This window comes from Thalassobius vesicularis (genome assembly GCF_004799325.1).
GTDB classification, from domain to species: domain Bacteria; phylum Pseudomonadota; class Alphaproteobacteria; order Rhodobacterales; family Rhodobacteraceae; genus Thalassobius; species Thalassobius vesicularis.
In genome coordinates this window covers 169,967-225,089 of the sequence record NZ_SSMD01000005.1, presented here as the reverse complement: position 1 = coordinate 225,089, position 55,123 = coordinate 169,967, and the positions used below count along the sequence as shown (strand labels likewise).

Sequence of the window (55,123 nt, the reverse complement as noted above, 5' to 3'; positions counted from 1 at the left end):
CGCAGGGCATCCAGTTCACGGCGCTGAACCGGGCCTCGGACCTGCCGGTGGTGCGGCGGGCGGATTGGGTGCTGCCGCTGGACGTGGACGAATTCGTCAACATCCATGTGGGCGACCGGACCGTACAGGCGCTGACCCGCGCCCTACCCGAGGCGACCGCGATCACGCTGACATGGCGGCTGTTCGGCAATGCCGGGATCGTACCCTACGAGGACAAGCCGATCACCGAGCAGTTCACCCATGCAGCCCCCGAAATCCTGTACTGGCCGTGGCGCAGCGCGATGTTCAAGACGCTGCATCGCAATGACGGCTCTTACGGCAAGCTGGGCGTCCACCGCCCACGCGAGCCGCGCGCCGACCGGCTGGCGGACGCGCGCTGGTTCGATGGCGAAGGGCGCGAGCTGGACGACAAGTTCAAGACCACGCGGATTTTCAGCAATTACGGCCAGCCGAACTACAAGCTGGCGCAGCTGAACCACTATCCGCTGGGCGCGATGGAGAGTTATCTGCTGAAGGCCGATCGTGGCCGCGCCGTGCATTCCGACCACATGCTGGGCATGGACTATTGGGTCGAACGGAACTGGTGCGTGGAGGAGGATCGCTCGATCCACGCGATGACGCCGAAGATGCGCGCGGAACTGGCGGCGCTGATGGCCGATCCGGTGCTGGCCGAGCTGCATGAAAACGCTGTGGCATGGCGCAAATCCCGGCTGGTCGAGTTGCTGGAACATGAACCCTATCGCGCGCTGATGGGGCGGCTGATGATGACCCCGCCCGCGCGCCCTGTTCCGCCGCAAGCCGCGCGCTATCTGACCCAGCATGCCCGGCGCGCACAGGAATTGTCCACAAAGCCCCCTACAAAGCCCTAGGATTTTCCGCATTTTCGCCCCAATGGAGCAGTAGTCAACTTGCATAGATAAGAGTGTGCAGGGCGCAGACTCCGAAGGAAGTATGGCATGACCGATCTGAAGAAACTGCTGGAAACCCCCATGAACGGCCTAAAACGGCCGTCCTGGCTGGGAAAACTCCAGGAAATCTCGGAGGAAACCGGGTTTTTCGAGCCTTTGGGCGACCGCCATTTCGCGTCCTTCGTTGACCAGGACGAAACACTGATCGTGACGTTCGAGTCGTATCAGGGCATCCAGGCCCTGTCGGAAACCGCGCAACCCTTTGGCTGGGAAATCGCGCGCGAGCATGGCTGGTCGCATCTGGCGCTGATCTCGGACGGCGACACCTGGTTCCGCGACCCGGCGGTTTACGCGATGTTCGACCAGCTGATCGACGATGGGTTCTTTGAGGAATTCGAGCGCGTCGTGTTCTACGGCGCCGGCCCCTGCGGTTATGCGGCGGCGGCGTTCTCGGTGGCGGCCCCCGGTGCGACGGTGCTGGCGGTGCAGCCGCAGGCCACGCTGGACCCGCGCGTGACTGAATGGGAAGAACGCTTTACCGAGATGCGCCGCACCTCGTTCACCGACCGCTTCGGCTATGGCCCCGACATGGTGGATGCCGCCGAGCAGGTCTTTGTCTTTTACGACCCGCATGAACACCTTGATGCGATGCATGCCTCGCTGTTCACGCGCCCCAACGTGACCAAGCTGCGCATGCCCAACATGGGCGATGCGCTGCAAACCGAGCTGTTGACGATGGATCTGCTCTTCGCCGTCCTCAGCCAGGCGGGGCGCGGGACGTTCTCGGCGGCTGCCTTTGCCAGAATGTACCGCGCCCGTCGCGATCACCCCGGTTATCTGCGCGGGTTGCTGGCGCGGCTGGACGTGCAGGATCGCCCCTATCTGGCCACGCTGCTGTGCCGCAACGTGGTGGCCCGGATGCACGCACCGCGCATCCGCCGCCGGCTGGACGCGCTGGAAAAGGCCGCAGCCGAGGGCAAGTTCCAGTTTCCCGCCGCCTGAGGCAAGAATCCACGCGCTGCCCACTGGTCCAAAGCGCCAGATGGGTGTAATCGCGAGGGTATGAGCACCTCGATCACCATCACACGCCCCGACGACTGGCACCTGCATCTGCGCGATGGCGCGATGCTGAAGGCCGTCCTGCCCGAAACCGCCCGCCATTTCGCACGGGCCATCATCATGCCGAACCTGGTGCCGCCCGTCGTCACCGGTGCCCAGGCCGCCGCCTACCGCGAGCGGATCATGGCCGCGCTGCCCGAGGGCATGGCGTTCGAGCCGCTGATGACCCTGTACCTGACCGAGGATACCGACCCGGCCGACGTGGCCGCCGCCCATGCGGCAGGCATCTGCACCGCGGTAAAGCTGTACCCGGCCGGGGCGACAACCAACTCGGCCTCGGGCGTGCGGGATTTCGACAAGGTGCGCCCGGTGCTGGAGAAGATGGCCGAGATCGGCATGCCCCTGTGCGTGCATGGCGAGGTTACGGACCCTGCGGTGGACATCTTTGACCGCGAGGCCGTGTTCATCGACCGCGTGCTGGACCCGATCCGCCGCGCCACCCCCGGACTGCGCGTGGTGATGGAACATATCACCACCTCGAACGGGGTCGAGTATGTGAAGGCCAACGACGCCGATCTGGGCGCCACGATCACCACGCACCACCTGATCATCAACCGCAACCACATCCTGGTGGGCGGGATCAAGCCGCATTACTACTGCCTGCCCGTCGCCAAGCGCGAAGAACACCGCCTGGCGCTGCGCGCTGCGGCCACCTCGGGCGATACGCGGTTCTTCTTGGGCACGGATAGCGCGCCGCATGTGGACCCGCTGAAGGAATGCGCCTGCGGCTGCGCCGGATGCTTTACCGCGACCAACACGATGGCCCTGCTGGCGCATGTGTTCGAGGAAGAAGGCGCGTTGGACAAGCTGGAAGGCTTCGCCTCGCGCAACGGGCCGGTCTTCTATCGCAAGCCGATGAACGAGGGCACGATCACCCTGACCAAGGGCGACGCGGCGCAATGGCCGGCCAAGATCATCAGCGGCGATGGCCCCGTGACCGTGTTCGACCCGGGTTTCCCGGTTCATTGGCACGTCGACGCTTGACCGCCAAATTTCTTGCAAAGAAATTTGTCCGGAAAATTTGAAATTTTCCGGACACCCAGAAAGGATATCACATGATCCCCTCTTCTCACCCGTCCAAGGAAGAAATCGCCCGCCTGACCGCCCGCATGCTGCTGGAGATCAAGGCCGTGCACTTTAACGCGGAAACGCCGTTCACCCTGGCCAGCGGTCTGCCCAGCCCGACCTATATCGACTGCCGCAAGCTGATCTCGTATCCGCGCATCCGCTCGACCCTGATGGATTTCCTGACCGCCACCGTAATGCGCGAGGCCGGGTTCGAGGCGTTCGACAACATCGCCGGTGGCGAAACCGCGGGCATCCCCTTTGCCGCGATGGTGGCCGAGCGCATGGCCCTGCCGATGACATATGTGCGCAAGAAGCCAAAGGGCTACGGCCGCAACGCCCGCATCGAGGGCGCGATGACCGAGGGCGAGCGTGTGCTGCTGGTCGAGGATCTGACCACCGATGGCGGCAGCAAGCTGTCTTTCGTGGACGCGATTCGCGAAACCGGCGCGTCCTGCGGGCATACGGCGGTGATCTTCTACTACGGCATTTTCCCCGAGACCGAGAAAACCTTGGGCGATCATGGCGTTAAGCTGCACCACCTGTGCACCTGGTGGGATGTGCTGGCCGAAGCGCGCGCCTCGGGTGCGTTTGACGAGGCGACGCTGAAAGAAGTCGAAGCCTTCCTGACCAACCCGCGCGCCTGGCAAGAGGCCCATAAAAAATCGTGATCTTTCGGATAGGGCGCTGCCGCGTGCGGCGCCCTGACCCCAGATATTGACGGACAGCCCCCGGATGCCGCATCATGTATGACATCCGGGGGCGCCCACAGGTTATCCCCAGATTTATACAAGTTGCCCTGACGGGCCGTGATTTGTATGAACAGCTCCCATTGGGAGACAGGGACTGATGAACGAAATCGCACGCATTGACGGGACCGAGCCGCAGACCGAGGGCACCGACCCGATGCCGCACTCCATCGAGGCTGAGCAACAGCTTCTGGGCGCGATTCTGACCAATAACGACATCTATGACCGGGTGGCCGCGATCATCGGGGCGCAGCATTTCTATGACCCGGTGCACGCACGCATCTACGAGGTGGCCGCCGCGCGCATCGCCAAGAACACGCTGGCCAGCCCGGTGACGCTGAAGGCGTTCATGGAGGACGATCCGGGCCTGAAGGAACTGGGCGGGCCGGCCTATCTGGCGCGTCTGGCGGGGGCGGCGATCTCGGCCTATGCGGCGCGCGACTATGCGCAGATGATCTATGACATGGCGATCCGGCGCGAGCTGATCGGGCTGGGCAACAACATCGCGTCCAAGGCGGCGCGGGTGGATGTGGCCTCGGAACCCAAGGAACAGATCGTCGAGGCCGAACAGGCGCTGTACAAACTGTCCGAGCAGGGCAAGACCGACAGCGGGTTCGTGTCGTTCCTGAAGGCGGTGACCGAGGCAGTCAACGTCACCAACGAAGCGTATCAACGCGGCGGTGGCATGGCCGGGATCTCGACCGGGCTGGTCGATCTGGACAAGCAGCTGGGCGGCCTGCACCCGTCGGACTTGCTGATCCTTGCCGGTCGTCCGTCGATGGGGAAAACCTCGCTTGCGACCAACATCGCGTTCAACGTGGCCAAGGCCTACAAGCGCGGGATCAAGTCGGACGGCACCGAGGGCACCGTGGATGGCGGCGTGGTCGGGTTCTTCTCGCTCGAAATGAGCGCCGAGCAGTTGGCGGGCCGTGTGCTGGCCGAGGCGTCCGAGATTTCGTCGCACCGGATCCGTCAGGGTGACATGACCGAAGCCGAATTCCGCCGTTTCGTCGAAGCCGCGAAAGAGCTGGAAGCCTGCCCGCTGTTCATCGACGACACCCCCGCCATTCCGATCAGCCAGCTGGCCGCACGGGCGCGCCGCCTGAAGCGGACGCATGGGCTGGACCTGTTGATCATCGACTATCTGCAGCTGTGCCGCGGCATGTCGGATAACCGGGTGAACGAGATTGCCGAAATCTCGATGGGGATGAAGGCGATCGCGAAAGAGCTGAACATTCCGGTGATCGCGCTGTCACAGCTGTCGCGTCAGGTGGAAAGCCGCGACGACAAGCGGCCTCAGCTTTCGGACCTGCGGGAATCGGGCTCGATCGAGCAGGATGCCGACGTGGTGATGTTCGTGTTCCGCGAGGAGTACTACAAGGAACGCGAAAAGCCGGGCGAGCACGAGCTGGAGCGGATGGAAGAGTGGAAGGCCGCGATGGAGCGCCTGCACGGCAAGGCCGAGGTGATCGTGGGCAAGCAGCGTCACGGCCCCATCGGCACGGTCGAGTTGGCGTTCGAGGCGCAGTTCACGCGCTTTGGCAACCTGGTCAAAGCCTGGCAGCAAGGCGCGGAGGACCGCGGCGGGTATTGAGGGGGCGCTGCCCCCTCGGTTGGAAATCGGGGATTTCCAACCTTCACCCCCGGGATATTTTCAAAAAGAAGAAGCGAGGATTTGCCCGTTTGGGGAGCGGCGGGTGCGGGCGCCGCGATTGCGCTTGACCATTTCGGGCACTCTGTCAAAACACGGGCCATGGCTACTGCGACACTTACGATTGACCTGGCGGCCCTGACCGAAAATTGGCGGGCTTTGGATGCGATGACCGGCAGCGGGGTGGAAACCGCCGCTGTGGTGAAGGCCAATGGCTATGGGCTGGGCTCGGGCCGGGTGGCGCGGGCGCTGGCGGCGGCCGGGGCGCGGCGGTTCTTTGTCGCCGCCTGCGAGGAGGCCGCGGCGGTGCGCGAGGCGCTGGGGCCGGGGCCGGAGATTTGCGTGTTCTCGGGGCATATGTCGGGGGATACCGACATGATCCACGATTTGCAGCTGGTACCGATGCTGAATTCGATCGACCAGATGCTGCGCCATGTCGAGGCCTTGCCGGGGCATCCGTTCGGGGTGCAACTGGACACGGGCATGAACCGTCTGGGGATGGAGCCCGCCGAATGGGCGGCGTTGCGCGAGATCGCGCTGGCGCAGAACATCCAGCTGATCATGTCGCACTTGGCCTGCGCGGACGAGCCGGATCATCCGATGAACACCCAGCAATTGTTGGCTTTCCGCGAGATGACGGATGGCTGCGGCGTGCCGCGCTCGTTCTCGGCCACCGGGGGGATCCTGCTTGGGCCGGATTACCATTTCGACGTCACGCGGCCGGGGATCGGCATGTATGGCGGCCTGCCGTTCGAGCAGGCGCGCGCCGTGGCGCATATCAGCCTGCCCGTCGTGCAGATCCGCGAGGTCGAGGCCGGCGAGACGGTGGGCTATTCCAACACCTGGACGGCGGCGCGTCCGTCGCGGATCGCGACCGTCTCGGCGGGCTATGCGGATGGGATTCATCGCGCGATGGGGCCGAAGACGTTCGTTTATCAGGGCGATGTGGCCTGTCCGGTGGTGGGGCGCATCTCGATGGATCTGATCACCGTGGATGTGACGCATCTGGCGGACACGCCGAAAGAACTGGATCTGCTGAACGCGCATCAGACCGTGGACATGCTGGCGGATAATGCCGGGACGATTGGCTATGAAATCCTGACCTCTTTGGGGGCGCGGTATCGCCGCCGCTATGTGAGCGCATGAGCCTGACCGCCCCTCTGGCCGCGTTGGGTCGGCAGGTTTTGTCGGCATTGGCCCTGATCGGCCATGTCACGCTGTATGCAGTGGAAACCGTGTCGCACCTGTTCCGCCCACCGTTTTACGGGCGAGAGTTTCTGGCCGCGCTGATCCAGATCGGTTGGCTTTCGCTGCCCGTGGTGGGCATGACGACGCTGTTCACGGGCGGTGCGCTGGCTTTGCAGATCTACGCGGGCGGCAGCCGGTTCAATGCCGAGGCCGTGGTGCCCTCGATCGTGGCCATTGGCATGGTCCGAGAACTGGGCCCGGTGCTGGGCGGGCTGATGGTGGCGGCGCGGGTGGCAAGCTCGATCGCTGCCGAGATCGGCACGATGAAAGTGACCGAGCAGATTGACGCGCTGGTCACCCTGTCGACCCATCCGATGAAATACCTGACCCTGCCGCGCGTGCTGGCGGCGACACTGGCGGTGCCGGTGCTGGTGGGCGTGGGCGACGTGATCGGGATCATGGGCGGCTATTTCGTCGGCATCTCGCGGCTGGGCTTCAACGCGTCGGCCTATCTGACCAACACCGTCGATTTCCTGGAGACGTTCGACGTGGTGTCCGGCCTGATCAAGGGCGCGGCTTTCGGGTTCATCGTGGCGTTGATGGGGTGCTATCACGGCATGAACTCGGGCCGCGGCGCGCAAGGCGTGGGCCGGGCGACGAAATCCGCCGTGGTGGCGGCCAGCGTATTGATCCTGGCGGCGAACTACCTGCTGACGGAGGTCTTTTTCACCGCATGATCGAGCTGAACGACGTCCACAAGGCCTTTGGCAACAACCGCGTGCTGCGCGGCGTGAACCTGACGATCCCCAAGGGCACGTCGATGGTGATCATCGGCGGCTCGGGCACCGGGAAATCGGTGGCGCTGAAATGCGTGCTGGGGCTGGTGACGCCTGACAGCGGCACGATCACGCTGGACGGGCAGGACGTGACGCAGGGCGACCGCGATGCGTTCTTGGCGCGCTTCGGGATGCTGTTCCAGGGCGGTGCGCTGTTTGACTCGTTGCCCGTATGGCAGAACGTGGCTTTCCGCCTGCTGCGCGGTTCGCTGAAACGGCCCAAGGCCGAAGCGCGAGAGATCGCCATCGAGAAACTGCGCCGCGTCGGGCTGAAACCGGACGTGGCTGACAAGTTCCCGGCCGAGCTGTCGGGCGGCATGCAAAAGCGCGTGGGCCTGGCCCGCGCCATCGCGGCCGAGCCCGAGATCATTTTCTTTGACGAGCCGACCACCGGGCTGGATCCGATCATGTCGGGCGTCATCAACGAGCTGATCCGCGAGATCGTCGTCGAGATGGGCGCCACGGCCATGACCATCACCCACGACATGACCAGCGTCCGCGCGATTGCCGATAACGTGGCGATGCTGCACGAGGGCGTAATCAAATGGACCGGGCCTGTTGGGCAGATGGATGCCTCGGGCGATCCGTATCTGGACCAGTTCATCCACGGCCGCGCCGAGGGCCCCATTGAAGCGGTCCGGTGACGCACAAGAATTTTTCAAAAATTCTTGTCCAAATTCTTAGAAAGAATTTGGCCCCACCAGAGAGGAGCGACATGCTGAAATACCTCAACCTGTCCCTTTTGGTCCTGTTTCCCGTCGCCTGGTTCGCGCCGCTGTTGCGCGCGGGGCTGTTGCCTCTGTTCGGCCTATCCGAGATCAGCGTCATCTCGGGCCTGCAAAGCCTGTGGGAAACGGACGTGTTTCTGGCGCTGATCGTTACCGCCTTTGCCCTGTTCGCGCCCTACCTGAAGACCATCGGCCTGGCGCTGATCCATTTCAACCTGCTGGACAAGCGCACGCTGCCCGCTCTGAACCTGCTGGGCAAGCTGGCGATGGCGGACATTTTTCTGATCGCGCTCTACATCACCCTCGCCAAGGGCATCGGCGTCGGCCGGATCGAGGTCGCCTGGGGTCTCTACCTGTTCACCGGCTGTATCCTTGCCTCGTTGGGGATTTCCATCGCCGCGCGCAAGGAACAGGTTTGACCGCGCCCCGGCCCTGAGGCATCACTGCGGCATGGCAAAAGCGAAAACCTTCTCCTGTTCGGCCTGCGGGGCCAGTTTCAACAAGTGGTCCGGGCGGTGCGATGCCTGCGGCGAGTGGAATACCATCGTCGAAGAGGCCCCCCTGTCCGCCGGTCCAGCCGCGAAATCGCTGGGCGCCATGCGTGGCGCGGCGATCCAACTGACCGATCTTGCGACGCAGGAAACCCCGCCTCCGCGCACCAATAGCGGGATGGAGGAGCTGGACCGCGTCCTTGGCGGCGGTCTGGTGCCTGCCAGCGCCATTCTGGTGGGCGGCGATCCGGGGATCGGCAAGTCCACCCTGTTGTTGCAGGCCGCCGCGCGGTTCGCGCAGGCCGGGCTGAAGACCGTCTATATCTCGGGCGAAGAGGCCAGCGCGCAGGTCCGAATGCGCGCCCAGCGTCTGGGTCTGACGGATGCGCCGGTGCAACTGGGCGCGGAAACCAACCTGCGCGACATCCTGACAACGCTGGACGCCGAGAAACCGCAGCTGGCCATCATCGACTCGATCCAGACCATGTGGGCCGACAATGTCGAAAGTGCTCCGGGCAGCGTGGCGCAGGTGCGCGCCGCCGCGCACGAGCTGACGACCTTTGCCAAGCGCAAGGGCATGTCCGTCGTGCTGGTGGGCCACGTCACCAAAGAAGGCCAGATCGCCGGCCCGCGCGTGGTGGAGCACATGGTCGATACCGTCCTCTATTTCGAAGGCGAGCGCGGCCACCAGTTCCGCATCCTGCGCGCCGTCAAGAACCGCTTTGGCCCCGCGGACGAGATCGGCGTCTTCGAGATGACCGGCGAGGGGCTGGCGCAGGTCACCAACCCCTCGGCGCTGTTCCTGTCGGAACGGGGCGAACCCACACCCGGCTCGGTCGTGTTTGCCGGGGTCGAGGGCACCCGCCCCGTGCTGGTCGAATTCCAGGCGCTGGTCGCCCCCACCCCGCAGGCCAATCCGCGCCGCACCGTGGTGGGCTGGGACAGCGCGCGGCTGGCGATGATTCTGGCTGTTCTGGAGGCGCGCTGCGGCATCCCCTTCACCGGGCTGGACGTGTACCTGAACGTGGCCGGCGGCTTGAAGATCTCTGAGCCTGCCGCCGATCTGGCCGTGGCCGCCGCCCTGCTGTCGGCACGCGAGGACGTGGCCCTGCCCGCCGATACGGTGCTTTTCGGGGAAATCTCTCTGTCCGGGGCGCTGCGCCCGGTGGGTCAGACGGAAAACAGGTTGAAAGAAGCGCAAAAACTTGGTTTCACCACGGCAATCGCACCGTCTGGCGGCAAGCAAGGCGGCGCGGGCGGGATGACCCTACGGCAATTCGGGGACCTGACCGCCTTTGTTGGAGAAATCTTCGGCGCGGGTTAAGCTGGGCGCTGGCAAACAAGGACGGGCTTATGGAAGGCTTCACCCTCATCGACGGCGTTGTGGCTGCTGTCATCATCCTCTCGGCGCTGCTGGCCTATTCGCGTGGCCTGGTCCGCGAAGGTCTGGCCATCGCCGGCTGGATCGCCGCTGCGGTTCTGGCCTATATCTTTGCGCCGCAAGTGCAGCCGCTGGTTAAGGAAATCCCGGTGCTGGGCGAATTCATCGCCGACAGCTGCGAGCTGAGCGTGATCGCCGCCTTCGCCGCCGTCTTTGCTGTGGCGCTGGTGATCGCATCGCTGTTCACGCCGCTGTTCTCGTCGCTGGTGCAACGCTCGATGCTGGGCGGGCTGGATCAGGGGCTTGGCTTTCTGTTCGGCGTGCTGCGCGGCATCCTGTTGGTCGCCATCGCGTTTTTCGTCTACGAGACAGTCATCACCTCGCAGCAGATCCCGATGGTGGATGACAGCCGCTCGGCCAAGGTTTTCGCCAAGATGACCGGCAAGATCGAGAACGAAAACCCCGAAGCTGCGCTTGGCTGGATCACCAAGCAATACGAAGAACTGACCAATTCCTGCGTCAAGTGACCTGTGCAACAATGCCGCAGGACGCTGCATCGCAGCAAAAACATACACCGCCCGTGCATTTCACGGGCGGTTTCTTTATGATCCTTTCGTGACAGTCGCGTTCCCACGCCCTATGTAAGGGCCAAACTGCCCGCCAACGGATTCGGAGCACAGCCTTGTCCAAGCTCATGCCGCCCGCCCACCCCTTCGACGATGATAAGCTGAAGGAGGAGTGCGGCGTTTTCGGCGTCATCGGCGTCGCCGATGCTGCCAACTTCGTGGCCCTGGGGATGCACGCCCTGCAACATCGTGGGCAAGAGGCGGGCGGGATCGTCAGCTATCACCCCGAACACGGCTTCAACAGCGCCCGCCGCTTTGGCTATGTCCGCGACAACTTCACCTCGCAATCGCTGATGCAGACGCTGCCCGGGCCGCTGGCCATCGGGCATGTGCGCTACTCGACCGCCGGGTCCAAGGGCGCGGCCATCCGCGACGTGCAGCCGTTCTTTGGCGAATTCTCGATGGGTGGCGCGGCCATCGCGCATAACGGCAACCTGACCAACGCCGACGCCCTGCGCAAGGAACTGATCGAGCGTGGCTCGATCTTCCAGTCCTCCTCGGACAGCGAATGCATCATCCACCTGATGGCCCGCTCGTTGCAGCGCAACATCCCCGAACGGGTGGAAGACGCCCTGCGCCGCGTCGAAGGCGCCTTCAGCGTCGTCGCCATGACCCGGACCAAGCTGATCGGCGTCCGCGACCCGATGGGCGTGCGCCCGCTGGTGCTGGGCAAGATCGGCGAAGGCTGGGCGCTCAGCTCGGAAACCTGCGCGCTGGACATCATCGGCGCCGAATTCGTCCGCGAGATCGAACCGGGCGAGATGGTCGTCATCTCGGAAAAGCACGGCATCGAAAGCGTGCGCCCCTTCCGCCCGCAACCGGCCAAGTTCTGCATCTTCGAGCACGTGTATTTCTCGCGCCCCGACAGCATCATCCGTGGCCGCTCGGTCTATGAGACCCGCCGCCAGATCGGCGTGGAACTGGCCCGCGAGGCCCCGGTCGACGCCGACCTGGTCTGTCCCGTCCCCGACAGCGGCACGCCCGCGGCGATCGGCTTTGCCCACGAAAGCGGCATCCCCTTCGGCCTGGGCATCACCCGCAACCAGTACATGGGCCGGACCTTTATCGAACCGACCGAGCAGATCCGCAACATGGGTGTGCGTCTGAAGCTCAACGTCAACCGCGCCCTGGTCAAGGACAAGCGGGTCATCCTGGTTGACGACTCGGTCGTCCGCGGCACCACCTCGCGCAAGATCAAGGAAATGATCCTGGACGCCGGCGCCGCCGAGGTGCACTTCCGCATCGCCTCGCCGCCCACCGCCTGGCCCTGCTTCTACGGTGTGGACACGCCGCAACGTGAAAAGCTGCTGGCCGCCACCATGAACGAAGAGGAAATGCGCCAACATCTGGCCGTGGACAGCCTCAAGTTCATCTCGCTCGACGGCCTCTACCGCGCCGTTGGCGAAGCCAAGGGCCGCGACACAAAATGCCCGCAATATTGCGACGCGTGCTTCTCGGGCGAATACCCGATCCAGCCCTCGGACATGATCGAGAAAGGGTTCCGGCTGAAAGCAGCCGAGTAATTCTTCTTTTCGTAAATATCCCGGGGGGATGAATTGGCCGCAGGCCAAGAAGGGGGGCAGCGCCCCCCTTTTTTCACACCCCCATCACACCCCCGCCGCCAGCGCCGCCTCGACGGCGCCACGCAGCCCCGGCGACATCGGCGCGGTTTTTGACCCCCAGTGTCCCAGAAACGCGCCATCCCGGCCGACCAGGTACTTGTTGAAGTTCCACGCCGGCCGCACCTTGCGCCCGCCCTCCGCCTCGGCCCAGCGAAAGAACGGATGTGCGTCGCGCCCGGTCACCTCGACCGTCGCTGTCATCGGGAAATCCGCGCCGTAGACCAGCGTGCAGACCTCGCGCACCTTCTCGGCGTCCTTCGCCTCTTGCCGGAACGAGTTCGACGAGACCCCGATCACCACCAGCCCCTTGTCCTGATAGGCCTGCCACAGCGCGGCCAGCCCTTCGAATTGCGGGGTGTAGCCGCAGAAGGACGCGGTGTTCACCACCAGCAGCACATTGCCCCGCCATTGCGACAGCGGCATCGGCCCACCCTCCAGCGCGTCAAAGCTGAAGTCCCACACCGCGCCAGCGCCAGCAGCGCCCGCCCTGCCCGCCAGAATCGCCCCTGCCATCCCGACCAGGGCCGCGCGGCGGTTCATCGTGAAATCTGTCATGTGAAACCCTCCGTTTTTTAGGCAGATAGGCTGGTTTGCGGACAAGTCCCGCGACAGACCGGTATTTTCAGGCGGAACTTCGCACATCACACCCCGCCCCCAAGCCAAACCCCGCCCATCGCGCCTGTGCTTTCGCATATGCGGGTTTCCCTTGGGACAGCGGCCATGCATATGCGGCGGCGCAGCGACATCCCGCCTGCCTGACATGACCCACATGATGAGCACCGACCAAGAGCCTGAGACCGACGACACCTCGACCACGCCGACACCACCCAAAGTGACCGAGGCCGCCACGCAATCCCAGGCTCTGCCCGACGAGCGGCTGGTACTGCTTGGCACCCTTCTGTCCGCCAAAGGCGCCAGCGCACTGCTGCAGAAATCGGGCCGCGTGCACAAGGTCAGCGAGGGGGATCGCATCAGCGGCCACCTGGTCGCCGCGATCGAGGACGGCATGATCGTTCTGGCTCGCAACGGCGATAGCCAGACCCTGCGCATCCCCGGCCAGTAACGGCTTGCCCCCTTTGCGGGGCGGCCTTACGTTGGGCGCACGTCACCAAAGGCCCGCCCATGTCCCTGCTTTCCCTCGACGCCCGCTGGCGGCGTTTCAACGATGAAACCCGTGCCTGCCCGTGCTGTGGCCGTCAGTTTTCTGGCATCTATGATATCGGGTTTGATCATCCCTCGGACTGGCCGCACCATCCCCGCGGGGCCGAACCGTTCGTCAAGGTCGGGGCCGATCAGCTGGCCGCCGATCTGTGCCGAGCGGGCGATGCGCGCTACCTGAAGGCCGTGATCTCTTTGCCCGTGCAGGGCGCGGATGAGGACGTGCACATCACCCCCTGGGTCCGCGTACCCGATCAGACGTTTTACGCCTATCTGGAGACTTGGGACACGCCGCAGGTCGCGCTACCGGCGCCGGTGACCGTCGAAATGGCGAACGAATTGCCGAACCTGGACGCGACCGAGGTCACGCTGTCCTTTCCCTCGCACCAGTCGCGCCCGGTCATCACAGCGACTGACGGACCACTGGCCGAGGCACAACAGCGCGGAATCAGCTTTGACACGCTGCTGGACCTCTACGCGGCCTGCGGCGACGACATCCGCCCGCATTTGCAGCGCGACTAGGGCTTACTCCAACCATTTCGGCAAGGGGCCGTCCTTGGCCGGGCCGGGTTGCACCGCAGGGCCGGCGTCTGCCTGACCGATCCGCAGCCCCGACACACAGGTATCCGTCCACTTCGAGCCGGGATAGACGCTGGCGATTTCCAGCTCGATCTGCGGCACACCGGACAACGTGGGCAGGTCCAGCCGTTGCCATCCCGCCTGATCCTGCAACGTATAGAGCCGATCCGCCTGCCCCGCGATCCGCACCAGAACATCGCGGAGCCTGCCGTTGCGCTCATAGGTGCGGCCGGATTTCTGGTAGCCATTCGCCAACAGCAGGTGATCGACCGCCCCCCCGCCATGCACCGTCAGGCTGAGGCGCTGGCCCACGCCGGTGCCGTCCGTGCCCTCGCACCAGGCGGTGGTCATGTCTTCGTCCGCCAGATTGTCAGGGCCATAGGTGTTGGTCCCCTGCCCGGCCAGAACCGAGCTGGCGCACAGGCTGGCCTGCCCCCCGCCAATCGTTACGCAAGCCGCGCTGGCAGCTCCGGCCAAGGGCATCAGCAGCACAGCAGCAAGAGTCAGGGTCAGGCAACGCATCGGCAGGTCCTCCTGCCCCGCAGCATCCCTGACTGCGACCAGATGTGCAACGCCGGTTTACGTGGTGCTTTCCCCTTGACCTGCTGCGGAATTCGGCTCACACCCCGCGCATGACACAGAAAATCGCCCTCATCACCGGAGCAACCCGCGGCCTGGGCGCTGGCCTGGCCGAGGCGCTTTGCCATACCCATCACATCGTCGCCGTGGGTCGCACCACCGGCGCGCTGGAAGAGCTGGACGACCGCATCAAGGCCCTTGGCGGCCAGGCGACGCTGGCCCCCATGGACATCACCAACATGGACGCGATGGCGCAGCTGTGCCGCTCGATCTATGACCGGTGGGGGTCTGTGGATGTCTGGGCGCATACGGCGGTGTTTGCGACGCAGCTGTCGCCTGCGGCCTTCATCGACCAGAAGGATTGGGACAAATCGGTCGCCTGCAACGTCACCGCGACCGGCAAGCTGATCCCGTTCATCGCACCGCTGCTGGGCGAGACCGGCACCGCGCTGTTCTTTGACGACGCGCACATGGGCGAGAAGTTCTTTGGCGCTTATGGCTCGACCAAGGCGGCGCAATCGGCGCTGGCGCGCAGCTGGGCGGCGGAAACGGTGAAGACCGGCCCGCGCGTGCATGTGCTGGAACCCCGCCCGATGGCCACCGCCACCCGCGCGCGGTTCTTCCCCGGCGAGGACAAGTCCAAGCTGGCGCAGCCGCGCGACGAAGCCAAACGGCTGCTGGACGGCCTGCTGTAAGCGTGGTTAGGGGGCGCTGCCCCCCGGCCTGCGGCCTCCCCCCGGGATATTTGGAAAAAGAAGAAGCACGGACGACTGGAAACGGGCGTTGCCGTTGCGTGTCTTGACGCAGGCGGGTTCTGCGCTTGCCCGAGGCGGACCGCCCCGCTAGTAAAGGTCCAAGAGGCAGAAAAAGGCGGGGTTCATGCGTATTCTCATCACCAATGACGACGGGATCAACGCGCCGGGGCTGGCCGCGATGCACGAGATCGCCACCGATCTGGCGGGTCCGGACGGAGAGGTCTGGACCGTGGCGCCTGCCTTTGAGCAATCCGGTGTGGGCCATTGCATCAGCTATACCCATCCGATGATGGTGTCGAAGATGGCCGATCGGCGTTACGCGGCCGAGGGCAGCCCGGCGGATTGCGTGCTGGCGGGCCTGCATCACGTGATGAAGGACGCGCGGCCCGATCTGATCCTGTCGGGGGTGAACCGGGGCAACAACTCGGCCGAGAATGCGCTGTATTCAGGGACGTTGGGCGCGGCGATGGAGGGGGCGCTGCAGCGCATCCCCTCGATCGCGATGTCGCAATATCTGGGGCCGAACAATTTCCACGCCGAGGACCAGTTCGAGGCCGCGCGCGTGCATGGCCCGGCGATCCTGCGCAAGCTGCTGGCCAGCTGGCCGGACGAGCGTGAGGGGTATCGGCTGTTCTTCAACATCAACTTCCCGCCCGAGTCCGCTGGTGGCGTGAAGGGGATGCGGATCGTGCCGCAAGGGTTCCGCGAGCATACGCGCTTTGCCTGCGAGCCGCATCTATCGCCTTCGGGGCGTCAGTTCCTGTGGATCAAGGGCGGCGATCAGCACAAGCCCACGGCGCCCGGTACGGATGCCGCCGTGAACCTGGATGGTTATGTCTCGGTCACGCCGATGCGGGCGGATCTGACCGATCACGCGCTGCTGGACACATTGAAGGGGCTTGAATGATCGACGACTCCGAGGAGGCCACGCGCAAGATGCAGTTCCTGTTCGCCCTGCGATCGCGCGGGGTGACGGATCAGCGCGTGCTGTCCGCCATGGAGAAGATCGACCGCGGCCTGTTCGTGCGCGGCTTGTTCGCCGAGCGCGCCTATGAGGACATGCCCCTGCCCATCGCCTGCGGCCAGACGATCAGCCAGCCGTCGGTTGTCGGACTGATGACCCAGGCGCTGGAGGTCACGCCGCGCGACAAGGTGCTGGAGGTGGGCACGGGCTCGGGCTATCAGGCCGCGATCCTGAGCCAGCTGGCGCGGCGCGTCTACACGGTGGACCGGCATCGCCGCCTGGTGCGTGAGGCGCGCGAGGCGTTTGACGCGCTGAACCTGGTCAATATCACCGCTTTTACCGCCGATGGCAGCTTTGGTTTGCCCGATCAGGCGCCGTTTGATCGCATCCTTGTGACTGCTGCAGCCGAAGACCCGCCCGGGCCGCTCTTGGCCCAGCTGAAAATCGGGGGTATCATGGTGTTGCCCGTGGGGCAGTCGGACGCGGTGCAAAGTCTGATCCGGGTCCGGCGCCACGAAGGCGGATTCGAGTATGATGAATTGCGCCCGGTTCGCTTCGTCCCGCTGGTCGAAGGGCTGGCGCGGGACGAGTAAACCGGGACACGCGCCCGATCACAGCAAAGCCCCGGCCAACAAGGGGCGCAAAGAGGACATCGAGATGACCCAGACCCGCCGTTTCACTCCGGCCCGCCTGATCCTTGCGGGCACTGCCCTGGCCCTGCTGGCCGGGTGCGACAAGCCGCTGGATTTCGACCTGCGCGGCAATTTCGGCAATGCGCTCAGCACCTCGGACGCGGCGCGCCAGGTGACCGGGCAACGGCCACGGCCCGACAATCGCGGCGTGATTTCCTACCCCGGCTATCAGGTTGTCGTGGCGCGTGGCGGGGATACCGTCGCCGATGTCGCCAACCGGATCGGCATGAGCCCCGAGGAACTGGCCCGCTACAACGGCGTGCAGACCGGCGACGTGCTGCGCCGGGACGAGGTGCTGGCCCTGCCGCGCCGGGTGTCCGAACCCTCGCCCGCGACGGGTGCCGAGGGGACCGGCCCGATCCAGCCGCCCTCGAACGTGGATATCGCCAGCATCGCGGGGGGTGCGATTGACCGCGCCTCGGCGTCGAAGGTGGAAACCACCGAGTTGCCCAAGACCGGCGGTGCGTCGGACAAGGCCGCCCCTGTCGGGATCGAGCCGATCCGCCACAAGGTGCAGCGCGGCGAGACGGCCTATACGATTTCGCGGATGTACAATGTCTCGGTCCGGGCGCTGGCCGAATGGAACGGTCTGGGGCCGGATTTCGCGATCCGCGAAGGCCAGTACCTGCTGATCCCCGTGCCGGACGCCCAGCCGCCCGCACGGCCGGCAAAGACCACCCAACCCGGTCAGGGCAGCCCGACGCCGGTGCCGCCCAGCTCGGCCAAGCCGCTGCCGGCGGAAAAGACCGTGCCCGCCGCCAAGGCCGGAAACCCGACCGGCGCCCCCGATCTGGGCAAGACGCAAACGCGCAAATCCAAGATGGATCTGCCGGTCAACGGCTCGATCGTGCGGGACTACAAGAAGGGCAAGAACGATGGCATCGACATCGCCGCTGCCGCCGGGACGTCGATCCGGGCCGCTGCGGACGGCACCGTTGCCGCGATCACCACGGATGCCGATCAGGTGCCGATCCTGCTGATCAAGCACCCCGACAACCTGCTGACCGTCTACGCCAATATCGACGCGATCTCGGTCAAGAAGGGCGACAACGTGAAGCGCGGCCAGAGCGTGGGCAAGATTCGCTCGGGCAAGTCGAACTACGTGCATTTCGAAGTGCGCAAGGGCTTCGACGCGGTGGACCCGACACCCTATATCCAATAACGCGAAAGGCCCGCCAATGGCGGGCCTTTTTCGTTTCTGCGCAGGCGCTTAGCTGATCGCCACACCCTTGCGCCCGGCCAGATCAGTGAAATACTGCCACGCCACACGGCCCGAGCGCGACCCACGGGTTGCTTGCCACTCGATCGCCTCGGCGCGCAGGGTTTCGTCGTCGATCTGCACGCCGTAAGCATCGCAATAGCCCCGGATCATCGCCAGGTAATCATCCTGCGTGCAGGGGTGGAAGCCCAGCCAAAGACCAAAGCGGTCGGAGAGCGAGACCTTCTCCTCGACCGCCTCAGACGGGTTGATGGCGTTGGAGCGTTCGTTCTCGATCATGTCGCGCGGCATCAGGTGGCGGCGGTTCGAGGTGGCGTAGAACACCACGTTATCCGGGCGGCCTTCGATGCCGCCGTCCAGCACGGCCTTCAGCGATTTGTAATGCTGGTCGTCATGGCTGAACGACAGGTCGTCGCAGAACAGCAGGAAACGGTGCTGGCTGGCGCGCAGCAGGTTCATCAGGCGCGACACGCTGGGCAGGTCTTCGCGTTGCAGCTCGACGATTTTCAGCGACTGACCCTTGGCCAGAACCTCAGCATGGACGGCTTTGACCAGCGAGGATTTCCCCATCCCGCGCGAGCCCCACAGCAGGGCGTTGTTCGCCGGCAGGCCGCGCGCGAATTGCAGCGTGTTGGCCAGCAGCGTATCGCGCGAGCGGTTCACCCCGATCAGCAGTGCCAGATCGACCCGGTTGACCTTGGCGACGGGCTCCAGCCGGTCAGGTTCCACATGCCAGACGAACGCGTCTGCCGCGTCGAAGTCAGGAGCGTCGAGCGGCGCCGGAGCCATCCGCTCCAGCGCCGCTGCAATTCGTTTCAGGTGTTTCTTCACTTGGACTTGTCCTTGTCGTCCGCCTCTTCGTCCTCGTCGAACTCTTTCATCAGCGGATCGTCAGTCAGAAGCGGGTCGTCATGCACGGCCTCGGCTTCGGGCTCGTCTTCATCCTCATCTTCTTCGTCGTCATAGTAACCTTCGGCGCGCAGGCGTTCCTCGCGCTTTTTCTCGACGCGGCGGACCAGGAAGATCGAGATCTCGTAAAGGCCGTAGACCACCACGAACAGGATGACCTGCGTCACCACATCCGGCGGGGTCACGATGGCGGCCAGGATCAGGATGCCGACGATGGCGTATTTGCGCACGTTGGTCAGGCCCTCGGCGCTGACCAAACCGGCCTTGCCCATCAGGGTCAGCAGCACCGGCAGCTGGAAGCACAGGCCAAACGCCACGATGAACTTGATCGTCAGGCTCAGGTATTCCTGCGCCGAGCCTTGGAAAGCGATGCCTGCGGTGGCGTTCTCGACGTCGCCCTCGTTCAGGACCGAGCCGACCTGCTGGAAGCCCAGGAAGAAGTCGAAGGCCATCGGAGTGACGACGAAATAGGCGAACGAGGCACCCAGAAAGAACATGAACGGCGAGGCGATCAGGAACGGCAGGAACGCACCGCGTTCGGACTTGTACAGCCCCGGGGCCACGAAGCGCCACATCTGGAAGGCGATGTAGGGGAAGGACAGCACCAGCCCCCCGACCAGCGAGATCGAGATGGCGACAAAGAAGCCCTCTTGCAGCTTGATCAGGATCAGGCCGCAGTCGCTATGCCCACGCTCGGCCATGGCCTGGCACAGCGGGTGGGTCAGGAAGTTGAAGATCGGGTTCCAGACCGTGAAACAGATCACCATGCCGACGATGAAGGCGCTGACCGAGTGGATCAGGCGCGTCCGCAGTTCGGCCAGGTGCTCGATCAGGGGCGCGCTGGTATCTTCGATCTCTTCGGGCTTGCTCATGCCTTATCCTCGGCGGAGGGGGTCTTTTTCGCGGCCTTCTTGGCCGGAGCCTTTTTCGCGGCAGGCTTGTCAGCGGCTGCGGCGGGTTTGGCGGCCGTCGTCTTGGCTGCGGTTTTCTTGGCCGCAGGCTTTTTCGCCGGGGCCTTCTTGGCCGGCTCGGCGGGGGCCTTGTCGGCGGCCTTGTCGGCGGCCTTTTCAGCCACCTGCTCAGCAGGCTCGGCCTTGGCCGCCTCGGCAGCCGCTTCGGAGGCGCGGATTTCCTCGCCCTTCTTCGCGGTTGCGTCGTGGATTTTCTTGGCCATCGCGGCGCGCTCAGGATCCAGCGAGGAGCTGGGCTCCCACGCCTTGAAGCTGTCGGTCGCCTCTTTGACCTTGTCCATCCCGAATTGCTTGGGGTTGGCCGCAGCCCGCAACGAGGCCGAGATGTCTTTCACACCCGACTCATCTGCCGCGTCTTCCATGGCGCGGCTGAATTCCCGCGCCATGCCTTTTGCCTTGCCGACAAACCGGCCGACCGAGCGGAACAAGCCCGGCAAATCCTTCGGCCCCACGACGATCAGAGCGACAATCGCGATGAGCAGAAACTCGGTCCAGCCGATGTCGAACATGGATCAGGCCTTGTCCTTCTCGGACTCGGGCGTCACGTCCTTGGCGGCGTCGGCTTTCTGGTCTTCCAGTTCCTTCGCGCCATCGTTGATGCCCTTCTTGAACGAGGTGATGCCCTTGCCCACTTCGCCCATCAGCGAGCTGATCTTGCCACGGCCGAACAGCACCAGCACAACGACGGCAATCAGCAGAAGGCCGGGAAGGCCGATATTGTTAAGCATATTGTTTCTCCCTTTCCTGGGTTCTTGTTGGCGAACCCTACGAAAACACGCTTCGTATCTAATGATGAACCGCCCCGGTTGGAAGAACCAAAGCGCCGCAATACCGTATTTTTCGTATATGTTCGGCGGAGCGGCGCCTAATGCGCGCCCTTGCCGGCCGGAAACACGAAACAACGGTCGCGCCGGAACATCAGCCACAGCGGTTTGCCGGGCTTGGGCAGGAAGACGTTGGGCACCGTCGCCTTCAGGATCGAGCCGTCGAAATCCATGCGGATTTCCACCAGGCTTTCCGACCCCATGAAGCGCGCGCGCACCACCTCGCCCCGTGCAGCGACGCCGTCTTGGGGGGTGGGCAGCGGGCCCTTGCCCGCGCGATCAAAGTCGATTTTCAGGTGCTGCGGGCGGATCACGATATCCACCTGCGCGCCGTCCGGCACACCGGGGGCCAGGAATTGGCCAAAGGGCGTATCGGTCAGCGCGCCCTTCACGGTACCGCGTATCACGTTGATATCACTGAAGAACGCCACCGCTGATTTGTCGATCGGAGCGTTGTAGATGTTGTAGGGCGCGCCCTGCTGGACGATCTTGCCCTTGCGCATCAAGGCGATCTCGTCGGCCATGCGCATCGCTTCTTCGGGTTCGTGCGTCACCAGCAGAACGGCGGCGTCCTCTTCCTTCAGCAACTCCAGCGTCTGGTCGCGGATATCGTCGCGCAGACGGTTGTCGAGGCCCGAGAACGGCTCGTCCATCAGCATGATCTTGGGACGCGGCGCCAGCGCACGGGCCAGCGCGACGCGCTGTTGTTCACCGCCCGACAGCAGGTAGGGGAAGCTGTCGATGAAGCGTTTCAGCCCGACCTTGTCCAGCAACTCTTCGACCCGGGCGCGTTTTTCGTCCTTCGCGCCCTTCAGGCCGAAAGCGACGTTTTCCCCGACACTCAAGTGCGGGAACAGCGCGAAATCCTGGAACATCAGGCCGATATGGCGGCGTTCGGGCGGGATGCGGAATACGGTGTCGCAGATCAGCTTGCCGTCGACGTAAATCTCGCCGCTGTCCTGCATCTCGACCCCGGCGATCATGCGCAGGGTCGTGGATTTGCCACAGCCCGAGGGGCCAAGCAGGCAGGTCACCTGCCCCGGCATCACCCGCAAGGACACGTCATCCACCACGCGCTGCCCGCCGAACGAGCGGACGATGTTGCGGATTTCCAGTCTTGGGGCAGTCAGCTGCACGCGGGCCTCGCGGTTTTCCGATGAATTTTATCGGGTTTCAAAAGCCAGATAACAAGCCACGCCCCCACGCACAAGCCTTAGCAGCACGATGCGGCGGAAACGCCCGTTTCGCGTTCGAACGGGCTTTCGCCGCCGCAGCCCTCGAAGATGCCGTAATGGGTGGAAAAATCGCCAATGAAGCGGAAATGCGGGGCAAAACGCGTGTCCGCCAGCATTTTCCACGTGTTGCCGCAGACGGGGAACACCTTGCCGGTTTGCATGACGTGGTGGTCGTCCAGCTCGAACGCGTGGGGGGCGTGGGGGATGGTGCCGTTGTAGATCACGGCCTGACCGTAATCCTCGCAGGCGGTTTCCAGCCCGTCCAGTTTGAACAGACGGTAAGTGGCCGAGGTGAAGCTGAGCGGCGCGATCCGCGCCTCGAGCGTGGGGTTTTCGATGGTCAGCGGGCGGTGCGTGACAAGGCGCGGGTCGTCGAACCCGGCACGCTTGGCCAGCGTCAGGAAGTCGTTCCAGTAGAGCGCGCCGGACAGGCATTCGCCGTACAGAACCTCGTCCTCGGCCATGGCCTGCGGCACGCGGCGATCGGCGTAGACGTCCGAGAAATACATCTCGCCGCCCGGTTTGAGCAGGTGATACGCCCCGCGCAGCACGGCCAGTTTGTCGGTGGACAGGTTCACCACGCAGTTCGAGACGATCACATCAAAGCTGCCGGGTTCCAGCCCCAGCTGGTCCAGCTGCTCGATAAAGCCTTGGTGGAATTCAACATTTTCATAGCCGAACTGCTCGGCGTGCCAGGCCTGATGGCGGCGGGCGACGTCCAGTTGCTCGGGCGTCATGTCGACGCCGACGACGCGGCCCTTGGGCCCGACCAACTGCGCCAGCGCGTAGACATCGCGCCCCGCGCCGCAGCCCAGATCCAGCACGCGCGCCCCTTCGAGCGCCAGCGGCATCACCAGACCGCAGCCGTAATAGCGGGTCAGCACCTCGTCATGGATCGCGGACAGCGCGGCCTTGACGTAGTCGGGCATGGCGTCGGGGGTGCAACAGGCGTTGGTTTGCAGATCGTCACTGCCCTGCAAAACCTTGCCGTAATAGTCCTGAACATTCTCGTGTTTCATGGCCGCCCTCTGGAAAACGTAAGATTTTGCCGGTTTTTCGTACATTGGAAAACACCGGGGCAATGCGCAATCGCCCCGGTGACGCAGGTGCGCTTACATCGTGGTGTTGGTTGCGCCGCCGTCCAGCAGAACATTCTGCCCAACGATGAAAGCAGCATGACGCGAGCACAAAAATGCGCACATCGCACCGAAGTCGCGCGGATCGCCGTCGCGCCCGACCGGAATCGAGGCTTGACGCGTTGCCGTCACCTGCGCGACGGGCACGCCGGACTGATCCGCCGCCCGCGCATCCAGCGAGGCGATGCGGTCGGTCGCGTGTTGCCCCGGCAGCAGGTTGTTGATGATGACGCCGTGCTTGGCCACCTGACGCGAGGTTCCGGCGACATAGCCCGTCAGCCCCGCGCGGGCCGAGTTCGACAGGCCCAGCACCGCGATCGGCGCCTTGACCGAGACCGAGGTGATGTTGACCACGCGGCCCCAGCCCTTGTCGATCATGCCGGGCAGCAGCGCCTTCATCAGCGCGATGGGCGTCAGCATGTTGGCGTCCAGCGCCTTGATGAAGTCGTCACGCTCCCAATCCGTCCACATGCCGGGGGGCGGGCCGCCCGCGTTGGTGACGAGGATGTCGACACCCTGCGCGGCCTCCAGCACCTTGGCGCGGCCAGCGTCCGAGGTCACATCGGCGGCGACGGTCACGACAGTCACGCCGTATTTGGCGCGAATGTCGGCGGCGGTCGCCTCTAGCGCGTCGGCGCCGCGTGCGTTCATGATCAGATCGACGCCTGCCTCTGCCAAAGCCTCGGCGCAGCCACGGCCAAGGCCCTTGCTGGAGGCGCAGACCAATGCGCGTTTACCCTTGATTCCCAGATCCATCCTGTCTCTCCCCTGTTTTTCCTGCCCCAAGGTCTAGGGCGCGGTCGGGGGGTTGGCAATGCGGGGGGTGTCAGGAAATCTCCGCCGCGTTGACCTGACGGTGCCACAATCCTAGGCTAGACCACCCGGGCGCGCGGGCTGATCCGCCGCCCGGAACCTATGGGGCCTTATGTCGAAACCATCCCGAACCACGCTGTCGCTGAACGTGCTGCCCGCAGCCCGGCTGCGGGTGGAGCATGGCGCGAATCTGGGCGATGCGCTGTCGGTGGCGGACGATCTGATCCCGGACGATACCTATGGTCTGGCCGATGGGCCGATGCTGAGCCTGTCACTGATCCCCGATGGGGCGGGCCGGTTCCGCATCGCGCAGGACAGCGCGACGGGGACACCGGGGGCGGCGCTGGTGCTGGACAGTTGCCTGACGATGATGTCGCCGGACGGGCGCACCAGCGAGCTGCTGGTGCTGGTCGAGCTGGACGAGGGCCATATCGGTGCGATCTACGCCCTGCCGCTGGCCGGGCTGGCCAGCAAGACCGATTACCTGCTGGTCGGCATCGAGCGTGACGCCATCGCCGCACGGCTGGCGCAGGTGGCCTGCGTGTCCTTCTCGCGCGGGACGCATGTCACGCTGGCCACGGGCGAACAGCGCCGGGTCGAGGATCTGCGCGTCGGCGACCGCATCCTGACCCGCGACGACGGCCCGCAAGAGCTGCGCTGGATCGGCCAGTCCACCATCCGCGCCGAGGGCGATCTGGCCCCGGTCCGCATCGCCGCCGGCACCCTGCACAACACCGAGGCGTTGGTGGTCAGCCCCGATCACCGGCTGTTCATCTACCAGCGCAGCGACCAGCTGGGCGCGGGCCGCGCCGAGGTACTGGTGCGCGCGCGGCATCTGGTCAACGGCGACTCGGTGCGGCGGCTGGAGGGCGGCTTTGTCGACTATTTCCAGCTGCTGTTCGACCGGCACCAGATCATCTTTGCCGAGGGGATCGCCACGGAAACCCTGCTGCTGGACGACACCACCAGCCCTGCCCTGCCCGACGATTTGGCGGCGCGGCTGCTGGACGGCGGCCAGCACCACGATGCGCGCGATCATCAGGACCTGGAGGTCGGCGAGGCGATCGCCTGCCGCGCCGATGTGGTCAGCCTGCTGCGACGCGCCACCACAGGCTAATCCCTTGGCGCATCGGGGGTCTTGCGGCACAATGCAGGCAAGTCACCCCGGAGAACCGCCATGACCAAGCATATCGTCGTTGCCACTGACCTGTCTCCGCGCGCCGACCGCGCCGTCGCCCGCGCCGTACTGCTGGCGCGCGAGCATGGCGCCCGGCTAAGCCTGCTGCACGTGCTGGACGACGCGATGCCGGACGACGTGCTGCGCCACATCCAGCCGCGCACGACCGAGCATCTGGAACGTTTCGCCGCCTCGGCCGCCAAGGGGCTGGACTACAAGGTTCTGCCCTGCGTCGGCGACCCGACCGAGACCTTGCTGGACTGGGTGGGCGACCTGTCGCCCTCGCTGCTGGTGCTGGGCACGCACCGCCCCCGCACGCTGATGGACGGCCTGCGCGAGACGACCTCGCAACGCGTGGTGCGGCTGACGAATTGCCCGGTGCTGGTGGTCAAGGAGCGCGCCGACCAGCCCTATGACACGATCCTTGCGGCGACGGATTTCTCGCCCTCGGCGACGGCGGCGCTGAACCTGGGCCACGCGCTGGCCCCGAAGGCAGCGATGATCCCGGTGCACGCGCTGTACTTGCCCTATGAGGGGCTGGCCGGACACTCGGACCAAGCGCGCCATGCGCTGCACGCGGCGATGATTGCGGATGCGCACACGGCCGATGCGCAATGGCGCGCGGGGCATGCGCTGCCGGTGACGCTGGGCCATACCCAGTTTCCCACAGGCGGGGCGTGGATGCAGCTGAACCGCACCGCGCACGAGTCCCGCGCGCAACTGATCACCGCCGGGGCGCATGGCCGCGCGGGGGCGCATCGCGCGCTGCTGGGCAGTCTGGCCACCGACCTGTTGCGCGACCCGCCCTGCGACGTGCTGATCGCCCGCGCCTGATTTCCTTGCCAAGCCCCGCGCGCGCAAATATATGCGCGAGCATGTTGGACAGTGCCTCGAACCGCCCCGAACTGCCGCCCGAAATCGCGCGGCGCCGTACCTTCGCGATCATCTCGCACCCGGACGCCGGTAAAACGACGTTGACGGAAAAATTCCTGCTGTACGGCGGCGCGATCCAGATGGCGGGCCAGGTGCGCGCCAAGGGCGAGGCACGGCGGACCCGGTCCGACTTCATGAAGATGGAGCAGGACCGCGGGATTTCCGTGTCCGCCTCGGCCATGTCGTTCGATTTCGGCAAGTTCCGCTTCAACCTGGTGGACACGCCCGGCCACTCGGACTTCTCGGAAGATACCTACCGCACGCTGACCGCCGTGGACGCCGCCATCATGGTGATCGACGGCGCGAAAGGCGTGGAAAGCCAGACGCAGAAGCTGTTCGAGGTCTGCCGCCTGCGCGATCTGCCGATCCTGACCTTCTGTAACAAGATGGACCGCGAATCCCGCGACACGTTCGAGATCATCGACGAGATTCAGGAAATGCTGGCCATCGACGTCACCCCGGCCAGCTGGCCGATCGGGACGGGCCGCGATTTCGTCGGCTGTTACGACCTGCTGCATGACCGGCTGGAACTGATGGACCGCGCCGACCGCAACAAGGTGGCCGAGTCGATCAAGATCAAGGGCCTGGACGATCCGCTGCTGGAAAAGCACGTGCCCGCCGATCTGGTCGCCAAGCTGCGCGAAGAGATCGAGATGGCGCGCGAGCTGCTGCCCGCGCTGAACCCGCAATCCGTGCTGGAGGGGCATATGACCCCGATCTGGTTCGGCTCGGCGATCAACTCGTTCGGCGTGAAGGAACTGATGGACGGTATCGCGGAATACGGCCCCGAGCCGCAGCCGCAACAGGCCGCCCCGCGCCAGATCCTGCCCGAGGAAACCAAGGTCGCGGGCTTTGTGTTCAAGGTGCAGGCCAACATGGACCCCAAGCACCGCGACCGCGTGGCCTTCGTGCGTCTGGCCTCGGGGCATTTTGAGCGGGGCATGAAACTGCTGCACGTCCGTTCGAAGAAACCGATGGCGATCTCGAACCCGGTGCTGTTCCTGGCCGCTGACCGCGAACTGGCCGAAGAAGCCTGGGCCGGCGACATCATCGGCATCCCGAACCACGGCCAGCTGCGCATCGGCGACACGCTGACCGAGGGCGAGGCCCTGCGCGCCACCGGCATCCCGTCCTTCGCGCCGGAACTGCTGCAGACCGTGCGCGCCGCCGACCCGATGAAGGCCAAGCACCTGGAAAAGGCGCTGATGCAATTCGCCGAGGAAGGCGCTGCCAAGGTGTTCAAGCCCAACATCGGCTCGGGCTTTATCGTGGGCGTCGTGGGGGCGCTGCAGTTCGAGGTTCTGGCCTCTCGGATCGAGCTGGAATACGGCCTGCCCGTGCGGTTCGAGCAGACGCAATTCACCAGCGCGCGCTGGGTGTCCGGCCCCAAGCTGGAGGTCGAGAAATTCGTCAACGTGAACAAGCAGCACATCGCGCATGACCACGACGGCGACATCGTCTACCTGACCCGCCTGCAATGGGACATCGACCGCGTCGAGCGTGATCACCCCGAGATCAAGCTGACCGCGACCAAGGAAATGCACGGCGAATAACGCCGACGCCGGGGCCTGTGCAAATGGCCCCGGCGCCCTATTTCTGCCACAGACTCGGATCATTAACCCTGTCCACCGCTGATGGATCGGAAAGAGACATGTCTGCCCGGCGCGCTGCCAAATCCCTGTATTGTCGACTGCTGGCCCTTGTGCTGGCCGCGCTGACCCTGTGCGCCGCGCCGCTGGCCGCGCAGCCCGATCTGGCCGACCTGCCCTATGGCCCCGACCCCAAACAGCAGCTGGACGTCTACCTGCCCCAGACCACCGCGAATGCGCCGGTGATCGTGCTGGTGCATGGCGGCGGCTGGCGCTTTGGTGACAAGGCCAACGATCCGGTCTGGCGCAACAAGGCCGCGCATTGGACGGCGCTGGGGGCCATCGTGGTCAGCGTGAACTACCGCCTGCTACCCGAGGCCAACCCGCTGGAGCAGGCGCAGGACGTGGCGCGCGCGCTGGCCTATGTGCAGGACCATGCGGTGGAATGGGGCGGCTCTGCGCAGCGCGTGGCGCTGGTCGGGCATTCGGCGGGCGCGCATCTGGTGGCGCTGATCTCGGCCGATCCGGGGCTGGCGCAGGCGATGGGCGCGCGGGGTTGGCTGGCCTCGGTCGCGCTGGACACGGCGATGCTGGACCCGCTGACGATCATGAGCACCGCGCCCTCGCCGCTGTATATGCAGGCCTTCGGGGACGACCCCGCGTTCTGGACGCAGGTCTCGCCGCTGGCGCGGTTGCAGCCCTCGGCCCCACCGATGTTGCTGGTCTGCTCGACCCAGCGCGTGAACCCCTGCCCGCAGGCGCGCACCTTTGCCACCAGCCTGACGGCGCTTGGCGGGGTGGCGCGGGTGCTGCCGATCGACCTGTCGCACCGCGCCATCAACGAGGCGATCGGCCTGCACCCCGCCTATACCGCCGAGCTGGACGCCTTTCTGCGCGACACCGGCCTGTGGGGGCCGTCATGAGCCCGCTGCAAAACCGTGTTCTGCCCACGGGCGAGATCGTCTCGCATCCCGGGCGGGGGACGCTGACGGGGAACCGGGGCATCCTGCACGGGCCGGATGGCCGGCTGGGCACGGCGCGTTGGCGGCATCCGCATTGGGTGTGCTGCGAGGTCAGCTTTCGCGAACGCTATCACGGGCCGATGCCGGACAACGGCTGGACCGCGCTGTTTTTCCTGGACGAGGCCGTGGCGCTGGCCGCCGGGCACCGCCCCTGCCACCAATGCCGCCACGCCGATGCCGGACGGTTCCGCGCCGCGTGGGACCGGGCCTTTGGCGGCACGGCCAGCACCCAGACCATCGACCGGACCCTGCACGCCGCAAGGGTGGATCGCAGGCGCGTGCAGATCCGCCACCGCGCACAGGCCGACACCCTGCCCGCCGGAGCCTTTGTGCTGACCGACGCGCCCTATCTGCTGACCGAGACCGCCGCCCTGCGCTATACCCCCGGCGGCTATGTCAGCGCGACGGCCCGCCCCTTGGGCGAGGTGACCGTCCTGACACCGCAGCCGATCGTGCAGGTGCTGGCGGCGGGCTATCAGCCGCGGCTGCACCCGGACGCGGCGTCGTTGATCCCGTGACGCAGGCCTTGCGGCGGTGTCGCCCTCGCGCCATTCTCGCGGCATGAGCGACGACAGATTCACCCCCTTTCCCGGCGGTTTCCGCGCCATCCTCAAGCGCGCCGCCGAACGGCAGGAGGCGCTGAGCACCGAGGACGACGAGGCGCTGCCGCCGCTGGACGTGGAGCTGGCCTCGCTGAAAACCCGTCTGATCGACCCCGACGCGCCGGAAATGGGGATTTCGCGCAGCGGGTACGCCCGCAAGTACCGCGAACTGGCGCTGCAATTCGGCGACCGGCCGGCGCTGTTGCACCTGCACGGCCTGCTGATCGCCCACCTGCGCCGCAAGGAACAGCCCGCCCACACCGCGCAGCTGTTCGTGCGGCTATGGGCCGAGGAGGCCGCGTTTCTGCTGGCCGAGCTTGACCCGCGCTGGCTGGTCTCGGCCGTCACCACCTTTGGCGACCACGGTCAGAACGCAGCGCAGCGCAAGCTGGGTCAGGCGCTGTCGGTGCTGTTCGGGATGATGAAGCTGTACGAGGCCGAGCGACTGTTTTCCGGCCTGTCACCGGACACCCCGTTTGACGGCCAGAAATCCCACGCTGCACTGCCGATGCGGATGGACCCGTACAGTCTGGATAATGGCGGGCTGGACGTGAACATGCTGGCCTCGCTTTGGGAACAAACAAGCAAGGACAAGGTGTTGCGCCCGCTGGCCCGCCGTCTGCTGACCCTGCTGATCGAAGACCCCGCCACGCTGTTCGCCCGCTTCCAGCACATGCGCACCGCGCGCGAGGCGCAGGGCATCCGCCGCAAGGGGCGCACCCGCAAGGAACGGATGGCAAAGGTGCCCGCCGCCGCCCTGCCGCAAGGGGCGGACGGGCTGCGCTGGGGCACGGTCTCGATGGTGAAGGCGCCGCTTTTGGACATCGCGCGGTTTGCCGCACACCATCTGGAGCTGGGCGCGGACCGGGTCACGCTGTATCTGGACGACCCGCAACCCGGCGTGGCCGAGTACCTGTCGCGCCACGACAAGATCAGCGTCATCGCCTGCGACGGCGCGTTCTGGGAGGCGCAGAAAAAGCCTCGGATGAAGGCGCACCAGATGCGGCAGGCCTATCTGGCGACGCAGGCCTATTACCAGCCGGGGCTGCACTGGATCGCGCATATCGACGTGGACGAGTTCCTGATGCCTCAGGTGCCGATGCGCGAACTGCTGGCCTCCGTTCCGGTGACGGACGCGATGCTGCGCCTGCCTCCGGCTGAATTGCTGGCCGGCAGTCAGGGCGATGAGCTGTTCAAACTGACCCCGGCGCAGGCCGGTCACAAGCGCGGCGTGCTGGAGGATATCTATCCCAATTTCGGCGCCCACCTGCCGGGCGGATTTGTCAGCCACCGCGAAGGCAAGAACTTTGTCCGTTGCGGGCTGGACGGCATCCGCGTCGGCATCCACGGCGCGTTTCAGGGCGGGGACGAGATCGCCAACCGGGCGACGGACGACCAGATCCGCCTTGGCCACGCGCACGCCCCCGACTGGCCGTTCTTCCGCGACCACATGGCATTTCGCATGACGCGCGGGTCGTACCGCAAGACCGACGAGAACAAGATGCGCCTGCTGGACATCCTGCAATTCCTGCAAGACGATAGCGGCGACGACGGCATCCGCGCGTTCTTTGCCGAAGTGTGCGAAGCCTCGCCAGCGCTGGTGGCCGCGCTGGAACAACACGGGATGCTGCTGCGTTACCCGCTGGATCTGGACGCAAAGGTGACCCGCCACTTCGGCGCACTGCCCGGATCGGAGGAATGAGCATGGGCAACAGCTGGGGCATCGTCAGCACGATCAAGGCCCCGACGGCCGAGATCGAGGCGTTCTGCGCGCATCACCTGGAGTTGGGGGCGCAGCGGCTGTACATCTATCTGGACGACGACAACCGCACTGCCTTTGACAGCCTGTCCGCGCATCCGAAAATCCGGCCCGTGTTGTGCGATGACGCCTATTGGCAAGCGCGCGGCCGCCGCCCCGGCAAGCATCAGGTCCGGCAGGTGGACAACGCCGCACACGCCTATGCCCTGCCCCCCGATGTGGACTGGCTGGCCCATATCGACGTGGACGAGCTGATCTGGCCCGCCGCCCCCCTGCCCGACCTGCTGGCCGCCCTGCCCGACGACTGCCTTGTCGCGCGGATGCGCCCCTCCGAGGCGCTGGCCAGTCCGGCCCCCGGCCTGCTGACCCACTTCAAACGCTTCACGCTGGAGCGCGCCACCCGCGACCGCCAGACCCTGCGCGTCTACCCCACGTTCGGCGAGCATCTGAACGGCGGGTTCCTGTCCCATGTGCAGGGCAAGCTGATCTACCGCACCGGCATCCCGGGGCTGGACGCGCGCATCCACAACGTGATCCTGAATGGCGAGCAGAACCCCGGCCAACAGGAACTGACCGGGGTAGAACTGCTGCACCTGCACGCCAAATCGTGGGAGGATTTCGCCCGCGCGTTCCGGTTCCGGCTGAACCGGGGCTCGTACCGGTCGGAACTGCGGGCGGCCAGTCCGGGCGGCGCCTCGATGCACCAACTGTTCAGCACGCTGCTGGACGAAAGCGGCGAGGCGGGCCTGCGCGTGTTCTACGAAGAAGTCTGCACCGCCACCCCCGCCCTGCTGGACCGGCTGCACCAGGAGGGGCTGCTGTCGTCATACCCCCTGGACCTGGCGCGCAAGCGCAAAGACCACTTTCCGGACAGCCAAAAAGGCTAACCTTCTGGCCGCATTGACCAAAGCCGCTGTTAGAGCTATACCGCGCCCACAGGAAGACCTAAGTGCACGACCCAAGGGGCCGCTTGCGGCCTGACTTCCATTGATGCTACGGGCCTGAAAGTGTCCGTAAAATACGGATACACATGACAAAATTCTCTGATCTGAAGCTCGATCCCAAAGTCCTGAAAGCCATCGAAGAGGCCGGCTATGAAAAGCCGACCCCGATCCAGGCAGGCGCCATTCCGCCCGCACTGGAAGGCCGCGACGTTCTGGGCATCGCGCAGACGGGCACCGGCAAGACCGCCAGCTTCACGCTGCCGATGATCACGCTGCTGGCCAAGGGCCGCGCCCGCGCCCGTATGCCGCGTTCGCTAGTGCTGTGCCCGACGCGCGAACTGGCCGCCCAGGTGGCCGAAAACTTCGACACCTACACCAAGCACCTGAAACTGACCAAGGCCCTGCTGATCGGCGGCGTCTCGTTCAAGGAACAGGACGCGCTGATCGACCGCGGCGTCGACGTGCTGATCGCCACCCCCGGCCGCCTGCTGGACCATTTCGAGCGCGGCAAACTGCTGCTGACCGGCGTGCAGATCATGGTGGTGGACGAGGCCGACCGGATGCTGGACATGGGCTTCATCCCCGATATCGAGCGGATCTTCAGCCTGACCCCGTTCACCCGCCAGACGCTGTTCTTCTCGGCCACGATGGCGCCCGAGATCGAGCGGATCACCAACACCTTCCTGTCCGCCCCCGAGCGGATCGAGGTCGCCCGTCAGGCCACCACCTCGGACACCATCACGCAGGGCGTGGTGATGTTCAAAGCCTCGCGCAAAGATCGTGAAGCATCGGAAAAACGCACCCTGCTGCGCGCGCTGATCGACAGCGAAGGCGAGAACTGCAAGAACGCGATCATCTTCTGCAACCGCAAGGTCGACGTCGATATCACCGCGAAAAGCCTGAAGAAATACGGCTATGACGCGGCCGCGATCCACGGCGATTTGGACCAGAAGGTCCGCATGAAAACGCTGGACGAATTCCGCGACGGCACGCTGCGCTTCCTGGTCGCCTCGGACGTGGCCGCACGCGGCCTGGACATTCCGAATGTCAGCCACGTGTTCAACTTCGACGTCCCCTCGCATTCCGAGGATTACGTCCACCGCATCGGCCGCACCGGCCGCGCAGGCCGCAAAGGCACCGCGATGATGATCTGCACCCCGCGCGACGAAAAGAACTTCGCCGCGATCGAGGACTTGGTGAAGCTGGAAATCCCGCGTCTGGAAAACCCGCTGAAGGACCACAAGCCCGAGCCGGAAGCCAAGAAGGACGCCGAGAAACCGGCACGCTCCTCGCGCAGCTCGCGCTCGAAAAAGTCCGCGGACAAGCCGGTCGAGGCGAAGGAACCTGTCAAGGAAACAGCCAAGGAACCTGCGGCCCCGGCCCGCGAACAACGCGAACTGCGCGAGTCCCAGCCCCGCAATGATCGGCGCGACCGCAAACCCCGCGGCGGCGATGTCGTGGGCATGGGCGATCACCTGCCCAGCTTCATCGCGCTCAGCTTCGACGAGCGTCGCGCAGGCTAAACGCGATCCCATAGTGCGCCCGTTGGGGCGCGCAGGTTTTCTCGAAATCGGCCTTTGGCCGCTTCCTCGCAGCTGGGGCTCTGCCCCAGACCCCGGGATATTTGGGAAAAGAAGAAAACACGGCTGCGCTTCTTCTTTTTGAAAATATCCCGGGGGAGTCGTTGGAAATCGCAGATTTCAAACGGCGGGGGCAGCGCCCCCAGCCTTCTTACATCAGACGACTGATCACCACGGTGACTTCGGGCTTCTTACCGATTTCGTCAAGCGCAGTCTTGCGGACCACCTTTTTCAATTCGGCCTCAAGCTTATCGTCATCGCGCAGCGTGGCGCCTTTGGCGCGGCCCATGAACTGGTCCAGGTCTTCCTCAAGCGCGTCCACCAGCGGTGCGTTCGAGCGGCCGGTTTCGGACAGGCCGCGGACTTCGCACCAGGGCTCGCCCAGGGGTTTTCCGTCTTCATCTATGATGACCGTCACCAGGACATGGCCATTCAGCGCCATGCGGATACGGTCGCGCACAACGCCGTCCAACGCGCCGATCAGGCAGCGGCCGTCCAGATAAGTGCGGCCGGTTTCGACGTAGCCCGCCACTTTGGGGCCCTTTCCGGACAGTGAAACCATCACTCCGTTCGGGGCCACAATCGACTGGAACCCGTTGGATTCAGCCAGTTTTGCGTGTTCGCGCAGGTGGCGGTGTTCGCCGTGCATCGGCACGATGATCTGCGGTTTCACCAGCTTGTGCATGGTCACCAGGTCGGGACGGTTGGCGTGGCCCGAGACGTGGTAACGGCCTTGCGTGTCGTCGATCACGTCCACGCCCATTTCCGAGAACTGGTTCATGATGCGGATCACGCCGCGTTCGTTCCCCGGAATGGTTTTCGAGGAGAACAGGAACAGGTCGCCCGCTTTCAGCGTGATGCCGTTGTACTTGCCCCCGGCCAGCTGGGCAGAGGCGGCGCGGCGTTCGCCCTGGCTGCCGGTGACCAGCAGCATGACGTTTTCGCGCGGCAGGCTGGCGGCATCTTCGGGACTGATAACATTGGGAAAATCTGTCAGGACGCCGGTTTCGATGGCAGCCTGGATCATGCGGCGCATGGCGCGGCCCATCAGGCAGACCGAGCGGCCGGCGCGTTGGCCTGCCTCGGCCAGCGTTTTCACGCGCGCGACGTTGGAGGCGAAGGTCGTCGCCACCACCATGTGCGGCGCCTCGGAGACGAGGTTGGTGATTTCATCCGCGATGCTGGCCTCGGAACGGCCTGCGAAGGGATTGAAAACATTGGTGGAATCACAGATCAGCGCCCTGACGCCGGGGGCTGCGACCGAGGCCCAGAGATCGGGATCAAAACCCTCGCCCACGATCGGGGTGGGGTCCAGCTTGAAGTCGCCGGTATGCACGACGCGGCCTTCGGGCGAGTCGATCACCAGCGCCGAGCTTTCGGGAATCGAGTGCGAAATCGGCAGGAAACCGACCTTGAACGGGCCCGCTTGTACGGTTTCGGGCCAAGGTTGTACGGTCGTAACCGAGCGATCCGACAGGCCGTACTCGGCCATCTTGCCGCGCGCGATGTTGGCGGTGAAAGCGCGGGCATAGACCGGGGCGCCCAGCTTTTCGTAAAGATGCCCGACCGCGCCGACGTGATCCTCGTGCGCGTGGGTGATGAAGATCGCCTCTAGCCGGTTGCGGCGCTCGATCAGCCACGAGATGTCGGGCATGATCAGATCGATGCCGGGGGTCGTGTCCATGTCCGGGAAGGCCACGCCGAGATCGACGAGGATCAGGCGTTCCTCGTCCTCGGGGCCGTAGCCGTAGACATAGCAGTTCATCCCGATCTCCCCCGCGCCGCCGAGAGGGAGGTAAATCAGTCGATCCTTGCTCATGTGTTGCCCTGGTCCTTGTTGTATTGATGGATGACCGTCAGGCCATGAATGGTGAGATATTCGTCGAACACGTCAAACAGCGTGTCCCCCTGACCAAATAGCGGAGCCAGACCGCCTGTCGAGATGATCCGCATCGGCCGGTCATATTCGGCACGGATATGTTCGCAAATGCCGCGTACAAGGCCGACATAGCCCCAGAAGATACCGCTTTGCATACAGGCGACGGTGTTGGTGCCGATCACGCGCTGCGGCTTGGTGACGTCCACATGCGGCAGGGCGGCGGCCATTTCGTGCAGGGCCTGCAGCGACAGGTTCACGCCGGGGGCAATGACGCCGCCGACATAGGCGCCGTCCTCTGCCACCACGTCAAAGGTGGTGGCGGTGCCGAAATCCACGACGATCAGGTCGCCGCCGTAGCGGTCAAACGCGCCTGCAGTGTTGACCAGACGGTCGGGGCCGACCTGGGTACCCTCGTCCACGCGGGGGGCATTGGGCAGCAGGCAGTCGGGTTTGCCCACGACAAGCGGGCGACAGTTGAAATAGCGATCCGCCAGGACCCGCAGGTTGAACACGACGCGCGGCACGGTCGAGCTGATGATGACCGCGTTGATGTCCATGTCGATCTTGTGGTGCTGTAAAAGGCGGTCCAGCCAGACGAAATACTCATCCGCGGTGCGCTGGTGGTTGGTGGCGATGCGCAAGGTGCAACGAATGGACTCGCCGTCCCAGATCGAGAAAACGGTATTCGTGTTGCCAGTGTCGATAGCCAGAAGCATTCCTGTCTCCCTCAGAAAAATATCTCGGCCGCCGGGATGACCTCCCGCCCCTTGGGGGTGGATAGGACAATATTGCCCGTCTCGTCCACCGTCTCGAAGGTTCCGGTGGTTTCCTGACGCATGGTTCTGGCGGTGATCACCTGCCCCAGGCGCGCCGCACGGGACAGCCAGAGTTGCCGGATGGGGGCAAAGCCGTAGGTTCGGAACGTGTCCTCGTGCCGGGCATAGGCGGGGGCCAGCAGGTCAAGGAACGCCTCGGGCGTGATGCGGATGCCGGTTTCGCCGAACAGGCTGACCGGGCGGGTGGCGCCGGGTTCGACCTGCGCAACATCCGGAGAGGTGGCGAGATTGACGCCGATCCCGATGGCGATGTGGCTGACGCCCGCACCGTTGCCCGCGCTTTCCAGCAGGATGCCGGCCAGCTTGCCGCCGTTCAGCAGTACATCGTTGGGCCATTTCAGGGCCAGCAGATCCTCGCGCCCGGTTGCGGCGACCACGGCGTCATAGAGCGCCAGAGACGCTACGAAAGAGCGCAGCGCGATCCGGTCGGGGGTTTCTGCCGGGCGCATCACCAGGGTGCCTGCAAAATTGCCCTGCGGGTCGGTCCAGGCACGGCCCCGGCGGCCACGTCCGGCGGTCTGGCGCAAGCCCAGAATCCATTCGGGCCCGCTGAGCGAGGGCGCGATGCGCGCGGCCTCGGCGTTGGTGCTGTCGACGGTGGCCAGCACGCGGCGGCCGTAGCCTTCGGGCCAATCGGTCATGTCAGGCATCCCCGGTTCGCAAAAGCAAAGTGACGCGCACAAGGCGCGTCACCCAAAGGTTTTATCCGTCGAGTCAATCAGTTGACCAGCGTCGCGGCAGCCGCAGCGGCGGGCGCCTCGATGCCGAACAGGTTGACCACACCGAACAGCATCACCGCAGCCGAAGCCATCAGGAAGCCGTACAGGATCGGCGAACGGTTCTTGTCCAGCGCCTCGCCCTCGTTGCCGAAGTACATGTAGAACACGATGCGCAGGTAGTAGAACGCACCGATGACCGAAGCGACGACACCCAGCACCGCCAGCCAGATCAGACCGGCATCGTAGGCAGCTTTCAGCACGTAGAACTTACCGAAGAAGCCAACCATCGGCGGCACACCGGCCAGGCTGAACATCAGCACCAGCACGGCCAGCGCCTTGGCGGGCTCGCGCTTGGCGTAAAGGTTCAGCGCCTTGATGTCGGTGACGGGCTGGCCATCACGCTCCATCGACAGGATGAAGGCGAAGGTGCCGACGTTCATGGTCACGTAGATCGCCATGTAGATCAGCAGCGACTGCACGCCAAAGGCGGTGCCAGCGGCCAGACCCATCATCGCATAGCCCATGTGGGCGATCGACGAATAGGCCATCAGACGCTTGATGTTGGTCTGACCGATCGCAGCGACGGCACCGACATACATCGACAGCAGCGCCAGCAGCGAGATGATCTGCTGCCAGTCGGCGGTCACGCCACCAAAGGCGTCATGCAGCACGCGGGCGAACAGACCCATCGCAGCCATTTTCGGCGCGGTGGCGAAGAAGGCGGTGACCGGGGTCGGCGAACCTTCGTAGACGTCCGGGGTCCACATGTGGAAGGGCACGGCCGAGATCTTGAACGCCAGGCCCGACATCACGAAGACCAGACCGAACAGCAGACCCAGCGAGGCGTGGCCTTCGCCAGCGGCAGTGATGATGCCCGAGAACTGGGTGGTGCCGGCAAAGCCGTAAACCAGCGAGGAGCCGTACAGCAGCAGACCCGAGGACAGTGCGCCCAGCACGAAGTATTTCATGCCGGCTTCGGTCGACTTGGCGCTGTCGCGGCGCAGGGCAGCAACGACGTAAAGCGACAGCGACTGCAGTTCCAGACCCATGTACAGGGTCATCAGGTCAGCGGCGGACACCATGACCATCATGCCGACGGTGGCCAGCACGACCAGCACCGGATACTCGAACCGCAGCAGGCCGCGGCGCGACATGTATTCCTGGCTCATGACCAGAACGGCGGCGCCGCCCAGCAGGATCACGACCTTGGCGAAACGAGCGAACGCGTCATCGTGGAACAAGCCGCTGAAGGCGACATTGTCCCCCGCCCCGTTCAGCCCGATCCATGCGGCCACAACGATCAGCACCGCAGCGGTCGCCCAGGTCAGCAGGGCGGCCATGCGATCCTTGCCGGTGTAGACGGCCAGCAGCAGTGCCAGCATCGCGTAAACCGACAGCAGGATTTCGGGCAGGATAATGTTCAGATCAGCCTGGATCATCTCTCAGGGCTCCCGTTTCAGTGCGATGCGGCGACTTGCGTGGCGGTGTGACCCTCCGCAAGTGCCATGTCATAGTTGTGGACCAGCGCCTCGACCGAGGGGCCGATGATGTCGGTGACCAGTGCGGGGTAGACACCCAGCAGCAGGGTCATGACGACCAGCGGGGCAAAGATTGCCTTTTCGCGCGCGGTCATGTCGGTGATGGTTTTCAGGCTTTCCTTGATCAGGTCGCCGAACACGACGCGGCGGTACAGCCACAGCGCATAACCCGCCGAGAAGATCACGCCCGAGGTCGCCACAGCCGCCACCCAGGTGTTGGCCTTGAATGCGCCCATCAGCGTCAGGAATTCACCGATGAAGCCCGAGGTGCCCGGCAGGCCGACGTTCGCCATGGTGAAGAACATGAAGATCAGCGCGTAGGCGGGCATCCGGTTGACCAGACCGCCATAGGCGTCGATCTCGCGGGTGTGCATACGGTCATAAATCACGCCGACGCAAAGGAACAACGCGCCCGAGATGAAGCCGTGGCTGATCATCTGGAAGATCGCGCCGTCGATACCCTGCTGGTTGGCAGCAAAGATACCCATGGTCACGTAGCCCATGTGCGCAACCGACGAGTAGGCGATCAGCTTTTTCATGTCTTCCTGCACCAGTGCGACCAGCGAGGTGTAGACGATGGCGATTGCCGACATCCAGAACACCAGCGGGGTCAGCACGTCTGCCCCGATGGGGAACATCGGCAGCGAGAAGCGCAGGAAGCCGTAGCCGCCCATCTTCAGCAGGATCGCGGCCAGAACGACCGAACCGGCGGTCGGTGCCTGAACGTGCGCGTCAGGCAACCAGGTGTGCACCGGCCACATCGGCATCTTCACCGCGAACGAGGCGAAGAAGGCCAGGAACAGCAGCGTCTGCAGGCCGCCAACGACGTGGATGCCCAGCACCGAGAAGCTTTCCGATGCAAAGGTGTGGTGCATCAGCGTGGGAATGTCGGTGGTGCCGGCATCCGCATACATCGCAACCATCGCCACCAGCATCAGGACCGAGCCCAGGAAGGTGTAGAGGAAGAACTTGAACGAGGCGTAGATGCGGTTCGCACCGCCCCAGATCCCGATGATCAGGAACATGGGGATCAGGCCTGCTTCGAAGAACAGGTAGAACAGCACCAGGTCCAGCGCCATGAACACGCCCAGCATCAGCGTTTCCAGCAGCAGGAAGGCGATCATGTATTCCTTCACGCGCTTTTCAACGCCCCAGCTGGCCCAGATCACCAGCGGCATCATGAAGGTGGTCAGCATCACGAACAGAACCGAGATGCCATCCACGCCCATCTTGTATTTCAGGCCCAGCAGCCACTCGCGCTCTTCCACGAACTGGAAGCCCGTGTCGGCGGGGTTGAACTGCGCCAGGATGAACAGCGACACCAGAAAGGTGATACCGGTTGCCAGCAGCGCCGAGTATTTGGCGTTGCGTTGCGCCGCGGCATCCTCGCCTCGCAGGAAGATCGCCAGAATGGCGGCCGCCAGCGCGGGGATGAAGGTGACGATGGAAAGAAGGTTATCCATTATTCCGCCCCTCCGGTGAGCGTCATCCAGGTGATCAGGACGGCGATGCCGATCACCATGGCAAAGGCATAGGTAAAGATGTAACCGGACTGCGCGCGGCCAGCGAGGCGGGTGAAGAAGGGGATGATCCCCATCGCGACACCGTTGATCGTGCCGTCGATGACATTGGTGTCACCTTTCTTCCACAGGAAGCGGCCGATTGCCTTTGCGGGCTGCACGAAGATGAAGTCGTAGATCTCGTCGAAGTACCACTTGTTCAGCAGGAACAGGTACAGCGGACGCTGGGTTTCGGCCAGGCGCTTGGGCATCTCCGGGTTCACGATATAGAACCAGATTGCGACCAGCAGACCGACGATCATCGCGATGAACGGGCTGATCTTGACCCAGGTCGGGGCATGGTGCGCGTCGTTCATGACGGTGTTGTCGGGGTGCATGAAGATCGCGCCCTGCGGGGCCATCCCGTGATCCGCCGCGGCAGGCTCTGCTGCGGCATGGGTGGTTGCTTCGCCATGTGCGGCCGGGGCAGCGGCATGGGTGTCAGCAGCGGCACCGTGGCCTTCTGCGGCAGCCTCGGCATGGGCCGGGATCCCGAAGAATTCGTTCACCTTGTTATGGTCACCGAAGAAGCTGTTGTACCAGATCATCCCCGAGAACACGGCACCCAGAGCCAGCACGCCCAGCGGCACCAGCATGACCATCGGGCTTTCATGCGCGTGCTCATGCGTGTGCTTGTCGCCGCGCGGAGTGCCCCAGAAGGTCAGGAACATCAGGCGCCACGAGTAGAACGAGGTGAACAGTGCGGCGACGACCAGCATCCAGAAGGCATAACCCCCTGCGGTACCTGCCCAGGCGCTCTCGATCACGGCGTCTTTCGACAGGAAGCCGGCGAAACCGATATGGGTCAGCGGGATACCAACGCCGGTGATGGCCAGCGTCCCCAGCAGCATCGCCAGGAAGGTATAGGGCAGCTTTTTACGCAGACCGCCGTAGTTCCGCATGTCTTGTTCGTGGTGCATGCCGTGGATCACCGAACCGGCGCCCAGGAACAGCATGGCCTTGAAGAAGGCGTGCGTGAACAGGTGGAACATCGCGACCGAGTAGACGCCGACGCCAGCAGCCACGAACATGTAGCCCAGCTGCGACATGGTCGAATAGGCGATCACGCGTTTGATGTCGTTCTGCACCAGACCGATGGTGGCCGCGACAAACGCCGTGGTGGCCCCCAGGAAGGTGATGAAGGCGGTTGCCTCGGGCGCGTATTCCATCAGCGGCGACATGCGGCAGACCAGGAACACACCTGCGGTCACCATGGTTGCGGCGTGGATCAGCGCCGACACGGGGGTCGGGCCTTCCATCGCGTCGGGCAGCCAGGTGTGCAGGAACAGCTGTGCCGATTTACCCATCGCGCCGACGAACAGCAGGAAGGCCAGCAGGTTCGCCGCGTTCCACTCGGTCCACAGGAAGCTGATCTGGGTTTCCGCCAGTTTCGAGGCCGAACCAAAGATCACGTCAAAGCTGATGCTGTCGGTCAGGAAGAACAGGCCGAAGATGCCCAGGGCAAAGCCGAAGTCACCCACACGGTTGACGACGAATGCCTTGATGGCCGCCGCGTTCGCGCTGGGTTTCTTGTAGTAGAAGCCGATCAGCAGGTACGAAGCCACGCCAACGCCTTCCCAGCCGAAGAACATCTGCACCAGGTTGTCCGAGGTGACCAGCATCAGCATGGCGAAGGTGAAGAACGACAGGTACGCGAAGAAGCGCGCCTTGTAATGCTCGTGGTGGCCCCAGTTGTCGTCATGGGCCATGTAGCCGAACGAATACAGGTGCACCAGCGCCGAGACCGAGGTCACGACGATCAGCATGATCGCGGTCAGACGGTCCAGACGGATCGACCATTCAGTGCTGAGCGCGCCGGACTGGATATAGTCCAGGATGTGGATGTGTTTGACGGTGCTTGCGTCCAGGCCAAGGAAGATGACCCACGACAGCGCACAGGCCAGGAACAGCAGGCCGGTGGTGACGTATTGCGCGCCCTTCTCGCCGATCAGACGCCAGCCGAAGCCGGCAATCAGCGCGCCCACAAGCGGAGCAAAGAGGATGACGGTTTCCATTACTCTTTACCCCTTCATCACGTTGATGTCCTCGACGTCGATCGTTCCGCGGTTGCGGAAGAAGACGACAAGGATGGCCAGACCGATCGCTGCCTCGGCGGCGGCGACGGTCAGAATGAACAGCGTGAACACCTGGCCCACCAGATCCCCCATGAAGGAGGAGAAGGCGACAAGGTTGATGTTGACCGACAAGAGCATAAGCTCGATCGACATCAGGAGGATGATCACGTTCTTCCGGTTCAGGAAGAGGCCAAAGATACCTATGACAAACAGCGCGGACGCCACTGTCAGGTAATGTTCTATACCAATCATGTTTCCCTCGGTCCTTATTCTTCCAGCGGCGGGCCTTACAGGCCCTGCCCCGGTTTCACGTCTTTGAGTTCCATTGCGGTCGCCGGATCGCGGTACATCTGCGCCAGCACGTCCTGGCGCTTGATGTCGCGGCGGTGGCGCAGCGTCAGCAGGATCGCCCCGATCATCGCAACCAGCAGGATCAGGCCGGCCAGTTGGAACAGCAGGAAGTAGCGGTCGTACAGCAGCAGACCCAGCGCGGCGGTGTTTTCCACGCCTTCCGGGGCGACGGCGGTGCGCGCGGCCTCGGCGGTTTCAGCGGTTTGCCAGACGCCAAAGGCCATGCCCAGCTGCATCAGGATGATTACGCCGATCAGCAGGGCCAGCGGCATGTAGCGCGCCATTTCCGCCTTAAGCTCGGCAAAGTCCACGTCCAGCATCATCACGACGAACAGGAACAGCACCATGACGGCGCCCACGTAGACGATGACCAGAAGCATGGCCACGAATTCCGCCCCCAGCAGGACGAACAGGCCCGCCGAGCTGAGGAATGCCAGGATCAGCCACAGCACCGAGTGCACCGGGTTGCGGCTGATCACGGTGAACAGACCCCCGATGATGGCGCAGATCGCGAACAGATAGAATGCCAGCGCTGCAATCGTCATTTCGTTTTGTCCTCTTTGTCGTCCATCACCTCGCGGGCCAATTGCATGCCCTTGGTCATGGCGGGAATGCCTGCGAACATCGACATCTGTGCGACGGTCTCGGCGATTTCATCCTTGGTCGCGCCGGCCTCGAGGGCGTGGCGCACGGTCATTCTGAACCCGGTTTCGTTCTGGGCCCCCTGCATGGTCAGACCGGCCAGCGTCAGCAGCAGGCGGGTCTTGGCGTCCAGCCCGTCCTTGCTGATGCCCTTGCCAAAGGCCATCTCCATCATGTCCTTGGGCATGGTCGGCCACAGCGACTCGAAGCCCTTGGGCGAGAAGGACTCCAGCGCCGGGTTGAAGGCTTTGGCCATGGCCTGAGCCTGCTGCATCAGCATTTCGAACGGGTTGGTCGGGTCACTCATCGGTAGGGCGCATCCAGTTCGAGGTTACGGGCAATCTCGGCTTCCCAACGCTCGCCGTTCTCCAGGAGTTTTTCCTTGGTGTAGAACAGCTCTTCGCGGGTTTCCGTGGCGAATTCGAAGTTCGGGCCCTCGACGATGGCATCGACCGGGCACGCCTCTTGGCAGAAGCCGCAATAGATGCACTTGGTCATGTCGATGTCATAGCGCGTGGTGCGGCGGCTGCCGTCGTCGCGGGGTTCCGCGTCGATGGTGATCGCCTGGGCGGGGCAGATCGCCTCGCACAGTTTGCACGCGATGCAACGCTCTTCGCCGTTGGGATAGCGGCGCAGGGCGTGTTCCCCGCGGAAACGCGGCGACAGCGGGCCCTTTTCATGCGGGTAGTTCAGGGTGGCCTTGGGCGCGAAGAAATACTTCAGGCCCAGCTGGAACCCCTTCACGAAGTCGGCCAGCAGGAAGTACTTGGCCGCGCGTCCGTAATCGATCGATGCCATGGATCAGCCTCCAATCGCCCAGCGGGCATAGGCACCGCCGAAAAGTTCAAATTTTGCAAGGAACGCCACCAGGACAACCCAGCCCAGCGACAGCGGCAGGAACACTTTCCAACCGATCCGCATCAGCTGGTCGTAGCGGTAGCGCGGGGTGATCGCCTTCACCATGGCGAAGATGAAGAAGAAGAACGCCATCTTGCCCACCATCCACAGCGCGCCATCGGGCAGGCCGGGGATCGGCGACAGCCAGCCGCCGAAGAACAGCAGCGAGACCAGGGCGCACATCAGGAAGATCGCGATGTATTCGCCAGCCATGAACAGCAGGAACGGGGTTGCCGAGTATTCCACCTGGTAACCAGCCACCAGTTCCGATTCCGCTTCGGGCAGGTCGAACGGCGGGCGGTTGGTTTCGGCCAGCGCCGAGATGAAGAACAGGAACACCATCGGGAAGTGCGGCAGCCAGTACCAGCTGAAGAAGCCATAAGCACCGTCCTGCGCGCGCACGATGTCACCGAAGTTCATCGAGCCGGTCGAGATGATGATGCCGATGATGATCAGGCCCAGCGACACCTCGTACGAGATCATCTGTGCGGCAGACCGCAGCGACCCCAGGAACGGGTATTTCGAGTTCGACGCCCAGCCACCCATGATCACGCCGTACACCTCGAGCGAGGAGACCGCGAAGATGTACAGGATCGCGACGTTGATGTCCGACAGCACCCAGCCATCCGCGAAGGGGATCACCGCCCAGGCGATCATGGCCAGCACGAAGCTGGTCATCGGGGCCAGGATGAAGACGACCTTGTCGGCACCGGCGGGGATGACCACCTCTTTGACGACGTATTTCAGGGCGTCCGCCACCGATTGCAGCAGGCCGAACACGCCCACCACGTTGGGGCCGCGGCGCATCTGAACTGCGGCCCAGATCTTGCGGTCGCCATAGACCAGGAACAGCAGCGAAATCATCACGAAGGCGACGACGGCCAGCGTCTGGGCCACCATGATGATCGCTATTCCGAAGGGGGTGGTAAAGAAGTCTGCCATTAGGTCCTCACACCGTCGGTATTCCGTTTTCCGCGCAATGAGCAGCGACGACTTCGGCGTCGATCGTCCTCAAACCGCGAGGCAGCGCAGACGAGATGGTATACACAGCATCCCCCCGCCACAGGCCGCCCTGTTGCTCTACATTCGTGCGCAGATGGCGCGCGAACCCATATCCACGGATCAGCGTGTACTGTGCAGCCGCACATTCCGCGTAATCCGATACGTCCTCGGCCGTCCGGGCCCCGCCCATGGTCACCACGAAGTTGACCAGGTCGCCGTCCAGCAGCTGCGTCTCGATCCCGCGATAGTCGGGATGGAACGGCGCGGCCTCAGGCTGCGCGTTCACGCAACCTGCGACCGAGGCCGTCATCCCCAGGGATATGAGCGCAGCCCGGATCATCACTCGGCCGCCACCGGGGTTGCCGCGCGCGCCTTGGCGTTGGCCGCCAGTTCGCCCATCAGAGCGCTGGCCCGCGCGATCGGGTTGGTCAGATAGAACTGATCGTCCGAGGCGATGGCCAGGCGGAACTCGCCGGTTTTCAGCGGCGCGGTTTCCAGCGCCTGCCACTCGTTCGCGACGACCTGATCGATCTGCGCCAGATGCGGCACTTCGGCGATCAGGGCCTGACGCAGCTGGGCCAGGCTGTCATAGGGCAGTGCTGCCCCCAGCTCGGCGCTCAGGGCGCGCAGGATGGCCCAGTTTTCCTTGGCCTCACCCGGTGCGAACGCGGCGCGCATCGCCAGTTGCGGGCGGCCCTCGGTGTTCACGAACAGGCCGTTTTCCTCGGTATAGGCGGCGGCGGGCAGGATGATGTCCGCACGGTGCGCACCGCGGTCGCCGTGGCTGCCCTGGTAGATCACCACCGGGCCTGCGCCGACTTCGACTTCGTCCGCACCGAGGTTGAAGATCACCTCGGCCCCGTCCAGCGCCTTTTCCAGGCCACCTTCGGTCACGGCGCCGACGTCCATCGCGCCAACGCGGCTGGCCGCGCCGTGCAGGACCAGCATCTTACCGCCCAGTTTCTCGGTCAGCGCCTGCGCCTGTGCCAGAACCTTGATGCCGTCGCCCTCGGTGATGGCGCCCTGCCCCACGATGACGATGGCATTGGCGGTTTCACCCGCATCGGCCACGGCCTGCATCAGCGCCTCGCGGCCCATGCCCAGATCGGTGGTTTCATAGGTCAGATCAGCCTTCGGCCCGATCACGCGCACATCCGCACCCTTGGCCCATGCCTTGCGGATACGAGCGTTCAGCACGGGGGCTTCGTTGCGCGGGTTGGTGCCGACCAGGTAGATCACCTTGGCGGTGTCGATATCTTCGATCGCGGCGGTCCCGACATAGGCCGAGCGGTTGCCAGCCGGCAGAACCGCGCCGTTGGTGCGCGATTCAATCGAGCCGCCCAGACCGGTAACCAGTTGTTTCAGCGCGAAAATCGCCTCGACCGGGGCCAGATCGCCGACCAGAGCGGCAACCTTCTTGCCCTTCATTGCGGCTGCGGCGGCGGCCAGAGCTTCGCCCCAGCTTGCCTTACGCAGCTTGCCGTTTTCGCGGATATAGGGCGTGTCCAGACGCTGACGACGCAGGCCGTCCCAGATGAAACGCGACTTGTCCGACAGCCATTCCTCGTTCACGCCGTCGTTGTTGCGCGGCATGATGCGCATGACCTGACGGCCCTTGGTGTCGACGCGGATGTTCGAACCCAGAGCGTCCATCACGTCGATGGTTTCGGTCTTGGTCAGTTCCCACGGACGCGCGGTGAAGGCGTAGGGCTTCGAGACCAGCGCGCCAACCGGGCACAGGTCGATGATGTTGCCCTGCATGTTCGAGGCCAGCGTCTCGTTCAGGTAGCTGGTGATCTCGCTGTCCTCGCCACGGCCGGTCTGGCCCATCTGGGTGATGCCGGCGACTTCGGTGGTGAAGCGCACGCAGCGGGTGCAGCTGATGCAGCGGGTCATGTGGGTTTCCACAAGCGGACCCAGGTTCAGGTCTTCGCTGGCGCGCTTGGGCTCGCGGTAGCGGCTGAAATCGACGCCGTACGCCATGGCCTGGTCCTGCAGGTCGCATTCACCGCCCTGGTCGCAGATCGGGCAATCCAGCGGGTGGTTGATCAGCAGGAATTCCATGACGCCCTCGCGGGCTTTCTTGACCATCGGCGAGTTGGTTTTCACCACCGGCGGCTGGCCTTCCGGCCCCGGACGCAGGTCGCGGACCTGCATCGCGCAGGATGCGGCGGGTTTGGGCGGGCCGCCCACGACCTCGACCAGGCACATGCGGCAGTTGCCCGCGATCGACAGACGCTCGTGATAGCAGAAGCGCGGCACTTCGACCCCGGCCTGTTCACAGGCCTGGATCAGGGTCATCGCCCCTTCCACTTCGATCTCGGTCTCGTCGATAATGATCTTGCGTAGGTCAGACATGGGGTCTCACTTTGCTCTCAGTAGTTGACCGATCAGGGTGCCCTTCTCGATCTCGGCCCGGCCGAGAGTGCAGAAGGTTTCCTTATCGGCATAGCTTACGCCGTTGGCTTTCAGGTAGGCCTCGCCACGGGCGCGCATCCGCGCCTTTTCCTCGGGGGATTTGACGTAGGCTTTGATCTCTTGCTCGCTGTAGCCCAGCTCTTTGGCGCGGGATTCCAGCGTGTTGATATATCCCAGCGCGCGGAACAGCCGGGCCGAGATGCCATCGCATTGCTGGCGAATCTCGTCGGCGACGGCGACAGCGAACAGGCCGTCGTCGATTTCCTTGACTTCGCGCAGCGGCTGCAGGGCTGCCGCCATCGAGGCACTGGCCAGCATCGAGGTCGCGATCAGGGTCGGAATCAGGCGCATGTCATATCTCCTTTCGACAGAGCCGGGCGGGACGCAAAACGCGTCCGCCCATCTCTGGAAGAGATGGGGCGCAGGTCGGTTGTCATGCAATAACAACCTGCCCAAACCCCTGATATGACAGCGAAATTCATCATCCCTCGCAGCGTCCCCGCAGGATCAGGACATCCGAGTCCAGTTTCGCATCGCGCGCGTCGGTTTCCTCGACGACCAGCCATTCCAGCTTGGAATTGCCGTAGTTGGTCACGCAATGGCGCGTGGCTTCGTAGCGGCCGGCATCTTCTGCGCCTTCGCGGCTTTGCTTGGCGCCCGGCACCGTCACGTCAAACATCCGCGGATCATCCTTCAGGTGGGTGATCTTGGGTTTGAAGTAATGGCCGTCAAAGGCAATGCGCTGCTTGTTGGCCATGCTTCCGCATCCGGCCAGCAAGCTTAGGCATACCAGGGACAGAACCGCACCACGCATCTGGATCACTCCGCTGCGACGGCGCTGATACGGCCGGTTTTCTGTGCCTTGATGCGATCCTCGATCACATCGCGGAAGTTGCGGATCAGGCCCTGGATCGGCCATGCGGCTGCGTCGCCCAGGGCGCAGATGGTGTGGCCTTCGACCTGCTTGGTGACGTCCCACAGCATGTCGATCTCTTCCATCTCGGCCTCGCCTTTGACCAGGCGATCCATGACGCGCATCATCCAGCCGGTGCCTTCGCGGCAGGGCGTGCACTGGCCGCAGCTTTCGTGCTTGTAGAACTTGGACAGACGCCAGATTGCTTTCACGATGTCGGTCTGCTTGTCCATCACGATGATGGCCGCGGTGCCCAGGCCCGAGCCCAGCTCACCACGCAGATAGTCGAAGTCCATGATCGCGTCGCGCATCTTTTCGCCGCGCACACACGGAACCGAAGAGCCACCGGGGATCACGGCCAGCAGGTTGTCCCAGCCGCCACGGATGCCGCCGCAATGCTTCTCGATCAGTTCCTCGAAGGTGATCGACATCGCTTCTTCGACGACGCAGGGGTTGTTGACGTGGCCCGAGATCGCGAACAGCTTGGTGCCTGCGTTGTTCGGACGGCCGAAGCCTGCGAACCAGCTGGCGCCGCGGCGCAGGATGGTCGGCACGACGGCGATGGATTCCACGTTGTTCACGGTGGTCGGGCAGCCATAGAGACCCGCGCCAGCCGGGAACGGCGGCTTCATCCGGGGCATGCCCTTCTTGCCTTCCAGCGATTCAATCAGCGCGGTTTCTTCGCCGCAGATATAGGCGCCGGCGCCGTGATGCAGGAACAGGTCGAAATCATAGCCCGAGCCAGCCGCGTTCTTGCCCAGCAGGCCCGCGTCATAGCACTCGTCGATGGCGGCCTGCAGCGCCTCACGCTCGCGGATGTATTCGCCGCGCAGGTAGATGTAGCAGGTGTGCGCGTTCATCGCGAAGGACGCAATCAGCGCCCCTTCGATCAGCGTGTGCGGATCGTGGCGCATGATTTCGCGGTCTTTGCAGGTGCCGGGTTCGGATTCGTCGGCGTTGATCACCAGATAGGCCGGGCGACCGTCGCTTTCCTTCGGCATGAAGGACCATTTCAGACCGGTCGGGAAGCCCGCGCCGCCACGGCCACGCAGACCGCTGGCTTTCATCTCGCTGATGATCCAGTCGCGGCCCTTCTGGATGATCCCGGCGGTGCCGTCCCAATGCCCACGGGCGCGGGCACCCGCCAGGGTCCGCTCGTGCATACCGTAGATATTGGTAAAGATACGGTCTTGATCCTTCAGCATCCGTTTACCTCTGATCGTTTTGGCGCGCGCGCCAGATTTGATAGATCATCGCGATGGCCAGAACGAACCCGGCCAGGGCGATCAGGTCGAACAAAGCGCGGGTGCGCATGTCCAGACCCATTTGTCCTCCGATGAAGGTGGCGGCGATCCAGAACGCACCCGTACCCGCGATCAAAAGCGCAACCTTGCGCCCCTTGCGTGCCAGTTCTGCGTCCCGGTCAGCCATCCCTCATCCGCCTCAGTACACGTCGCCCTTGTCGACGCGCTTCGAGAATTCCGTCTCTTCGCCAGCCGCCAGTTTCGTGGCCTGATCGATCCAGCCATCACGCTGGATACGGCCCTTGAACTTCAGGCGGTTGTCAACCCAGGCAATCTGGGCTTCGGTCCACTTGGCGATCTGGTCGAAGTGGAAGAAGCCCAGCTCGTTCAGGGTCTGCTCCAGCTTGGGTCCGACGCCCTTGATCTTCTTCAGATCGTCAGCCTTGCCGTCACGGGCCGCGGTCAGCAGTTCGGGTTCGGCTTCGGCGACGTCCGCTGCGGCGGCCTTGGCGTCCTCAACCTGCTTGGCGACCGGCTTGGGCGCGGGCGCTTCGGGTTTCGGTGCGGGGGCTGCGGGCTTGCTGGTGCGGTTCTTCAGCCAAGGCGTCAGCAGCGGCACTTCGGTGCCGTCGATGCGCTTGATGCTGTCGCCGATGTCGGTCGCCAGCTGGGCCGAAGCGTTGTACTTGGTGTGACCGCTGTCGAAATCCTTCAGCGAGGTCAGGCCACCCAGCGGTTCAGCTGCGAAACGGCCGTTCTGCGGACCCGGCACCGGCACTTTGCCAGCGGCCATGTCGTCCAGCATCTTGGCCAGGCCTTCTGCGGTCAGGTCTTCGTAATAGTCCTTGCCGATCTGCGCCATCGGAGCGTTGGTGCACGCGCCCAGGCATTCCACCTCTTCCCAGCTGAACTTGCCGTCAGCGGACAGGGTGAAGGGCTTGTCGGCGATCTTTTCGCGGCAAACCGCGATCAGATCCTCGGCGCCGCAGATCATGCACGAGGTCGTGCCGCAGATCTGGATATGGGCCACCGAGCCGACCGGCTGCAGCTGGAACATGAAGTAGAAGGTCGCCACTTCGAGCGCGCGGATATAGGCCATGCCCAGCATGTCGGCGACGGTTTCGATCGCCGGACGGGTCAGCCAGCCCTCTTGCTCTTGTGCGCGCCACAGCAGCGGGATGATCGCCGATTGCTGACGCCCTTCGGGGTACTTGGTGATCTGCGCCTCGGCCCAGGCCTGGTTGGCCGGGGTGAAGGCGAAGGAAGCGGGTTGGTCTTTGTACAGACGGCGGAGCATTACTTGGTCCCTTCGGCTGCGGGGCGGTGTTGGACGCCTCCGGCGGGAGTATTTTGGTCAGAAAGAAGCACGAAGCGCATCAGCGGTCGATCTCCCCGAACACGATGTCCATGGTGCCGATGATGGCCGCGACGTCCGCCAGCTGGTGACCTTTGGCCACGTGGTCCATCGCCTGCAGGTGCAGGAAGCCGGGCGCGCGCAGCTTGGCGCGGTAGGGCTTGTTGCTGCCATCCGAGACCATGTAGACGCCAAACTCGCCCTTGGGTGCCTCGACCGCGGCGTAGACTTCGCCAGCGGGGACGTGGAACCCTTCGGTGTAGAGTTTGAAGTGGTGGATCAGCGCCTCCATCGAGGTCTTCATCTCGCCGCGTTTCGGCGGGGTCAGCTTGCCACGGGCCAGCACGTCGCCGGTGGCTTCGCGCAGTTTGCCGATGGCCTGACGGATGATGCTGATCGACTGGCGCATCTCTTCCATGCGGCACAGGTAGCGGTCGTAGCAGTCGCCGTGCTTGCCGACGGGGACCTGGAACTCGAACTCGTCGTAGCATTCATAGGGCTGCGCGCGGCGCAGGTCCCATGCCAGGCCCGAGCCACGGACCATGACGCCCGAGAAGCCGTATTTCTGGATGTCGTCTTCGGTGATCACACCGATGTCGCAGTTACGCTGCTTGAAGATCCGGTTCTCGGTCAGCAGGCCGTCGATGTCGTCCAGGACTTTGGGGAACTCGATCGCCCATTCCTCGATATCGTCAACCAGCTGGTCGGGCAGGTCCTGGTGGACGCCGCCGGGACGGAAGTAGTTGGAGTGCAGACGGGCACCGCAGGCGCGCTCGTAGAAGATCATCAGCTTCTCGCGCTCTTCGAAGCCCCACAGCGGCGGGGTCAGGGCGCCAACGTCCATCGCCTGCGTCGTCACGTTCAGCAGGTGGTTCAGGATACGGCCGATTTCCGAGTACAGAACGCGGATCAGCTGCGCCCGGCGGGGCACTTCGACGCCGCACAGTTTTTCAATCGCCAGGCACCAGGCATGTTCCTGGTTCATCGGCGCCACGTAGTCGAGGCGGTCCAGATAGGGCAGGTTCTGCAGATAGGTGCGCGATTCCATCAGCTTTTCGGTGCCACGGTGCAGCAGGCCGATATGCGGGTCGCAGCGTTCCACGATCTCGCCGTCCAGCTCCAGCACCAGACGCAGCACGCCGTGCGCTGCCGGGTGCTGCGGGCCGAAGTTGATGTTGAAGTTGCGGATTTTCTGCTCGCCGCTCAGCGCGTCAACGCTGCCGTCGTCAAACTTCGAGCCGTCCATCATTTCGCATTCCCCTTTTCATCGCCGGGCAGGATGTAGTTGGCCCCTTCCCACGGCGACATGAAATCGAACTGGCGGTATTCCTGCACCAGTTTCACCGGCTCGTAGACGACGCGTTTCTGCGCTTCGTCATAGCGGACTTCGGTGTAGCCCGTGGTCGGGAAATCCTTGCGCAGCGGGTGGCCGCGGAAACCATAGTCCGTCAGCAGACGGCGCAGGTCCGGGTGGCCGGTGAACAGGATGCCGAACATGTCGAACACTTCACGCTCGAACCAGTTGGCCGAGGGGTGCACGTCGACGATCGAGGCCACCATGTCCTCTTCGCGCACAGAGACGCGCAGGCGGATGCGGTGGTTCTGGTACATCGACAGGAAGTGATAGACCACGTCGAACCGCTTGGCCCGATCCGGGTAATCGACGGCGGTGATGTCCACCAGGGTCGAGAACTTGCAGGTCGGGTCGGTTTTCAGGAATTCGACGAAATCCACGATCTTGCCGGGGGTGACGTCGATGGTCAGCTCGCCAAACGCAACATCCCAGCCGATCACGTCGGCCGAGCGTTTCAGTTCGATATGGGTCGCCAGTTCTTGCAGAGCGGTGCTCATTCTTCTTCCCCCTTAGCGCACGATCGTGCCGGTGCGGCGGATCTTGCGGGCCAGCTGCATGAAGCCATACAGCAGCGCCTCGGCGGTCGGCGGGCAGCCGGGGACGTAGACGTCCACGGGCACGATGCGGTCGCAACCGCGCACCACCGAATACGAGTAATGGTAGTAGCCCCCGCCATTGGCGCAGGACCCCATCGAGATCACGTAGCGCGGCTCGGGCATCTGGTCGTAGACCTTGCGCAGCGCCGGGGCCATCTTGTTGGTCAGCGTGCCGGCCACGATCATCACGTCCGACTGACGCGGGGACGCGCGCGGCGCGATCCCGAAGCGTTCGGCGTCGTAACGCGGCATCGAGGTGTGCATCATTTCAACCGCGCAGCAGGCCAGACCAAAGGTCATCCAGTGCAGAGAGCCGGTGCGGCCCCAGTTGATGATGTCGTCCACCGTGGTCAGCAGGAAGCCCTTGTCCTGAAGCTCGCGGTTCAGCTCCTGCGTGGCGACTTCGCGGTCGAAGCCAGCCGTATTCGCACCGGTCATCACTCCCATTCCAGGGCCCCTTTCTTCCACTCATAGGCGAAGCCTGCGGTCAGCACGCCCAGGAACACCATCATCGACCAGAAGCCGACCATGCTGACGTCCTTGAAGGCCACGGCCCAGGGGAACAGCATCGCGATTTCCAGGTCGAAAATGATGAACAGGATCGACACCAGGTAGAACCGGACGTCGAACTTCATCCGCGCATCGTCGAACGCGTTGAAACCGCATTCGTAGGCCGACACTTTTTCCGGGTCCGGGTTGCGGACGGCCAGGATCACGGCTGCAAGGATAAGAACAAGGCCAAGAGCAGTGGCGATGGCCAGAAAGACGAGAATGGGAAGGTATTCCCTCAGCATCTCTTCCACGGTGGCTCCTTTCATGCGCGGGCGCGCAGTCAGTAGGCTGATTTTGCTTTGCCGGGTTTACTCCCGCGCCCCTTCGGGGTCAACCGAACCTGAGACACATTCATCATTGTGAAGATGTTGGGAAAAATCAGGTATACAACGGCACACAAAGGCTTTCTGCGTTGCGCTGCGGCAATTCGCGCGGGATTTTTTTGGGGTTGGGTAGTGAAATTCCCCGATCAGGCCCCATGAGGCCCCGAACCACCCCGAAAATTTTTTCGCGATTCTGGGTAAAGGGGCAGCCAATATGCATGTTTGGCCAAGAAAAACGGCGCGTTTGACCGCGCCGCCCGTGTTTTCAGCGAAAGAGATTCGCGCCTGCAAAGCGCCCCTCCAGCCGGGCTCAGCCCTGCCAGGAAGGTTTCCGTTTGTCGAAAAACGCGCCGATCCCCTCGGGGGCTTCCTGGCCCTCCCAGCAGGCTGCCAGCTCGCCCACGGTGTGCAGGATCGTCGCCTCGTCGATGCGCGGCCCAAGGGTGCGCAGCAGCGCCTTGGCGCGGGCCACGGCGCCGGGGGCGCAGTCCAGGTAGGGGGCGACCTCGGCCTCGATTGCGGCGTCCAGATCGGCGGCCGGAACCGCCTTGGCCAGCAACCCAAGCGAGACCGCCTCGGCCGCGTCGAACCGGCGGCCCGACATGAACACGCGGCGCGCGTTCGCCTCGCCCATGCGGGCGCAGACATAGGGGCCGATGGTGGCCGGGATCAGGCCCAGCCGGGTTTCGGTCAGCCCCATCAGCACCGTATCCGCCCCGATGGCGATGTCGCAGACCGAGGCCATGCCGACCCCGCCGCCGAACGCATTGCCCTGCACGCGCCCGATCAGCGGCTTGGGCAGGGTGTTCAGCGCCTGCAGCATCCAGGCCAGCTTGCCGGCCTCTTCCATGCGCACGGCGGGCTCTGCCTCGAACTGCTGGCGCATCCAGCCCAGATCGCCGCCCGCGCAAAAGCTTTTGCCCTTGGCGGCCAGCACCACGACCCGCACCGAGTCATCCGCGCCCAGTTGGGTCGCCGCCTCGTGCAGCTCGGCGATCATCTGCGCCGACAGGGCGTTGTGCTTGTCCTCGCGGTCCAGCCACAGCGTTGCCACGCCGCGCGCGTCC

General features: G+C 64.3%; 58 protein-coding genes (2 of these 58 cut by a window edge). 26 read left to right on the top strand and 32 right to left on the bottom strand.

All coding sequences use genetic code 11. From position 1 onward, the window contains the following. From E7681_RS12105 to purF, 12 genes are all read left to right on the top strand, one after another. Positions 1-869 carry the 3' portion of a glycosyltransferase family 2 protein gene (locus tag E7681_RS12105; RefSeq protein WP_136339561.1) on the top strand. The gene continues 202 nt to the left of window position 1, outside the view, so the window shows 869 of its 1,071 coding nt (coding positions 203-1,071); its start codon lies off the left edge, out of view; it ends in the stop codon at positions 867-869. Between the two features lie 87 nt (positions 870-956). Beyond that, positions 957-1,910 carry a phosphoadenosine phosphosulfate reductase gene (locus E7681_RS12100; RefSeq protein ID WP_136339560.1) on the top strand — a complete coding sequence of 318 codons (954 nt, stop codon included), beginning with the start codon at positions 957-959 and terminating at the stop codon, positions 1,908-1,910. A 60-nt stretch (positions 1,911-1,970) separates the two neighbouring features. Further along, entirely contained in the window at positions 1,971-3,011 is a 1,041-nt protein-coding gene (gene pyrC, locus E7681_RS12095) for a dihydroorotase (protein WP_136339559.1), read from the top strand. Positions 3,012-3,082: 71 nt separating this feature from the next. After that, complete coding sequence (locus tag E7681_RS12090) at positions 3,083-3,763, top strand: orotate phosphoribosyltransferase (protein WP_136339558.1); 681 nt, start codon at positions 3,083-3,085, stop codon at positions 3,761-3,763. A gap of 178 nt (positions 3,764-3,941) precedes the next feature. After that, positions 3,942-5,435 carry a replicative DNA helicase gene (locus E7681_RS12085; protein ID WP_136339557.1) on the top strand — a complete coding sequence of 498 codons (1,494 nt, stop codon included), beginning with the start codon at positions 3,942-3,944 and terminating at the stop codon, positions 5,433-5,435. A 159-nt stretch (positions 5,436-5,594) separates the two neighbouring features. After that, the gene (gene alr, locus E7681_RS12080; protein WP_136339556.1) at positions 5,595-6,638 is read left to right on the top strand and encodes an alanine racemase; all 1,044 of its coding nucleotides are present in this window, start codon (positions 5,595-5,597) and stop codon (positions 6,636-6,638) included. After that, on the top strand, positions 6,635-7,417 hold the full coding sequence (locus E7681_RS12075) for an MlaE family ABC transporter permease (protein WP_136339555.1): 783 nt from the start codon (positions 6,635-6,637) through the stop codon (positions 7,415-7,417). The genes alr and E7681_RS12075 overlap by 4 nt, the downstream gene beginning before the upstream one ends. After that, on the top strand, positions 7,414-8,160 hold the full coding sequence (locus tag E7681_RS12070) for an ABC transporter ATP-binding protein (RefSeq protein WP_136339554.1): 747 nt from the start codon (positions 7,414-7,416) through the stop codon (positions 8,158-8,160). The genes E7681_RS12075 and E7681_RS12070 overlap by 4 nt, the downstream gene beginning before the upstream one ends. Before the next feature lie 71 nt (positions 8,161-8,231). Then, complete coding sequence (locus E7681_RS12065; RefSeq protein WP_136339553.1) at positions 8,232-8,663, top strand: paraquat-inducible protein A; 432 nt, start codon at positions 8,232-8,234, stop codon at positions 8,661-8,663. 31 nt (positions 8,664-8,694) lie between these two features. Continuing rightward, on the top strand, positions 8,695-10,059 hold the full coding sequence (gene radA, locus E7681_RS12060; RefSeq protein WP_136339552.1) for a DNA repair protein RadA: 1,365 nt from the start codon (positions 8,695-8,697) through the stop codon (positions 10,057-10,059). Positions 10,060-10,088: 29 nt separating this feature from the next. Then, positions 10,089-10,643: a CvpA family protein gene (locus tag E7681_RS12055; protein ID WP_136339551.1), complete on the top strand. Its 555-nt coding sequence runs from the start codon at positions 10,089-10,091 to the stop codon at positions 10,641-10,643. 167 nt (positions 10,644-10,810) lie between these two features. Next, positions 10,811-12,265 (top strand): amidophosphoribosyltransferase, encoded by a 1,455-nt coding sequence (gene purF / locus E7681_RS12050; RefSeq protein WP_136339684.1) that lies wholly within the window; start codon positions 10,811-10,813, stop codon positions 12,263-12,265. Between the two features lie 84 nt (positions 12,266-12,349). Here the strand turns inward: purF and E7681_RS12045 are convergent, their stop codons facing one another. After that, the gene (locus E7681_RS12045; protein ID WP_136339550.1) at positions 12,350-12,919 is read right to left on the bottom strand and encodes a glutathione peroxidase; all 570 of its coding nucleotides are present in this window, start codon (positions 12,917-12,919) and stop codon (positions 12,350-12,352) included. Between the two features lie 214 nt (positions 12,920-13,133). Here E7681_RS12045 and E7681_RS12040 point away from each other — a divergent pair, with 214 nt between their 5' ends. Together E7681_RS12040 and E7681_RS12035 are read left to right on the top strand one after the other, a co-directional pair. Further along, on the top strand, positions 13,134-13,427 hold the full coding sequence (locus E7681_RS12040; protein WP_136339549.1) for a hypothetical protein: 294 nt from the start codon (positions 13,134-13,136) through the stop codon (positions 13,425-13,427). A 59-nt stretch (positions 13,428-13,486) separates the two neighbouring features. Further along, on the top strand, positions 13,487-14,044 hold the full coding sequence (locus tag E7681_RS12035) for a DUF2199 domain-containing protein (RefSeq protein WP_136339548.1): 558 nt from the start codon (positions 13,487-13,489) through the stop codon (positions 14,042-14,044). Positions 14,045-14,047: 3 nt separating this feature from the next. On the opposite strand, the gene E7681_RS12030 is transcribed toward E7681_RS12035, so the two are convergent. Further along, positions 14,048-14,623 carry an NADase-type glycan-binding domain-containing protein gene (locus E7681_RS12030; RefSeq protein ID WP_136339547.1) on the bottom strand — a complete coding sequence of 192 codons (576 nt, stop codon included), beginning with the start codon at positions 14,621-14,623 and terminating at the stop codon, positions 14,048-14,050. Between the two features lie 110 nt (positions 14,624-14,733). On the opposite strand from E7681_RS12030, the gene E7681_RS12025 reads away from it, so the two are divergent. The 4 genes from E7681_RS12025 (at position 14,734) to E7681_RS12010 (ending at position 18,253) form a co-directional block, all read left to right on the top strand. Next, positions 14,734-15,375, top strand: coding sequence for an SDR family NAD(P)-dependent oxidoreductase (locus E7681_RS12025; protein ID WP_136339546.1), 642 nt, complete (start codon positions 14,734-14,736; stop codon positions 15,373-15,375). A 184-nt stretch (positions 15,376-15,559) separates the two neighbouring features. Then, entirely contained in the window at positions 15,560-16,342 is a 783-nt protein-coding gene (gene surE / locus E7681_RS12020; protein WP_136339545.1) for a 5'/3'-nucleotidase SurE, read from the top strand. Further along, a complete protein-coding gene (locus E7681_RS12015) occupies positions 16,339-16,992 on the top strand; it encodes a protein-L-isoaspartate(D-aspartate) O-methyltransferase (protein WP_136339544.1) in 654 nt (217 codons plus the stop codon). Before surE ends, E7681_RS12015 begins: the two co-directional genes overlap by 4 nt. Before the next feature lie 64 nt (positions 16,993-17,056). Then, complete coding sequence (locus tag E7681_RS12010; RefSeq protein ID WP_136339543.1) at positions 17,057-18,253, top strand: M23 family metallopeptidase; 1,197 nt, start codon at positions 17,057-17,059, stop codon at positions 18,251-18,253. 48 nt (positions 18,254-18,301) lie between these two features. Here E7681_RS12010 and E7681_RS12005 read toward each other — a convergent pair whose 3' ends face one another. From E7681_RS12005 to E7681_RS11975, 7 genes are all read right to left on the bottom strand, one after another. Continuing rightward, complete coding sequence (locus E7681_RS12005) at positions 18,302-19,099, bottom strand: ATP-binding protein (protein ID WP_136339683.1); 798 nt, start codon at positions 19,097-19,099, stop codon at positions 18,302-18,304. A gap of 38 nt (positions 19,100-19,137) precedes the next feature. Further along, positions 19,138-20,091 carry a twin-arginine translocase subunit TatC gene (gene tatC, locus E7681_RS12000; protein WP_136339542.1) on the bottom strand — a complete coding sequence of 318 codons (954 nt, stop codon included), beginning with the start codon at positions 20,089-20,091 and terminating at the stop codon, positions 19,138-19,140. Beyond that, a complete protein-coding gene (gene tatB, locus E7681_RS11995; protein WP_136339541.1) occupies positions 20,088-20,699 on the bottom strand; it encodes a Sec-independent protein translocase protein TatB in 612 nt (203 codons plus the stop codon). The genes tatC and tatB overlap by 4 nt, the downstream gene beginning before the upstream one ends. A 3-nt stretch (positions 20,700-20,702) precedes the next feature. After that, positions 20,703-20,918, bottom strand: a complete 216-nt coding sequence (locus E7681_RS11990) for a twin-arginine translocase TatA/TatE family subunit (RefSeq protein WP_136339540.1) — start codon at positions 20,916-20,918, stop codon at positions 20,703-20,705. Positions 20,919-21,055: 137 nt separating this feature from the next. After that, entirely contained in the window at positions 21,056-22,144 is a 1,089-nt protein-coding gene (locus tag E7681_RS11985; protein ID WP_246032474.1) for an ABC transporter ATP-binding protein, read from the bottom strand. An 83-nt stretch (positions 22,145-22,227) separates the two neighbouring features. Beyond that, on the bottom strand, positions 22,228-23,268 hold the full coding sequence (locus tag E7681_RS11980) for a methyltransferase domain-containing protein (protein ID WP_136339539.1): 1,041 nt from the start codon (positions 23,266-23,268) through the stop codon (positions 22,228-22,230). 93 nt (positions 23,269-23,361) lie between these two features. Then, positions 23,362-24,141 (bottom strand): SDR family oxidoreductase, encoded by a 780-nt coding sequence (locus E7681_RS11975; protein ID WP_136339538.1) that lies wholly within the window; start codon positions 24,139-24,141, stop codon positions 23,362-23,364. 169 nt (positions 24,142-24,310) lie between these two features. Here E7681_RS11975 and E7681_RS11970 point away from each other — a divergent pair, with 169 nt between their 5' ends. The 8 genes from E7681_RS11970 (at position 24,311) to E7681_RS11935 (ending at position 33,747) form a co-directional block, all read left to right on the top strand. Then, entirely contained in the window at positions 24,311-25,315 is a 1,005-nt protein-coding gene (locus tag E7681_RS11970) for a Hint domain-containing protein (protein ID WP_136339537.1), read from the top strand. A gap of 60 nt (positions 25,316-25,375) precedes the next feature. Further along, the gene (locus tag E7681_RS11965) at positions 25,376-26,209 is read left to right on the top strand and encodes a universal stress protein (RefSeq protein ID WP_136339536.1); all 834 of its coding nucleotides are present in this window, start codon (positions 25,376-25,378) and stop codon (positions 26,207-26,209) included. A 41-nt stretch (positions 26,210-26,250) separates the two neighbouring features. Beyond that, positions 26,251-27,861 carry a peptide chain release factor 3 gene (locus E7681_RS11960; RefSeq protein ID WP_136339535.1) on the top strand — a complete coding sequence of 537 codons (1,611 nt, stop codon included), beginning with the start codon at positions 26,251-26,253 and terminating at the stop codon, positions 27,859-27,861. A gap of 98 nt (positions 27,862-27,959) precedes the next feature. Beyond that, positions 27,960-28,820, top strand: a complete 861-nt coding sequence (locus E7681_RS11955; RefSeq protein WP_136339534.1) for an alpha/beta hydrolase — start codon at positions 27,960-27,962, stop codon at positions 28,818-28,820. Beyond that, on the top strand, positions 28,817-29,437 hold the full coding sequence (locus E7681_RS11950) for a hypothetical protein (protein WP_136339533.1): 621 nt from the start codon (positions 28,817-28,819) through the stop codon (positions 29,435-29,437). The genes E7681_RS11955 and E7681_RS11950 overlap by 4 nt, the downstream gene beginning before the upstream one ends. Positions 29,438-29,480: 43 nt before the next feature. Beyond that, positions 29,481-31,223, top strand: coding sequence for a glycosyltransferase family 2 protein (locus E7681_RS11945; protein WP_136339532.1), 1,743 nt, complete (start codon positions 29,481-29,483; stop codon positions 31,221-31,223). Further along, a complete protein-coding gene (locus E7681_RS11940; RefSeq protein WP_246032468.1) occupies positions 31,220-32,167 on the top strand; it encodes a glycosyltransferase family 2 protein in 948 nt (315 codons plus the stop codon). The genes E7681_RS11945 and E7681_RS11940 overlap by 4 nt, the downstream gene beginning before the upstream one ends. Before the next feature lie 143 nt (positions 32,168-32,310). Continuing rightward, positions 32,311-33,747 (top strand): DEAD/DEAH box helicase, encoded by a 1,437-nt coding sequence (locus E7681_RS11935; protein ID WP_136339530.1) that lies wholly within the window; start codon positions 32,311-32,313, stop codon positions 33,745-33,747. A gap of 208 nt (positions 33,748-33,955) precedes the next feature. Here the strand turns inward: E7681_RS11935 and E7681_RS11930 are convergent, their stop codons facing one another. The 23 genes from E7681_RS11930 to E7681_RS11820 form a co-directional block, all read right to left on the bottom strand. After that, positions 33,956-35,623, bottom strand: a complete 1,668-nt coding sequence (locus tag E7681_RS11930) for a ribonuclease J (protein WP_136339529.1) — start codon at positions 35,621-35,623, stop codon at positions 33,956-33,958. After that, positions 35,620-36,399: a type III pantothenate kinase gene (locus E7681_RS11925; RefSeq protein WP_136339528.1), complete on the bottom strand. Its 780-nt coding sequence runs from the start codon at positions 36,397-36,399 to the stop codon at positions 35,620-35,622. The genes E7681_RS11930 and E7681_RS11925 overlap by 4 nt, the downstream gene beginning before the upstream one ends. Positions 36,400-36,410: 11 nt before the next feature. Then, entirely contained in the window at positions 36,411-37,160 is a 750-nt protein-coding gene (locus tag E7681_RS11920; RefSeq protein ID WP_211089795.1) for a biotin--[acetyl-CoA-carboxylase] ligase, read from the bottom strand. A 77-nt stretch (positions 37,161-37,237) separates the two neighbouring features. After that, complete coding sequence (nuoN, locus tag E7681_RS11915) at positions 37,238-38,677, bottom strand: NADH-quinone oxidoreductase subunit NuoN (protein ID WP_136339526.1); 1,440 nt, start codon at positions 38,675-38,677, stop codon at positions 37,238-37,240. Between the two features lie 17 nt (positions 38,678-38,694). Further along, positions 38,695-40,239: an NADH-quinone oxidoreductase subunit M gene (locus tag E7681_RS11910; protein ID WP_136339525.1), complete on the bottom strand. Its 1,545-nt coding sequence runs from the start codon at positions 40,237-40,239 to the stop codon at positions 38,695-38,697. Further along, positions 40,239-42,350 (bottom strand): NADH-quinone oxidoreductase subunit L, encoded by a 2,112-nt coding sequence (gene nuoL, locus E7681_RS11905; RefSeq protein ID WP_136339524.1) that lies wholly within the window; start codon positions 42,348-42,350, stop codon positions 40,239-40,241. The genes E7681_RS11910 and nuoL overlap by 1 nt, the downstream gene beginning before the upstream one ends. Before the next feature lie 6 nt (positions 42,351-42,356). Then, positions 42,357-42,662: an NADH-quinone oxidoreductase subunit NuoK gene (gene nuoK / locus E7681_RS11900; protein ID WP_136339523.1), complete on the bottom strand. Its 306-nt coding sequence runs from the start codon at positions 42,660-42,662 to the stop codon at positions 42,357-42,359. A 35-nt stretch (positions 42,663-42,697) separates the two neighbouring features. Further along, positions 42,698-43,306 carry an NADH-quinone oxidoreductase subunit J gene (locus tag E7681_RS11895; RefSeq protein ID WP_136339522.1) on the bottom strand — a complete coding sequence of 203 codons (609 nt, stop codon included), beginning with the start codon at positions 43,304-43,306 and terminating at the stop codon, positions 42,698-42,700. Further along, a complete protein-coding gene (locus tag E7681_RS11890; RefSeq protein ID WP_136339521.1) occupies positions 43,303-43,710 on the bottom strand; it encodes a carboxymuconolactone decarboxylase family protein in 408 nt (135 codons plus the stop codon). The genes E7681_RS11895 and E7681_RS11890 overlap by 4 nt, the downstream gene beginning before the upstream one ends. Next, complete coding sequence (nuoI, locus tag E7681_RS11885) at positions 43,707-44,201, bottom strand: NADH-quinone oxidoreductase subunit NuoI (protein WP_136339520.1); 495 nt, start codon at positions 44,199-44,201, stop codon at positions 43,707-43,709. Before nuoI ends, E7681_RS11890 begins: the two co-directional genes overlap by 4 nt. Positions 44,202-44,204: 3 nt before the next feature. After that, positions 44,205-45,242: an NADH-quinone oxidoreductase subunit NuoH gene (gene nuoH, locus E7681_RS11880; protein WP_136339519.1), complete on the bottom strand. Its 1,038-nt coding sequence runs from the start codon at positions 45,240-45,242 to the stop codon at positions 44,205-44,207. A gap of 7 nt (positions 45,243-45,249) precedes the next feature. Next, positions 45,250-45,642 carry a hypothetical protein gene (locus tag E7681_RS11875; RefSeq protein ID WP_136339518.1) on the bottom strand — a complete coding sequence of 131 codons (393 nt, stop codon included), beginning with the start codon at positions 45,640-45,642 and terminating at the stop codon, positions 45,250-45,252. After that, the gene (nuoG, locus tag E7681_RS11870) at positions 45,642-47,660 is read right to left on the bottom strand and encodes an NADH-quinone oxidoreductase subunit NuoG (RefSeq protein WP_136339517.1); all 2,019 of its coding nucleotides are present in this window, start codon (positions 47,658-47,660) and stop codon (positions 45,642-45,644) included. Before nuoG ends, E7681_RS11875 begins: the two co-directional genes overlap by 1 nt. Before the next feature lie 6 nt (positions 47,661-47,666). Continuing rightward, positions 47,667-48,071, bottom strand: a complete 405-nt coding sequence (locus E7681_RS11865; protein ID WP_136339516.1) for a DUF5333 domain-containing protein — start codon at positions 48,069-48,071, stop codon at positions 47,667-47,669. A 130-nt stretch (positions 48,072-48,201) separates the two neighbouring features. Next, on the bottom strand, positions 48,202-48,477 hold the full coding sequence (locus E7681_RS11860; RefSeq protein ID WP_136339515.1) for a hypothetical protein: 276 nt from the start codon (positions 48,475-48,477) through the stop codon (positions 48,202-48,204). A 62-nt stretch (positions 48,478-48,539) separates the two neighbouring features. Further along, positions 48,540-49,838 carry an NADH-quinone oxidoreductase subunit NuoF gene (gene nuoF, locus E7681_RS11855; RefSeq protein WP_136339514.1) on the bottom strand — a complete coding sequence of 433 codons (1,299 nt, stop codon included), beginning with the start codon at positions 49,836-49,838 and terminating at the stop codon, positions 48,540-48,542. 4 nt (positions 49,839-49,842) lie between these two features. Beyond that, complete coding sequence (locus tag E7681_RS11850; protein ID WP_136339513.1) at positions 49,843-50,064, bottom strand: DUF5337 domain-containing protein; 222 nt, start codon at positions 50,062-50,064, stop codon at positions 49,843-49,845. Positions 50,065-50,076: 12 nt separating this feature from the next. Next, entirely contained in the window at positions 50,077-51,174 is a 1,098-nt protein-coding gene (gene nuoE, locus E7681_RS11845; RefSeq protein ID WP_136339512.1) for an NADH-quinone oxidoreductase subunit NuoE, read from the bottom strand. A 79-nt stretch (positions 51,175-51,253) separates the two neighbouring features. Beyond that, the gene (locus E7681_RS11840) at positions 51,254-52,477 is read right to left on the bottom strand and encodes an NADH-quinone oxidoreductase subunit D (RefSeq protein ID WP_211089798.1); all 1,224 of its coding nucleotides are present in this window, start codon (positions 52,475-52,477) and stop codon (positions 51,254-51,256) included. After that, on the bottom strand, positions 52,477-53,082 hold the full coding sequence (locus E7681_RS11835) for an NADH-quinone oxidoreductase subunit C (RefSeq protein WP_136339510.1): 606 nt from the start codon (positions 53,080-53,082) through the stop codon (positions 52,477-52,479). The genes E7681_RS11840 and E7681_RS11835 overlap by 1 nt, the downstream gene beginning before the upstream one ends. A 12-nt stretch (positions 53,083-53,094) precedes the next feature. Further along, positions 53,095-53,628, bottom strand: a complete 534-nt coding sequence (locus E7681_RS11830) for a NuoB/complex I 20 kDa subunit family protein (protein ID WP_235891383.1) — start codon at positions 53,626-53,628, stop codon at positions 53,095-53,097. Next, positions 53,619-53,984, bottom strand: coding sequence for an NADH-quinone oxidoreductase subunit A (locus E7681_RS11825; RefSeq protein ID WP_136339681.1), 366 nt, complete (start codon positions 53,982-53,984; stop codon positions 53,619-53,621). The genes E7681_RS11830 and E7681_RS11825 overlap by 10 nt, the downstream gene beginning before the upstream one ends. A gap of 382 nt (positions 53,985-54,366) precedes the next feature. Beyond that, positions 54,367-55,123: the 3' portion of a crotonase/enoyl-CoA hydratase family protein gene (locus tag E7681_RS11820; protein WP_136339509.1), read on the bottom strand. It continues 23 nt past the right edge of the window; the window shows 757 of its 780 coding nt (coding positions 24-780); its start codon lies off the right edge, out of view; the stop codon is at positions 54,367-54,369.

What these genes read in the sequence shown, in the direction of transcription:
- E7681_RS11975 (WP_136339538.1), bottom strand. Translation starts at nt 24,141, where the DNA reads ATGGATCTGGGAATCAAGGGTAAACGCGCATTGGTCTGCGCCTCCAGC.
- E7681_RS11860 (WP_136339515.1), bottom strand. Translation starts at nt 48,477, where the DNA reads ATGGCCAACAAGCAGCGCATTGCCTTTGACGGCCATTACTTCAAACCC.
- E7681_RS12025 (WP_136339546.1), top strand. Translation starts at nt 14,734, where the DNA reads ATGACACAGAAAATCGCCCTCATCACCGGAGCAACCCGCGGCCTGGGC.
- E7681_RS11990 (WP_136339540.1), bottom strand. Translation starts at nt 20,918, where the DNA reads ATGCTTAACAATATCGGCCTTCCCGGCCTTCTGCTGATTGCCGTCGTT.
- E7681_RS11945 (WP_136339532.1), top strand. Translation starts at nt 29,481, where the DNA reads ATGAGCGACGACAGATTCACCCCCTTTCCCGGCGGTTTCCGCGCCATC.
- E7681_RS11895 (WP_136339522.1), bottom strand. Translation starts at nt 43,306, where the DNA reads ATGACGATTGCAGCGCTGGCATTCTATCTGTTCGCGATCTGCGCCATC.
- E7681_RS11835 (WP_136339510.1), bottom strand. Translation starts at nt 53,082, where the DNA reads ATGAGCACCGCTCTGCAAGAACTGGCGACCCATATCGAACTGAAACGC.
- E7681_RS12040 (WP_136339549.1), top strand. Translation starts at nt 13,134, where the DNA reads ATGATGAGCACCGACCAAGAGCCTGAGACCGACGACACCTCGACCACG.
- E7681_RS11955 (WP_136339534.1), top strand. Translation starts at nt 27,960, where the DNA reads ATGTCTGCCCGGCGCGCTGCCAAATCCCTGTATTGTCGACTGCTGGCC.
- nuoN (WP_136339526.1), bottom strand. Translation starts at nt 38,677, where the DNA reads ATGATCCAGGCTGATCTGAACATTATCCTGCCCGAAATCCTGCTGTCG.
- E7681_RS12065 (WP_136339553.1), top strand. Translation starts at nt 8,232, where the DNA reads ATGCTGAAATACCTCAACCTGTCCCTTTTGGTCCTGTTTCCCGTCGCC.
- pyrC (WP_136339559.1), top strand. Translation starts at nt 1,971, where the DNA reads ATGAGCACCTCGATCACCATCACACGCCCCGACGACTGGCACCTGCAT.
- E7681_RS11960 (WP_136339535.1), top strand. Translation starts at nt 26,251, where the DNA reads ATGTTGGACAGTGCCTCGAACCGCCCCGAACTGCCGCCCGAAATCGCG.
- E7681_RS11920 (WP_211089795.1), bottom strand. Translation starts at nt 37,160, where the DNA reads ATGACCGATTGGCCCGAAGGCTACGGCCGCCGCGTGCTGGCCACCGTC.
- E7681_RS12045 (WP_136339550.1), bottom strand. Translation starts at nt 12,919, where the DNA reads ATGACAGATTTCACGATGAACCGCCGCGCGGCCCTGGTCGGGATGGCA.
- E7681_RS11875 (WP_136339518.1), bottom strand. Translation starts at nt 45,642, where the DNA reads ATGATCCGGGCTGCGCTCATATCCCTGGGGATGACGGCCTCGGTCGCA.
- E7681_RS11830 (WP_235891383.1), bottom strand. Translation starts at nt 53,628, where the DNA reads ATGGGAGTGATGACCGGTGCGAATACGGCTGGCTTCGACCGCGAAGTC.
- nuoE (WP_136339512.1), bottom strand. Translation starts at nt 51,174, where the DNA reads ATGCTCCGCCGTCTGTACAAAGACCAACCCGCTTCCTTCGCCTTCACC.
- surE (WP_136339545.1), top strand. Translation starts at nt 15,560, where the DNA reads ATGCGTATTCTCATCACCAATGACGACGGGATCAACGCGCCGGGGCTG.
- E7681_RS12035 (WP_136339548.1), top strand. Translation starts at nt 13,487, where the DNA reads ATGTCCCTGCTTTCCCTCGACGCCCGCTGGCGGCGTTTCAACGATGAA.
- E7681_RS11865 (WP_136339516.1), bottom strand. Translation starts at nt 48,071, where the DNA reads ATGCGCCTGATTCCGACCCTGATCGCGACCTCGATGCTGGCCAGTGCC.
- alr (WP_136339556.1), top strand. Translation starts at nt 5,595, where the DNA reads ATGGCTACTGCGACACTTACGATTGACCTGGCGGCCCTGACCGAAAAT.
- E7681_RS12100 (WP_136339560.1), top strand. Translation starts at nt 957, where the DNA reads ATGACCGATCTGAAGAAACTGCTGGAAACCCCCATGAACGGCCTAAAA.
- E7681_RS12085 (WP_136339557.1), top strand. Translation starts at nt 3,942, where the DNA reads ATGAACGAAATCGCACGCATTGACGGGACCGAGCCGCAGACCGAGGGC.
- tatC (WP_136339542.1), bottom strand. Translation starts at nt 20,091, where the DNA reads ATGAGCAAGCCCGAAGAGATCGAAGATACCAGCGCGCCCCTGATCGAG.
- E7681_RS11970 (WP_136339537.1), top strand. Translation starts at nt 24,311, where the DNA reads ATGTCGAAACCATCCCGAACCACGCTGTCGCTGAACGTGCTGCCCGCA.
- nuoL (WP_136339524.1), bottom strand. Translation starts at nt 42,350, where the DNA reads ATGGAAACCGTCATCCTCTTTGCTCCGCTTGTGGGCGCGCTGATTGCC.
- E7681_RS12005 (WP_136339683.1), bottom strand. Translation starts at nt 19,099, where the DNA reads ATGGCTCCGGCGCCGCTCGACGCTCCTGACTTCGACGCGGCAGACGCG.
- nuoK (WP_136339523.1), bottom strand. Translation starts at nt 42,662, where the DNA reads ATGATTGGTATAGAACATTACCTGACAGTGGCGTCCGCGCTGTTTGTC.
- E7681_RS12075 (WP_136339555.1), top strand. Translation starts at nt 6,635, where the DNA reads ATGAGCCTGACCGCCCCTCTGGCCGCGTTGGGTCGGCAGGTTTTGTCG.
- nuoH (WP_136339519.1), bottom strand. Translation starts at nt 45,242, where the DNA reads ATGGCAGACTTCTTTACCACCCCCTTCGGAATAGCGATCATCATGGTG.
- E7681_RS12070 (WP_136339554.1), top strand. Translation starts at nt 7,414, where the DNA reads ATGATCGAGCTGAACGACGTCCACAAGGCCTTTGGCAACAACCGCGTG.
- radA (WP_136339552.1), top strand. Translation starts at nt 8,695, where the DNA reads ATGGCAAAAGCGAAAACCTTCTCCTGTTCGGCCTGCGGGGCCAGTTTC.
- E7681_RS11940 (WP_246032468.1), top strand. Translation starts at nt 31,220, where the DNA reads ATGAGCATGGGCAACAGCTGGGGCATCGTCAGCACGATCAAGGCCCCG.
- E7681_RS11980 (WP_136339539.1), bottom strand. Translation starts at nt 23,268, where the DNA reads ATGAAACACGAGAATGTTCAGGACTATTACGGCAAGGTTTTGCAGGGC.
- E7681_RS11965 (WP_136339536.1), top strand. Translation starts at nt 25,376, where the DNA reads ATGACCAAGCATATCGTCGTTGCCACTGACCTGTCTCCGCGCGCCGAC.
- E7681_RS11935 (WP_136339530.1), top strand. Translation starts at nt 32,311, where the DNA reads ATGACAAAATTCTCTGATCTGAAGCTCGATCCCAAAGTCCTGAAAGCC.
- E7681_RS11840 (WP_211089798.1), bottom strand. Translation starts at nt 52,477, where the DNA reads ATGGACGGCTCGAAGTTTGACGACGGCAGCGTTGACGCGCTGAGCGGC.
- purF (WP_136339684.1), top strand. Translation starts at nt 10,811, where the DNA reads ATGCCGCCCGCCCACCCCTTCGACGATGATAAGCTGAAGGAGGAGTGC.
- E7681_RS11930 (WP_136339529.1), bottom strand. Translation starts at nt 35,623, where the DNA reads ATGAGCAAGGATCGACTGATTTACCTCCCTCTCGGCGGCGCGGGGGAG.
- E7681_RS11950 (WP_136339533.1), top strand. Translation starts at nt 28,817, where the DNA reads ATGAGCCCGCTGCAAAACCGTGTTCTGCCCACGGGCGAGATCGTCTCG.
- nuoG (WP_136339517.1), bottom strand. Translation starts at nt 47,660, where the DNA reads ATGTCTGACCTACGCAAGATCATTATCGACGAGACCGAGATCGAAGTG.
- E7681_RS12015 (WP_136339544.1), top strand. Translation starts at nt 16,339, where the DNA reads ATGATCGACGACTCCGAGGAGGCCACGCGCAAGATGCAGTTCCTGTTC.
- E7681_RS12030 (WP_136339547.1), bottom strand. Translation starts at nt 14,623, where the DNA reads ATGCGTTGCCTGACCCTGACTCTTGCTGCTGTGCTGCTGATGCCCTTG.
- E7681_RS11850 (WP_136339513.1), bottom strand. Translation starts at nt 50,064, where the DNA reads ATGGCTGACCGGGACGCAGAACTGGCACGCAAGGGGCGCAAGGTTGCG.
- E7681_RS12010 (WP_136339543.1), top strand. Translation starts at nt 17,057, where the DNA reads ATGACCCAGACCCGCCGTTTCACTCCGGCCCGCCTGATCCTTGCGGGC.
- nuoF (WP_136339514.1), bottom strand. Translation starts at nt 49,838, where the DNA reads ATGCTGAAGGATCAAGACCGTATCTTTACCAATATCTACGGTATGCAC.
- E7681_RS12090 (WP_136339558.1), top strand. Translation starts at nt 3,083, where the DNA reads ATGATCCCCTCTTCTCACCCGTCCAAGGAAGAAATCGCCCGCCTGACC.
- E7681_RS12055 (WP_136339551.1), top strand. Translation starts at nt 10,089, where the DNA reads ATGGAAGGCTTCACCCTCATCGACGGCGTTGTGGCTGCTGTCATCATC.
- nuoI (WP_136339520.1), bottom strand. Translation starts at nt 44,201, where the DNA reads ATGGCATCGATCGATTACGGACGCGCGGCCAAGTACTTCCTGCTGGCC.
- E7681_RS11910 (WP_136339525.1), bottom strand. Translation starts at nt 40,239, where the DNA reads ATGGATAACCTTCTTTCCATCGTCACCTTCATCCCCGCGCTGGCGGCC.
- E7681_RS11925 (WP_136339528.1), bottom strand. Translation starts at nt 36,399, where the DNA reads ATGCTTCTGGCTATCGACACTGGCAACACGAATACCGTTTTCTCGATC.
- E7681_RS11890 (WP_136339521.1), bottom strand. Translation starts at nt 43,710, where the DNA reads ATGAGTGACCCGACCAACCCGTTCGAAATGCTGATGCAGCAGGCTCAG.
- tatB (WP_136339541.1), bottom strand. Translation starts at nt 20,699, where the DNA reads ATGTTCGACATCGGCTGGACCGAGTTTCTGCTCATCGCGATTGTCGCT.